At 40.1% G+C, this 57671-nt stretch carries 66 protein-coding genes and 1 other annotated feature (2 of these 67 only partly in view); of the genes, 16 read left to right on the top strand and 50 right to left on the bottom strand.

What is annotated here, in order from left to right; genetic code table 11:
* The 5 genes from MPH60_RS01990 to MPH60_RS01965 all read right to left on the bottom strand — a co-directional run.
* Nucleotides 1–199, bottom strand: partial view of a response regulator gene (locus MPH60_RS01990; protein WP_241589138.1) — the beginning only. Its footprint begins 491 nt before the window's first position; the window shows 199 of its 690 coding nt (coding positions 1–199); its start codon is at nt 197–199; the stop codon falls past the left edge of the window.
* Nucleotides 193–1788, bottom strand: coding sequence for an ATP-binding protein (locus MPH60_RS01985; protein WP_241589139.1), 1596 nt, complete (start codon nt 1786–1788; stop codon nt 193–195). Before MPH60_RS01985 ends, MPH60_RS01990 begins: the two co-directional genes overlap by 7 nt.
* Nucleotides 1789–2040: 252 nt before the next feature.
* Entirely contained in the window at nt 2041–2280 is a 240-nt protein-coding gene (locus tag MPH60_RS01980; protein ID WP_241589429.1) for a hypothetical protein, read from the bottom strand.
* Nucleotides 2216–2635, bottom strand: coding sequence for a collagen-like protein (locus tag MPH60_RS01975; protein ID WP_405389177.1), 420 nt, complete (start codon nt 2633–2635; stop codon nt 2216–2218). Before MPH60_RS01975 ends, MPH60_RS01980 begins: the two co-directional genes overlap by 65 nt.
* 187 nt (nt 2636–2822) lie before the next feature.
* Nucleotides 2823–3731 carry a DNA-3-methyladenine glycosylase family protein gene (locus MPH60_RS01965; RefSeq protein WP_241589140.1) on the bottom strand — a complete coding sequence of 303 codons (909 nt, stop codon included), beginning with the start codon at nt 3729–3731 and terminating at the stop codon, nt 2823–2825.
* A 168-nt stretch (nt 3732–3899) separates the two neighbouring features.
* Here MPH60_RS01965 and MPH60_RS01960 point away from each other — a divergent pair, with 168 nt between their 5' ends.
* On the top strand, nt 3900–4484 hold the full coding sequence (locus tag MPH60_RS01960; protein WP_241589141.1) for a bifunctional transcriptional activator/DNA repair enzyme AdaA: 585 nt from the start codon (nt 3900–3902) through the stop codon (nt 4482–4484).
* Nucleotides 4474–4998 (top strand): methylated-DNA--[protein]-cysteine S-methyltransferase, encoded by a 525-nt coding sequence (locus MPH60_RS01955; protein WP_241589142.1) that lies wholly within the window; start codon nt 4474–4476, stop codon nt 4996–4998. The genes MPH60_RS01960 and MPH60_RS01955 overlap by 11 nt, the downstream gene beginning before the upstream one ends.
* A gap of 61 nt (nt 4999–5059) precedes the next feature.
* On the opposite strand, the gene MPH60_RS01950 is transcribed toward MPH60_RS01955, so the two are convergent.
* From MPH60_RS01950 to MPH60_RS01935, 4 genes are all read right to left on the bottom strand, one after another.
* Nucleotides 5060–5518, bottom strand: a complete 459-nt coding sequence (locus MPH60_RS01950; RefSeq protein ID WP_405390694.1) for a DUF2690 domain-containing protein — start codon at nt 5516–5518, stop codon at nt 5060–5062.
* A gap of 69 nt (nt 5519–5587) precedes the next feature.
* The gene (locus tag MPH60_RS01945; RefSeq protein ID WP_241589143.1) at nt 5588–6049 is read right to left on the bottom strand and encodes a YjfA family protein; all 462 of its coding nucleotides are present in this window, start codon (nt 6047–6049) and stop codon (nt 5588–5590) included.
* Nucleotides 6050–6420: 371 nt separating this feature from the next.
* Nucleotides 6421–6969 (bottom strand): NUDIX hydrolase, encoded by a 549-nt coding sequence (locus MPH60_RS01940; protein ID WP_336275371.1) that lies wholly within the window; start codon nt 6967–6969, stop codon nt 6421–6423.
* 116 nt (nt 6970–7085) lie between these two features.
* A complete protein-coding gene (locus tag MPH60_RS01935; protein ID WP_336275372.1) occupies nt 7086–7352 on the bottom strand; it encodes a transporter suffix domain-containing protein in 267 nt (88 codons plus the stop codon).
* Nucleotides 7353–7585: 233 nt separating this feature from the next.
* Between MPH60_RS01935 and MPH60_RS01930 the strand changes: the two genes are divergently transcribed.
* Nucleotides 7586–8266: a copper homeostasis protein CutC gene (locus tag MPH60_RS01930; RefSeq protein WP_241589144.1), complete on the top strand. Its 681-nt coding sequence runs from the start codon at nt 7586–7588 to the stop codon at nt 8264–8266.
* Here MPH60_RS01930 and MPH60_RS01925 read toward each other — a convergent pair.
* The 3 genes from MPH60_RS01925 to MPH60_RS01915 form a co-directional block, all read right to left on the bottom strand.
* Nucleotides 8235–8522 (bottom strand): hypothetical protein, encoded by a 288-nt coding sequence (locus tag MPH60_RS01925; protein ID WP_241589145.1) that lies wholly within the window; start codon nt 8520–8522, stop codon nt 8235–8237. The genes MPH60_RS01930 and MPH60_RS01925 overlap by 32 nt on opposite strands.
* Nucleotides 8523–8657: 135 nt before the next feature.
* Nucleotides 8658–9395 (bottom strand): MerR family transcriptional regulator, encoded by a 738-nt coding sequence (locus MPH60_RS01920; RefSeq protein WP_241589146.1) that lies wholly within the window; start codon nt 9393–9395, stop codon nt 8658–8660.
* 413 nt (nt 9396–9808) lie between these two features.
* Nucleotides 9809–10657: a pentapeptide repeat-containing protein gene (locus tag MPH60_RS01915; protein ID WP_241589147.1), complete on the bottom strand. Its 849-nt coding sequence runs from the start codon at nt 10655–10657 to the stop codon at nt 9809–9811.
* A gap of 239 nt (nt 10658–10896) precedes the next feature.
* Here MPH60_RS01915 and yyaC point away from each other — a divergent pair, with 239 nt between their 5' ends.
* A complete protein-coding gene (yyaC, locus tag MPH60_RS01910; protein ID WP_241589148.1) occupies nt 10897–11469 on the top strand; it encodes a spore protease YyaC in 573 nt (190 codons plus the stop codon).
* Between the two features lie 162 nt (nt 11470–11631).
* Here yyaC and MPH60_RS01905 read toward each other — a convergent pair whose 3' ends face one another.
* From MPH60_RS01905 to MPH60_RS01880, 6 genes are all read right to left on the bottom strand, one after another.
* Complete coding sequence (locus MPH60_RS01905; RefSeq protein ID WP_241589149.1) at nt 11632–11778, bottom strand: hypothetical protein; 147 nt, start codon at nt 11776–11778, stop codon at nt 11632–11634.
* Between the two features lie 66 nt (nt 11779–11844).
* Entirely contained in the window at nt 11845–13155 is a 1311-nt protein-coding gene (locus MPH60_RS01900) for a CitMHS family transporter (RefSeq protein WP_241589150.1), read from the bottom strand.
* A gap of 173 nt (nt 13156–13328) precedes the next feature.
* Complete coding sequence (locus MPH60_RS01895; RefSeq protein ID WP_241589151.1) at nt 13329–14033, bottom strand: response regulator; 705 nt, start codon at nt 14031–14033, stop codon at nt 13329–13331.
* A gap of 2 nt (nt 14034–14035) precedes the next feature.
* Nucleotides 14036–15625, bottom strand: a complete 1590-nt coding sequence (locus MPH60_RS01890) for an ATP-binding protein (RefSeq protein WP_241589152.1) — start codon at nt 15623–15625, stop codon at nt 14036–14038.
* 181 nt (nt 15626–15806) lie between these two features.
* Nucleotides 15807–16265, bottom strand: coding sequence for a VOC family protein (locus tag MPH60_RS01885; protein WP_241589153.1), 459 nt, complete (start codon nt 16263–16265; stop codon nt 15807–15809).
* A 122-nt stretch (nt 16266–16387) separates the two neighbouring features.
* Nucleotides 16388–16897: a GNAT family N-acetyltransferase gene (locus MPH60_RS01880; protein WP_241589154.1), complete on the bottom strand. Its 510-nt coding sequence runs from the start codon at nt 16895–16897 to the stop codon at nt 16388–16390.
* 292 nt (nt 16898–17189) lie between these two features.
* On the opposite strand from MPH60_RS01880, the gene MPH60_RS01875 reads away from it, so the two are divergent.
* Nucleotides 17190–18578, top strand: a complete 1389-nt coding sequence (locus MPH60_RS01875) for an L-cystine transporter (protein ID WP_241589155.1) — start codon at nt 17190–17192, stop codon at nt 18576–18578.
* Nucleotides 18579–18757: 179 nt separating this feature from the next.
* Here the strand turns inward: MPH60_RS01875 and MPH60_RS01870 are convergent, their stop codons facing one another.
* The 6 genes from MPH60_RS01870 to MPH60_RS01845 form a co-directional block, all read right to left on the bottom strand.
* A complete protein-coding gene (locus MPH60_RS01870) occupies nt 18758–19234 on the bottom strand; it encodes a hypothetical protein (protein WP_241589156.1) in 477 nt (158 codons plus the stop codon).
* 161 nt (nt 19235–19395) lie between these two features.
* Nucleotides 19396–19950: a hypothetical protein gene (locus MPH60_RS01865; RefSeq protein WP_241589157.1), complete on the bottom strand. Its 555-nt coding sequence runs from the start codon at nt 19948–19950 to the stop codon at nt 19396–19398.
* Between the two features lie 153 nt (nt 19951–20103).
* Entirely contained in the window at nt 20104–20760 is a 657-nt protein-coding gene (locus MPH60_RS01860) for a phosphatase PAP2 family protein (protein ID WP_241589158.1), read from the bottom strand.
* A gap of 220 nt (nt 20761–20980) precedes the next feature.
* The gene (locus MPH60_RS01855; protein WP_241589159.1) at nt 20981–22330 is read right to left on the bottom strand and encodes an amino acid permease; all 1350 of its coding nucleotides are present in this window, start codon (nt 22328–22330) and stop codon (nt 20981–20983) included.
* Between the two features lie 59 nt (nt 22331–22389).
* Nucleotides 22390–22627, bottom strand: a binding site (T-box leader).
* Between the two features lie 347 nt (nt 22628–22974).
* Nucleotides 22975–23463 (bottom strand): hypothetical protein, encoded by a 489-nt coding sequence (locus tag MPH60_RS01850; RefSeq protein ID WP_241589160.1) that lies wholly within the window; start codon nt 23461–23463, stop codon nt 22975–22977.
* A gap of 165 nt (nt 23464–23628) precedes the next feature.
* The gene (locus MPH60_RS01845; RefSeq protein WP_241589161.1) at nt 23629–23862 is read right to left on the bottom strand and encodes a hypothetical protein; all 234 of its coding nucleotides are present in this window, start codon (nt 23860–23862) and stop codon (nt 23629–23631) included.
* A gap of 188 nt (nt 23863–24050) precedes the next feature.
* Here MPH60_RS01845 and MPH60_RS01840 point away from each other — a divergent pair, with 188 nt between their 5' ends.
* Entirely contained in the window at nt 24051–25214 is a 1164-nt protein-coding gene (locus MPH60_RS01840; RefSeq protein ID WP_241589162.1) for an MFS transporter, read from the top strand.
* A gap of 61 nt (nt 25215–25275) precedes the next feature.
* Here MPH60_RS01840 and MPH60_RS01835 read toward each other — a convergent pair whose 3' ends face one another.
* The 7 genes from MPH60_RS01835 to MPH60_RS01805 all read right to left on the bottom strand — a co-directional run bounded on the left by MPH60_RS01835 (nt 25276) and on the right by MPH60_RS01805 (nt 30255).
* Entirely contained in the window at nt 25276–25575 is a 300-nt protein-coding gene (locus MPH60_RS01835; RefSeq protein ID WP_241589163.1) for a hypothetical protein, read from the bottom strand.
* Nucleotides 25576–25702: 127 nt separating this feature from the next.
* Nucleotides 25703–26344 (bottom strand): response regulator transcription factor, encoded by a 642-nt coding sequence (locus MPH60_RS01830; protein ID WP_272492786.1) that lies wholly within the window; start codon nt 26342–26344, stop codon nt 25703–25705.
* Nucleotides 26337–27383 (bottom strand): sensor histidine kinase, encoded by a 1047-nt coding sequence (locus MPH60_RS01825; protein ID WP_241589165.1) that lies wholly within the window; start codon nt 27381–27383, stop codon nt 26337–26339. Before MPH60_RS01825 ends, MPH60_RS01830 begins: the two co-directional genes overlap by 8 nt.
* On the bottom strand, nt 27380–28126 hold the full coding sequence (liaF, locus tag MPH60_RS01820; RefSeq protein WP_241589166.1) for a cell wall-active antibiotics response protein LiaF: 747 nt from the start codon (nt 28124–28126) through the stop codon (nt 27380–27382). Before liaF ends, MPH60_RS01825 begins: the two co-directional genes overlap by 4 nt.
* A 155-nt stretch (nt 28127–28281) precedes the next feature.
* On the bottom strand, nt 28282–28917 hold the full coding sequence (locus MPH60_RS01815) for a PspA/IM30 family protein (protein ID WP_241589167.1): 636 nt from the start codon (nt 28915–28917) through the stop codon (nt 28282–28284).
* A gap of 19 nt (nt 28918–28936) precedes the next feature.
* Nucleotides 28937–29284, bottom strand: coding sequence for a lmo0954 family membrane protein (locus tag MPH60_RS01810; RefSeq protein ID WP_063232490.1), 348 nt, complete (start codon nt 29282–29284; stop codon nt 28937–28939).
* 362 nt (nt 29285–29646) lie between these two features.
* Nucleotides 29647–30255: a TetR/AcrR family transcriptional regulator gene (locus MPH60_RS01805; protein ID WP_241589168.1), complete on the bottom strand. Its 609-nt coding sequence runs from the start codon at nt 30253–30255 to the stop codon at nt 29647–29649.
* A gap of 173 nt (nt 30256–30428) precedes the next feature.
* On the opposite strand from MPH60_RS01805, the gene kynU reads away from it, so the two are divergent.
* The 7 genes from kynU (at nt 30429) to MPH60_RS01770 (ending at nt 37799) form a co-directional block, all read left to right on the top strand.
* On the top strand, nt 30429–31706 hold the full coding sequence (gene kynU / locus MPH60_RS01800) for a kynureninase (protein WP_241589169.1): 1278 nt from the start codon (nt 30429–30431) through the stop codon (nt 31704–31706).
* Between the two features lie 87 nt (nt 31707–31793).
* The gene (locus MPH60_RS01795) at nt 31794–33215 is read left to right on the top strand and encodes an amino acid permease (protein WP_241589170.1); all 1422 of its coding nucleotides are present in this window, start codon (nt 31794–31796) and stop codon (nt 33213–33215) included.
* 54 nt (nt 33216–33269) lie between these two features.
* Nucleotides 33270–34124, top strand: a complete 855-nt coding sequence (kynA, locus tag MPH60_RS01790) for a tryptophan 2,3-dioxygenase (RefSeq protein ID WP_241589171.1) — start codon at nt 33270–33272, stop codon at nt 34122–34124.
* A gap of 40 nt (nt 34125–34164) precedes the next feature.
* Entirely contained in the window at nt 34165–34791 is a 627-nt protein-coding gene (kynB, locus tag MPH60_RS01785; protein ID WP_241589172.1) for an arylformamidase, read from the top strand.
* A 162-nt stretch (nt 34792–34953) separates the two neighbouring features.
* On the top strand, nt 34954–35586 hold the full coding sequence (locus MPH60_RS01780) for a LysE family translocator (RefSeq protein ID WP_241589173.1): 633 nt from the start codon (nt 34954–34956) through the stop codon (nt 35584–35586).
* 902 nt (nt 35587–36488) lie between these two features.
* Nucleotides 36489–37151, top strand: a complete 663-nt coding sequence (locus MPH60_RS01775) for a hypothetical protein (protein ID WP_241589174.1) — start codon at nt 36489–36491, stop codon at nt 37149–37151.
* Nucleotides 37152–37484: 333 nt separating this feature from the next.
* Entirely contained in the window at nt 37485–37799 is a 315-nt protein-coding gene (locus tag MPH60_RS01770; protein ID WP_241589175.1) for a hypothetical protein, read from the top strand.
* Nucleotides 37800–37896: 97 nt separating this feature from the next.
* Here the strand turns inward: MPH60_RS01770 and MPH60_RS01765 are convergent, their stop codons facing one another.
* Nucleotides 37897–38748, bottom strand: a complete 852-nt coding sequence (locus tag MPH60_RS01765; RefSeq protein WP_241589176.1) for an MBL fold metallo-hydrolase — start codon at nt 38746–38748, stop codon at nt 37897–37899.
* Nucleotides 38749–38881: 133 nt separating this feature from the next.
* A complete protein-coding gene (locus MPH60_RS01760) occupies nt 38882–40309 on the bottom strand; it encodes a phospholipase D-like domain-containing protein (RefSeq protein WP_241589177.1) in 1428 nt (475 codons plus the stop codon).
* A 224-nt stretch (nt 40310–40533) separates the two neighbouring features.
* Between MPH60_RS01760 and MPH60_RS01755 the strand changes: the two genes are divergently transcribed.
* Nucleotides 40534–40980, top strand: coding sequence for a hypothetical protein (locus MPH60_RS01755; protein WP_241589178.1), 447 nt, complete (start codon nt 40534–40536; stop codon nt 40978–40980).
* Nucleotides 40981–41490: 510 nt separating this feature from the next.
* Here the strand turns inward: MPH60_RS01755 and MPH60_RS01750 are convergent.
* On the bottom strand, nt 41491–42051 hold the full coding sequence (locus MPH60_RS01750) for a peptidoglycan-binding domain-containing protein (protein ID WP_241589179.1): 561 nt from the start codon (nt 42049–42051) through the stop codon (nt 41491–41493).
* Nucleotides 42052–42256: 205 nt separating this feature from the next.
* Nucleotides 42257–42427, bottom strand: a complete 171-nt coding sequence (locus tag MPH60_RS01745; protein ID WP_241589180.1) for a hypothetical protein — start codon at nt 42425–42427, stop codon at nt 42257–42259.
* A 252-nt stretch (nt 42428–42679) separates the two neighbouring features.
* Here MPH60_RS01745 and MPH60_RS01740 point away from each other — a divergent pair, with 252 nt between their 5' ends.
* On the top strand, nt 42680–43453 hold the full coding sequence (locus MPH60_RS01740) for an alpha/beta fold hydrolase (protein ID WP_241589181.1): 774 nt from the start codon (nt 42680–42682) through the stop codon (nt 43451–43453).
* A gap of 26 nt (nt 43454–43479) precedes the next feature.
* Nucleotides 43480–44112 carry a DUF2238 domain-containing protein gene (locus MPH60_RS01735; RefSeq protein ID WP_405389162.1) on the top strand — a complete coding sequence of 211 codons (633 nt, stop codon included), beginning with the start codon at nt 43480–43482 and terminating at the stop codon, nt 44110–44112.
* A gap of 27 nt (nt 44113–44139) precedes the next feature.
* Here the strand turns inward: MPH60_RS01735 and MPH60_RS01730 are convergent, their stop codons facing one another.
* The 15 genes from MPH60_RS01730 to kdgD all read right to left on the bottom strand — a co-directional run.
* The gene (locus tag MPH60_RS01730; RefSeq protein WP_241589183.1) at nt 44140–44592 is read right to left on the bottom strand and encodes a DinB family protein; all 453 of its coding nucleotides are present in this window, start codon (nt 44590–44592) and stop codon (nt 44140–44142) included.
* Between the two features lie 448 nt (nt 44593–45040).
* Entirely contained in the window at nt 45041–45190 is a 150-nt protein-coding gene (locus MPH60_RS01725) for an FbpB family small basic protein (protein WP_095393069.1), read from the bottom strand.
* Nucleotides 45183–45350: a Fur-regulated basic protein FbpA gene (locus MPH60_RS01720; RefSeq protein ID WP_241589184.1), complete on the bottom strand. Its 168-nt coding sequence runs from the start codon at nt 45348–45350 to the stop codon at nt 45183–45185. Before MPH60_RS01720 ends, MPH60_RS01725 begins: the two co-directional genes overlap by 8 nt.
* Entirely contained in the window at nt 45271–45882 is a 612-nt protein-coding gene (locus MPH60_RS01715) for a flavodoxin domain-containing protein (protein ID WP_241589185.1), read from the bottom strand. The genes MPH60_RS01720 and MPH60_RS01715 overlap by 80 nt, the downstream gene beginning before the upstream one ends.
* A gap of 246 nt (nt 45883–46128) precedes the next feature.
* Complete coding sequence (locus tag MPH60_RS01710) at nt 46129–46731, bottom strand: nitroreductase family protein (RefSeq protein WP_241589186.1); 603 nt, start codon at nt 46729–46731, stop codon at nt 46129–46131.
* A 277-nt stretch (nt 46732–47008) separates the two neighbouring features.
* Nucleotides 47009–47659 (bottom strand): DsbA family oxidoreductase, encoded by a 651-nt coding sequence (locus MPH60_RS01705; RefSeq protein ID WP_241589409.1) that lies wholly within the window; start codon nt 47657–47659, stop codon nt 47009–47011.
* A 254-nt stretch (nt 47660–47913) separates the two neighbouring features.
* Nucleotides 47914–50949: an efflux RND transporter permease subunit gene (locus tag MPH60_RS01700; RefSeq protein WP_241589187.1), complete on the bottom strand. Its 3036-nt coding sequence runs from the start codon at nt 50947–50949 to the stop codon at nt 47914–47916.
* 721 nt (nt 50950–51670) lie between these two features.
* Nucleotides 51671–52369 carry a polysaccharide deacetylase family protein gene (locus MPH60_RS01695; RefSeq protein ID WP_241589188.1) on the bottom strand — a complete coding sequence of 233 codons (699 nt, stop codon included), beginning with the start codon at nt 52367–52369 and terminating at the stop codon, nt 51671–51673.
* A 101-nt stretch (nt 52370–52470) separates the two neighbouring features.
* Nucleotides 52471–52920: an ASCH domain-containing protein gene (locus MPH60_RS01690; RefSeq protein WP_241589189.1), complete on the bottom strand. Its 450-nt coding sequence runs from the start codon at nt 52918–52920 to the stop codon at nt 52471–52473.
* Between the two features lie 42 nt (nt 52921–52962).
* On the bottom strand, nt 52963–53433 hold the full coding sequence (locus tag MPH60_RS01685) for a VOC family protein (RefSeq protein ID WP_241589190.1): 471 nt from the start codon (nt 53431–53433) through the stop codon (nt 52963–52965).
* A 57-nt stretch (nt 53434–53490) separates the two neighbouring features.
* Complete coding sequence (locus MPH60_RS01680; protein ID WP_241589191.1) at nt 53491–53811, bottom strand: hypothetical protein; 321 nt, start codon at nt 53809–53811, stop codon at nt 53491–53493.
* A 113-nt stretch (nt 53812–53924) separates the two neighbouring features.
* Nucleotides 53925–54377, bottom strand: a complete 453-nt coding sequence (locus MPH60_RS01675) for a GNAT family N-acetyltransferase (RefSeq protein WP_241589192.1) — start codon at nt 54375–54377, stop codon at nt 53925–53927.
* 163 nt (nt 54378–54540) lie between these two features.
* The gene (gene garD, locus MPH60_RS01670) at nt 54541–56076 is read right to left on the bottom strand and encodes a galactarate dehydratase (protein ID WP_336275373.1); all 1536 of its coding nucleotides are present in this window, start codon (nt 56074–56076) and stop codon (nt 54541–54543) included.
* A 59-nt stretch (nt 56077–56135) separates the two neighbouring features.
* Nucleotides 56136–57599 (bottom strand): alpha-ketoglutaric semialdehyde dehydrogenase GucD, encoded by a 1464-nt coding sequence (gene gucD / locus MPH60_RS01665; RefSeq protein ID WP_241589193.1) that lies wholly within the window; start codon nt 57597–57599, stop codon nt 56136–56138.
* A gap of 18 nt (nt 57600–57617) precedes the next feature.
* Nucleotides 57618–57671, bottom strand: partial view of a 5-dehydro-4-deoxyglucarate dehydratase gene (kdgD, locus tag MPH60_RS01660; RefSeq protein ID WP_241589194.1) — the end only. 879 nt of this gene lie beyond the right edge of the window; the window shows 54 of its 933 coding nt (coding positions 880–933); its start codon lies off the right edge, out of view — the gene reads right to left on this strand; it ends in the stop codon at nt 57618–57620.

Raw genomic sequence — 57671 nt, 5'->3', positions numbered from 1 at the left:
GGTCTGTACCAAGCTGATCTGGCATATAAACATCAAGCAAAAGCAGATCCGGGCTTTTTTGTTCCAAGATCCGAAGCGTTTTTTTGGCATTGACAGCTTTTCCGACCACTTCTATTTCATCAAAGTTTTTCAGGAATTTTTCATGGATATCCGCTACACGAAAATCATCTTCTGCAATGACTGCTCTTATCTTCAGCATTCTTTCCCTCCTCTTTGTTCTTTAGGAAGATACACGGTGAATATGGTGTTGCCATCCTCGCTGTGGACTTCGATGATGCCGCCTAGCTCTTTTACGACATGATCAGCATTCGAAAGTCCATAACCACTCGGACTTCCGCTGTTTTTCGAAGTGAAACCCCGATCGAAAATATGGGCAATCGCATCCTCTGGTATTCCTTTTCCGTTATCACTCACTTCAAATACCATATCATTTCCGATATCTGTGGCGAAAAATTTCACGAGCGGCTCTTCCATGCCTGAAACCGCTTCTAGTGCATTATCGATTATATTGCCTAGAATCAATGTTAGTTGAGACAATTTTATATGATCAGGCAGTTTCTCTAGGTAACTTTGTGCGTCTATTTCAAAAAAGATCTTCTTCTCCGATGCTTTCCCTATCTTGCCCAGTAACAAGGCTTGTACCTTCGTATCCTTTATCTGTTCGAACACGACACGGTTCAGGGAATGCAATTCGGATGTTTCGCTTTGAATCATTTCTATTGCTTCATCGTATTCCCCTAATTGTATCAATCCTGAAAGGACGTATAGTTTATTGGTGAATTCATGGGTTTGTGCCCTTAAATCCTCTGAATGCATCTTCACTTCAGATAATGTGTTGACCATTTCCTCAATTTCCGTTCGATCACGGAAAGAAGCAACAACACCGCTTACCCCTTCACTATCGAAGATTGGCGTACAATTAACAATGATGGATTTGTCTTTCCATGAAATCTCCTTATCCATTTGCGGTTCACCGGACTTCAGCACTTCGAATAAATATTTCGAAGGAAATAGTCCGTCCACGTTCAAATGGCGAACGGACTCTTTAATATCCAGCAATTTTTTCGCCGGCTGATTCATCGAGGTAATCAGCCCATTTTGGTCAATGGCCAGAATACCTTCTTTCACCGATTGAAGCACTGCATTTTTTTCTTTATATAAATTGGCGATTTCAAATGGTTCCAGCCCCAGTGTATCTTTACGGATGCTTCTTGCCAGCATATAACTGCCAATGATCGATATCATGATGGCCACTAAAGATACAACCATCTCTTTGGACAAATCCTTGAAAATTTGGGCGCGGACATCGTCCACTAAAAAACCGACGGAGACGATGCCAATTATTTTTCCATCCTCATTGAATACCGGTGACTTCCCCCGAATGGAAAGACCGAGTGATCCTGCCGCTTCGGAGACATAATATTCGCCTTCCCGAATGGCCCTGCTATTATCCCCGCCTTCCATCCGCTTCCCAATTTCGGAAACCAGCGGATGGGAATAGCGAATTCCCTCTGCATTCCCTACAACGATGAACTCAGCCCCTGTTTCCCTGCGGATCTTTTCGACAATCGGCTGAATTATGCCAGCGGGATCATCCGTTTCAAAAGCCTCTGTAACGGTAGGCATGAAGCTAATCGTCTTTGAAAGTTCCAACGCCAATTGACCTTTATCCTTAGCTATTTGTCTTCCTTCCATATAGGAAAAACTAGTCGTCAATAAAAGAATCAAAAACAGGCTCAACGATAAGACTAACCCGAGAATCTTGGTTTCCAGCGATACTTTCCTCATATTCAACAGCATCCTCTATTTTCATTTTCATTCACTAAATTTTATAGGAGCATAATGATTTTACCATTTCTATTAAATATTGAACATTGTTGGCCGTTTATTTTGCCACATTCAAAAATGATAAGATACAAGCAACAAAAAAGGGAGTGCGAAATGAATTTCTTGAATCCGTTTCAAATGATTTATATGACAACATCACCCTTTCGCTCATTGTACTATCGGTTTATTTCACAGTGTCCCATTTAAGTTGTTTTACACCTTGTATCTCCTTTCCCCAGTCGGAATGTTGACCGCTTTAGGGCGACGATCCACGGTGGGCATTTCTATTAATGATGTTTTTCTTTGGATAGTGCTGCTTCTATTGGAAGAAAGCAAAACAAGCTGAAACATAAAATGCTCAAAGGAAACATCTCCTTTGAGCATTTTTTCAAAAACAGCTAAATGAATTGATTTGTCTTGTATCGATGCCAAAAATCGTCCAGAACCTGCCATTCCACCTGAAGCCGGCAACAGAACGCGGACCGACGAAAATGGGGTAATACCAGAAACGTGCACCATTGTTTAGCCATATAAAAGTATTCCTGAACAGACAAAACGAAATCGCACCTGGATCTACGGCAAATGTTGAAGCCGATTGCTGTTGGGGGATAAACGCTGGCGGGGGTGCTGTTGGTGCTTGCGAACCCGGCGGTGGACCTGGCTGCCCTGGAAATTGAGGCGCACCGGGAAAACCTGGTTGACCTGGAAAGCCCGGTGATCCTGGGATGCCCGGAAAGCCGGATAGACCGGGAAACTGCCGTTCAAGAAAAACTTGATCTTCATAATGATACGTTGGGTACATATACATGGTCATTCACCTCTAATAAGATTGAATGTAATAAGTTATGATATACGGACCCAAGGTGTTTGGGCTGGAAATGCAGTTTATCTCCGAATATTGAGATATATCGACGTAATTTACTGTTTTATCTCCGAATTTAGAAATATATCGACGAATTCTTTAGTTTTATCTCCGATTAAAGAGATATACGAAGTCAATATAGCAATCTCCATAAATAGAAGGTCGCATAGGATTCCCAATCGGCCCACGCTTCCGATAGTTTCAGGATTTCCGCTTTCATTGGTTTTGCTTCCGTTTCCATGACCAGTTTCAAGGAATTGTGCAGCCCAACGTCATCGATGGGAAAGGCTGCTGGAAAACGCAAACAGCGCATCAAGACATAGTTCGCTGTCCACGGACCGATTCCCCGTATTTTGGTCAGCATTTTTTCAGCCTCTTTTACATCCTTTGCATTTAACAGCTTTTCTTTCGTAAGTTTCCCTTCTGCAATCAGTTGAGCAACACCAATTAAATATTCACACTTCTTCACCGTCATCCTCAAATCGGTAAAATCTTCGACCGTCAATTTCGCGATCACCTCAGGTGCCGGAAACAGCCAATATTGCTTTCCTTCGAATTCGACATATTCACCAAATCCCTCCACAAGCCTCCGTTTCAAGGTATAGGCATAGGTCAAGTTAATCTGCTGTCCAAGTATTCCCCAGGCAATCGCTTCAAATAAATCCGGGATGCCCATATTTCTCAATCCGAAGAATTGGCTTACCGGTTTGTGCAATATAGGGTCATTTTGGGCCAGCTCATAAAAGGGAAGCAGGTTTGTCTCAAGGTCGAACCAATGACGAACGTATTGGGAAACAGCATCCCTTACCTGATTATCCATCGGTGCAGCTCGTCCTGGAAACCGAACGGATAGCTCCGTTTCATTCATCGCACTGATTTCCACTAAGAGTGTCTCGTTTTCGACAACAAGTGCTCGATAAATTTTTTGATCAACAATATCGAACAAACATTCATTGGAGGATCTAGATAAGTATTTAAGATTTTCCGAAAAACTGAACTCTTTTGGAGCATGAATTCTTAATTCAATCATGCCTTCATCCATTGATAATGTCCTCCTTTGTCCTATTCTCTTTATTCTAATGAAAAATGAATACGTTATCTTGCAATTTCATAAACTCCCTTATTTTAACATTACGTTATCTTGCTTTTACATTATCAAAATGTTTGTATATCACCCCTTTCTTGTATACTAAATGGAGAGGTGAATGTAGTGAATCCTTTCCCGAATGAATATTGGAAAGCTATTATAAATTGTGATGCAGCATATGATGATCATTTTTTATACGGAGTAATTACGACAGGCATCTTTTGCAGGCCCTCCTGTAAATCCAGGGTGCCGAATAAGGATAATGTGAAGATTTTCAAAAATGCCATGATGGCTTTGGAAGAAGATTTCCGGCCTTGTAAACGATGCAAACCGGAAGGACTGAATTTGCCGACAGAAGAATGGGTCGAACAAATAGCCGAATGGATCGACACCCATTACAGCGAAACCCTCACTTTGAACAAATTGGCGGATATTTCCCACGGCAGCCCCTATCATTTACAACGATCCTTCAAGCGTGTGAAGGGAATATCGCCCACTGAATACATTCAACGGCTTCGCCTTGAAAAAGCAACCAGGCTGCTGGAAAACTCCGAACAGCCGATAACTGAAATAGGCTTGGCTGTCGGGTTCTCCAGTACACCCTATTTCATGACGCTGTTCAAAAGGAAAATGGGGAATACCCCTTCAGGATATCGGAATGCTTATCTCAAAACTCAAGCTTTGGAGCGTGAAGAAAATGAAGAATGATAAAGAACAAACCATTGACTGGGCCATTTTGCATTATGATAAGTGGCATTTATATGTGGCCAGGACGGAAAAAGGGCTTTGTTATGTAGGTTCTCCAGGTCAAACGTTTGAAGAACTAAAGTCTTGGCTACAAAAACGCTTTCCAATGGCAAGCCTTGTTGAAAATGAAAAAGCATTAAATCCCTATCTAAAAGAACTACAAGAATATTTCGAAGGAACCAGGCAGACTTTCTCTCTTCCCGCAGATGTAAAAGGCACGCCCTTTCAACAAGAAATTTGGGCAGCACTGAATCAAATCCCCTATGGAAAAACCTGTTCCTATTCCGATATTGCCCAAATCATCCAAAGACCTGCAGCCGTTCGGGCTGTTGGTACGGCCATTGGTGCCAATCCTATTCTGATCACGGTGCCATGTCACCGGGTTATCGGAAAAAACGGTGCCATTACCGGCTACCGGGGAGGTACGGAGATGAAACAATATCTACTTCAATTGGAAGCAGAAATGAAAGCGTGAGTACAATCTGACCGCAAAAAAAGCATCCGACATGAGGATGCTTTTTTTGCGTTTTTGTTTTTCAGTACCAAATGGTCACCGCTTTATTATATGCATCACTATTTGGGATCGCATGTATCCCTTGAGCCTGTGCTTTGCGCGGGTCATAATCATATACCATTGGTGTATAGCATGAAGTCTGCCCGATATTCACAACTCCATTGCCCCCGGAACTGGAACATGTAAAGGCCTTACCATCAGTACTTCGTACGATTCTGGCATCCGCTTCATGGTTATATACGGCGGGGCGTGTTACGGTCACTTTTGCCCAGGCGGTTTTACACACAGTGCTGAATTTCAATTCTACGTACGAATTGGAATCAATCCATTTTTTATCCTTCGTTACCGCCGAACTTGCACAACTATTATAGTATGGACTTTTTCCATCATAGGTGTGTGTTTCAGCCAGTGCTTGATTTTTTCCAAAACCAAAGTCGACAAGCAACATCGACAGAGCCATCACCATGGATAAACCTACCATTTTGAGCTTTTTATTCAATACATTCATCCTTTCTTTGCAAAAATATAGATGAAGGTCTTTCCTTTTTCATTAATACCAATCAGTTTCACCTGCTGTATATGGCCAAAAAGCGACCGCTTTTGCTTTTCGTGGATCTAAATCATATACCATTGGTGTATAGCATGACGTTTGACCTTTATTTATTTCACCATTTCCTCCAGGAGATGCACAGCTAAATTGTTTATTATCAGTATTTCGGACAACCAATGCCGTTGCCTCCCCATCTGTTTTAGCCGGTCTGCTTAGAGTGATCTTCGCCCAGGCAGTTTTACAGACAGTGCTGAATTTCAACTCCAAATTGGCAGAACCGCCATTGGCATAAATTTTCACGGACTTCTTCGTGACAGCGCTATTCGCACAACTATTGTAGTAAGGACTTTTTCCATCATAGGTGTGTGTTTCTGCTGAAGCTTTGCTTGCAAAAGAATCAAGGGAGCCAAAAAGGACTAAAGAAGCTACAAAAAATGAAATGCATAAAACCATTTTTTTCATTATTTCACTCATCCCCTTAACAAAATTTATACACTGTTCATCTTACAATTTTGTAATATTCTTACAAGTGATAAATTCCCTAGTTCATGAAAAACTACAGCCCCGTCTTTAACTTGCAGGCTGCTATCACTATTACAGTCGGGTATGTCTCGTATTATCAACTGAATCAGCACAGAGACAAAGTCATTATCCCTATGAGCAATTCAAGACAAATAAGGTAACAACTAAGGACTTATGCGTATCGAACTGAGACAAAACGAGCCAATAGGCTGCCGTTGATCGGTAAGGATGCAGGTCGATGTACTTAATGTTTTTTTCAAGAAAAAAGAAAAACCCCAACAGAACTCGAATCGTTTTGTCAGGGCTTTATTTCATTTAGCGAGGTTTACTCTGATCAATCTAATGGTGCTTTCATAATAGGAAAGATCATGGGGAACGAACGCATCCCGTCCCACAAATCGATCAATCTTCATCCTACGGCCTTCGTGATTCATTTCAAATCCCTGAATATTCACTTTGTCCTTCGCTTCGGTCCAAAGCTCTTCGAAGTCATTCAGCAAAACCTTCACTATCCCGGAAACCTCTTCTGGCTGCAGGGTGAAATCATCAAAGCTATGTGCACTTTCATATAGAAAGACGTTTGCCAGTTCTTTGTCGATGAAATCCTCTTTCGTTTGTTGGTATTCAATGATCCCTAATGGAACCAACTCTTCAAAGGAAACGTCAATGCCTATTTCTTCTTTAATCTCCCTGACTCCGTCATATACCGTTTCATTAGCCAGTAAATGACCGGCAGCCGTAATATCCAATAGATTAGGATAATCTTTTTTTACCGCACAACGATGCTGTAGATATAGGTAATCCACGCCCGCTTCTCTACTTGCGAACCAGCAGTGGAAAACCTCATGCCAATGTCCCAATCTATGTACTTCCTCACGCAAGCCACGCCCGTTTGAATGCGATCGGAATCGAAAACTTTTAATAATTCAGTTTCCAATGGAGCTTCACTCCCAGCCCTTTTTTATAAAAAACAGCTTCATCCTTTTTCTTTTCTCCAATTTTTCGGGTTTAAATAACCTTTATATTTAGCAGCCACTTCTTTCCCGACCAAAAGCGCGCCTGCCCAAAACATGACTTCCGCAAAGACGATCGCACCTGTTATGACCCCCGCTTTCACCGCAGTCGAAAATGGCGTAAAAGGTGCTACGACAGGAATGATCCAAGTGAGAAGGGAAATGATAAGGAACCCCATCCCTATTTTGTAAAATCTCGATTTCTTTATTTCCTTACTTTCTTTATCCAATTAAATAACCTCCGTCATGATGATTTTCATTTAATTACCCTGCCGAACATTTCACTTTCAAATATACCATTGAATATATTCTTTTTTTTATACGTTTGAATGTCCATTTCGTTTCATAAATAGTGAAATAAAGATATTCCATTTGAGGAAAACTATCTATTAATGAATTGACTTTACGATTCTTAATGGATTTAATAATCTTATAACACTTGCATGCAGGAAAGGAAAATCCAATGTACATTGAATTCATTGCCACAACGATAGAAGATGCCCTTATAATCGAAGAATCGGGCGCAGACCGAATCGAGCTTGTCAGTTCTTTAGCCGAGGGGGGATTAACTCCAAGCCACGCCCTGATAGAGGCTGCCGTCAATTCAGTGAAGATACCGGTCAACGTGATGGTAAGACCTCATAGCCAGTCGTTTTGTTATACGCAAAGTGATTTGGAAATAATGAAAAAAGATATCCAAATCATTCGATCACTGGGAGCGAACGGGGTTGTATTGGGTGCATTAAATGAAAAGAATGAAATCAATCAACCATACCTCGAAGAATTATTGACGGTATGTGAAGGTTTGGAGATTACATTCCACCGAGCCATCGATGACACAAACGACCCAGTCATTTCAGCCGAAATGCTAGCACAATATCCAGAAATCACAACGATATTGACCTCAGGTGGGCATGGGGATTTCCCCAGCCGCATGAAAACGATTCAACAAATGCAAAGAGTCTGCGGCGACATAGCGATACTGGTTGGAAGCGGCTTAAATAAGGATAATATCCTTTCTATCCATTCCGAATTGCATACCGGTCACTATCATTTCGGTACGGCTGTTCGAAAGAATAACAGTATCATTGAAGGAGTTACATTAGAAAAAGCTAAAGAAATCGTAAACTTGCTAAAGAAATAATGTCAAAAAGGGACCATTTAACTGGTCCCTTTTTATGATGCCGAGCTCTTTTTTTTGTAAAAAGATCGAGTCCCAAAACCACAGTCCTTGCCGCGCTGATAAGCAACCGGTCCTCTTCCTCGGCGAAAACACAACCTGCGGCCCTAAGTTTATTGACGAAGCTTGTATAAATGGCATCCCCATAAAAAACTGCCATTTTACTTCCATCAACATCATTGATTTTCCCGGGGTTAAAGGCGGCATTCCTAAATTCCATAAGTTCCCCCCTATTCTCTATAAAGAATATTATAAATATTTACCATACCTATAGAATACAGCTTCTTAAATTGACCGGCCCCTTAGCTAAAAAATAAGAAGGTTGCCGGAGCAACCTTCCAACTAATCTGTGGATTCAATTTTTGTTAGCGTCAGCAAAATGCCCCATCGCCTCACACATGAATTTCGCTAAACCATCACCGTATTTGTCGATATTTTTGGTGAAACGTTGATCATCCACGTACATTTGACCTAATCCTTTGAAAGCATCCAGCGAGTATGTGCCGAAGTTATTGTTCAAACAATCATACCATTCTTTAATTGCCTCTTGTGCTTCCTCTGACTTAGGCGAGTCATTTCGGATTGACGCAAGTTTTAAATAGATGTCCGACACAATTTTCTGTGCATCTTTGGACATGCCCGCCACTTTAGCCTTCGACTCATCGACAGCTTTATCCCCCCAAAGCTTGCGGGCTTCTTCTTCATAAGGATTCTGGCTGAAGTCAAATCCTTCAAATTTTTCTTTATTCGTCATTTGAATTTCCCCTTTCATATGCTTAATCGATTTTTCAACCGTCTTAATTAATTTATCGAGCTGACTGCGTTTCTCCAGTAACATTTTTTGATGTTGCTTCAACGCATCATGTTTATCGAACGAAGAGCTGCTTATCATTTGTTTTATTTCCTTTAACGGCATGCCAAGTTCCCTGAAAAACAGAATTTGCTGCAACATCTCAAGATTATCATTCGAATAAAGGCGATAACCTGAATCGGTTATTTCCTCTGGCGATAATAACCCGATTTCATCATAATAATGCAGTGTCCGCACACTAATGCCAACCAAATCGGCTAGCTCCTTCACTTTCATTGCCACTGCTTCTTACCTCCTTTCGATATCATTTACTTTAAGGTATTACGCAACGTCAGAGTCAAATGGAAAAGTGAAAGTTTCTGGCCCAATTACAAAAGACGACCCTTCCTAATGAAGAATCGCATGAAAGTATAGAGTTCACCATTTGTAAAAGCTTAGAATTAAAGCCAAATCTATGTATTAAATTTTCCATTACTCGTGAGTTTGGGCTTTACTCGTGAGTTTTACGCTTTTACTCGTGAATTTGCGCCATTTACTCGTGAATTTTACGCTTTTACTCGTGAATTTGCGCCATTTACTCGTGAATTTTACGCTTTTACTCGTGAATTTGCGCCCATTTACTCGTGAATTAAACCATTTTCATTCATGAGACGTATACTCTGTATGAAAGTTAGCTTCCAATCTTGGCTATACCTCTACCTCCAATGAACGGGAATGCTTAATGAGAGCGGTAATTTTGTCTTCGTATCGCCTTTAGCCGAGTTAATCTGTGCTTGTGTGATGAAGAAACTCCCGGTGAGATCGGCACCGCTTAAATCAGCGTCCCTAAAGTCTGCACCGATAAGATCCGTCACTCTCATGTCAGCTTCTCTGAGGTCAGATGCAATAAGCAAAGCTCCTCTTAAGTTCGCTCCCCTAAGATCAGCACCTCTCAACTTTGCGCCAATCAGGTCACTTCCCCTACCTATTTTGTTCTGCTTTTTTTTATTTTTCTTAAATGGAACCTTCGCACGTACGAGTTCACTTGTGCGCAGAAGTAAATCATTAACGATCGCTCTATGAGCTGGTACATTCAGGTCCATGATAGACTTTGGACTTTGCTTAGTGAGGTATTCCGTGTCTTCAAAAGCAGCCTGCAAATCTTGATAAAGAGGTTTCGCATCATCTAAATTCAGTGCTTCATTTAAGTAACAAAGCATTTCATGAAGTTGTTGCATAATAGGAAATACATCGAACATTTCCTTTGCTGAAGCTGGGTTGTCTCTCCAGTCGTTTCCATCATAAGTGAGTTGAGATACCTTTTGACCGGCACCGAAGCATTCATATACCGTGCAGCCTCGAAAGCCTTTTGCTCTGAGATTTTCATGGATGCCGCAACGATAATCCGATTGCAGGTTTGAACATGGTGTACCTCCATCTTTATCAAATGCAAAATCAGCAGATTTTGCATAAGGCAAAGCTACACAGCACAAACCAAAACAATTCTCACAGTCTGCACGTAAATGATTAAGAATACTATCGTTATTCGTTAATTGATTAAACAATACTTACACTTCCTTCTATTAAATAAAACCAATTGTTTCATATTATAGATTTATTTATTTTCTTCCATTTTACCAAAAATTCCAGCAAATCTATATATTAACAAAATACAAGCAAACACGAAACGAGGTAATTAATTTAATCATTAGAGGGAAAACAAGTGATTTCCAAATTATTAATCATGTTATAATTTCTACAAGATGTCACAGAACTCTAGTAAATAAGATAAGGGAGTGTAGGCATGTATCCTTTTAATGGCAGGAAAAAAGGGGAGACAAAAAAAGATATGCAGTATTGCAACTACACATTGCAAACAGAGGCAGAAGGAGAAATAGACGAAATGTCTTTTCAAATCGCAAGAGTTCTTCGGCCAACGTCCAAAGAGATCATCTTTTTATGTATTGGCTCAGATCGCTCCACAGGAGATTCATTCGGACCTTTAGTAGGGACGATGCTAAGAGAAAACCAAGTCCCTTACCATGTCTTCGGAACACTCGCAGAACCAGTTCACGCCCTTAATTTGAAAAGTGTTTTGAAAGAAATAAAAAGGCAATTTAAAAATCCCTTTATTTTTGGCATCGATGCTTGTTTGGGTGGTTATCATCAAATTGGGTCCATTTTTCTGACAAAAGGTCCTTTTAGCCCTGGTGAAGCGATGAATAAATCCTTACCTGAATTGGGTGATTATCACCTAAAAGCCGTCGTAAATTATTTAGATCCCCTTTTCCCCAAACAATCCTTAAATGATACGAGACTGGATACTGTCATGAATTTGGCGAAGATTACCACAAAAATCATTGTTAAAACCGTCTAAAATAATAGTAAAACCCCAATAAAGCTTTAGCTTTTTCGGGGTACACTTAAATGCATATTCTTGAAGGACACTCTGATGTATTGTGTTTTTTAATCGTCATATTATGTAAATTGACCTTTTATTGTTAACTAGCCATAAACACCTCTACGATTCATGCTATCACTATGCTAAACCTGGGTCATTAAAGTAAATGACTTCTGAAAGAAACTTATTGCCTTGAATACTCCAAAAAACTTCTCTTGCTGCTTGTTCTGTTTCAAATTCATACATTACAATATCTCTGTTTTTATAGTGTGTGATGATCCACATTGAAAATCCTCCAATATAAAAATTATCGATTTGCACAATCTACAAGAAAAGATACCATCCCTTTTACTAGATGACTCCCAAGATTATCGCTGCTATTGTCATGACAGTGACAGTCCCTAATGCCCATTTCACGGCAAACCGCTGTAAATCCCCAAAGTCAGTGCCCACTAAACCTATTAGCAAATGTGCTGCAGCCACTAAAGGACTCAATACGTGTATCGGCTGCCCTATTAACGAGGCGCGCCCTATTTCTGCCGCGCTGATTCCATATGCATCAGCGGCCTGAGCGATAATTGGAAGTACGCCAAAATAGAATGCATTATTAGACATAAAGAAAGTAAAAGGGGCACTTGCATACGCTACAATTACCGGTAAAAATGGTCCTAAAGGTTCTGGAATAAGCGATACCAAGGTAATGGCCATTGCATCAATCATTTTCGTTCCAGACATGATGCCTGTAAAAATCCCGGCTGCAATGACAATTGAAACAACAGCCAATGCATTTTTCGAATGAACGGCGATTCGATCCTGTTGATCTTTCAAATCAGGATAATTGACCAATAACGCAATGGCGAAAGCAATCATGAATAAAATGGTCAAAGACATAAAATCAATGATTAAGGATGCCATGAGTACAATCGTTAAAATAAAGTTGAACCAGACCAATTTCGGTCGGCGATAATGATTGGAGACCGTTGTTGCCGCTAACTCAGAATTGGCCCCTGAACTCATTTCTTTAGTGTGATTATGCTGGATCTCCACTACACCCAATCTCTTTCGTTCCCTTTTTCCCAATATAAAAGCCACGACAAGAACCCAAATGAGCCCAAAACCCATGACAGGAATCATTGGCAAAAACAATTCCGATGCGTCAAGATTTAACGAAGCCATTGCCATAGCGGAAGCTCCCCCCCACGGTGTCATATTCATTACACCCATGGATAACATGGCAACAGTGGCTAATATTATTTTGTTCATCCCTAGACGCTTATAAAGGGGTAAAAGGGCTGAGACCGTAATGATGTAAGTTGTTGTACCGTCCCCATCTAATGCGACGGTCATTGAGAGAATAGCGGTTCCCAAAACTATTTTTAAAGGATCTCCTTTTACTATCTTCAATATTTTAGAGATGAGAGGATCAAATAAACCCGAATCTATCATTATTCCAAAATATAAAATCGCAAATAAAATCATTATGGCTGTAGAAGCTATTCCTTCAACACCATCCTGCATCATGGGTCCCAGTTCTGTAAAAAACCCTCCGATCACGCCAAATATGATTGGAACGAGCATAATGGCCACTAATGCCGATAGTCGCTTCGACATAATTAAATACATGAATACAGCAATCATGGAAAATCCTAAAATGGATAACATCTTCAAGCTCCCTTCTGTTAACCGCCATCTTTTTTGATAGCGCTTTCTTTAGAGACTATCATCCATCAAGCCTTTTTCACATATAAAGAAAGTAATAAGAGTTTTATTCATTTTTTTCACGCCTGAAAAAGAAAAAACCCCCATTGATGAAAACGAATTTCATCAACAGGGATTTAAAGGTGTTTTGTTTTATATTTTCTTTCAGGTCTTCCTACACTGCCATACAAAACTTCAACTTCCATTTCATTACAGGAAACTAAATACTCCAAATATCGGCGCATGGTTGAATAACTAATTCCAACGAGTTGACCTAGTTCATCAGCATTTAAACTGCCATTGACGCTTTGAATCTTACTTCTGACCATTTTCAAGGTATGTTTGTCAATTCCCTTGGGAAGAGGATTCATTTGGACATCATTTACTTTATTTGGGTTACTTATGGTCCGAAAAAGAGTATCGACTTTATCTTGATTTACTAAGTTATTATTATGCAGCTGCTGTCTCGTCAGGTCGTATTGGTTGAGCGTCGCTAGAAGCTTATCGATAATGATGGGTTTTATTAGGTAACCAAAAGCCCCTCCCCTAATCGCTTCACTGACTGTTTCGGTATCATTCGCGGCGGTGATCAGAATTACATCAATGCCCCGGTATTCTCTCCTAATTTCCCGAAGAAGGTCAATTCCATTCATATCCGGTAAAAAGATATCCAATAAAATTAAGTCCGGCTGTGCGGCATGTAATATATTTAACGCTTGCTTACCTGTGCTAGCTGTAGCAATGACAGTAAATTGATCTAGTTGATCGGTAAATTGTTTATATATATTCACAGCATTCTCATCATCTTCAACAATGACAACTGTAATCGGTCCTTTGGACATTTTCACACCTCCTGTTCTGCTTTTATATTCTTCGGGAAGGCGATTGTAAATCTTGCTCCGCCCAAATAACTTTGATCAATATAAATTTCACCGCTCAAAAGACCAATGGAGTTTTTTACAATGGCCAAGCCGATCCCATGATTTTCCCCATTTTTAGTCGTATAACCATCTGTAAAAATAATATCTTCCATTGCATGAGGGATACCTGGACCGTTATCCTCGATGTCAAATATAATTTCGTTTCCTAAATCAGTAAACGAAATTTTGACCTTTCCCTCATTTTTGTTTTTTTGCCGTGCTGCCTCCATCGCATTATCGATGACATTACCAATAACGGAAACCAAGTGATGGGAATCCTCAGGCTTTAATGAACTGTTTAAATTGCTTTCCTGTTCTATTTCTAATATAACCTGCAATTCTTTTGAACGGTTTATCTTTCCAAGTAAACAGGCGGCGATTAACGGATCTTTAACCGATGACATTAGAAACGAAATGATATCTTGCCTCTCCCTCACTTCAGAAGAGATGATAGTCAATGCCCTATCATATTGTTTTAAACTTAGTAATCCATAAATGGTATTTAATTTATTTAAAAACTCATGGTTTTGTGCCCGCATATTTTCTGAAAAGGCCTTGATTTCTGAAAATTCATTTGTTAATTGTTCAATTTCGGATACTGTTCTTATTGTTAAAACGATGCCCCTGACGTCATTATGATTTAGGATTGGGAATAAATCCAAAATATATAGCTGCTGGCCTAAAAGTAACTTACGATTGAACTGTCCCTCTTTTGTGCTGATTACTATTTTGATGAGTTTTTCTAAATGCCCATTTACAACCCGCTTTCCCACCATAAGCTGATGATCATGAAACAATTCACGTGCTCTTTTATTCATGGAAGTAACCTGTTTTTCAATATTAATCGTAATGGTAGCATATCGGATGGCATCAAGTGTCGCTTCCCTTTCTTGAAATAGAAAAGAAATTTCCTCCGGCTCTAGTCCTAAAGTAAGCTTTTTTAAGCGTCGCGCTATAAATAGTGCCCATACGATTCCTACACCAATTGGAATAAGTGACAAATGAATAATCTTCATTTTATAATCGGATAGTTGATCTTGCACATTCTCTACCAAAAACCCTACAGATGAAACACCGATAACTTCCCCTTTATCATTCCAGATAGGTGCCTTAGCTTTAATCGCTGGACCTGAAATCCCATTTCCTTGATAAATAATTGATTTGTGTTCATTAAGTACTGCATCATTACTAGTAGCAGTAGGCTTCCCAATATATTCTGGATTAGGATGAGAGTATCGAAGTCCTTTATGGTTCGCAATGGTTACATAATCGGCACCTGTTGTTTGACGAATCATTTCTGATGCGGGTTGAATCACCTCTGAGGGCTGTTTATTGTTAAATCCCTGGATGATCGTTGGATTTTGGGCTGCTAATTTAGCCACCGTCATTGCTTGCTTACCCATATGGTTTTCGACGATGTCTTCCAACAGTGTAGAGAATAGAAGGCTCACAAGCAATGTACTGATAAAAACAACGAATATGATAAGTAATGTCATTTGAGTTAATAAGTTCACTCTAATTTTAAACTCCACATTTATGCCCTTAACCTTTCTGTAATAATTGCTCATACTCGTAGAGTATAAAAATAAAATGATGTTTCGTATCATGAAGAAAATAATAGTAAATTCCTATATAAGAAAACAGTTTATTTATACCATGGTTGAGACCAGGCGGGAACCTTTTTCTTTACAGAGTTCACTTAGTTAATAGTTCTTCCCATTCTTCAAGTGATAGTTTTTCAGTCATGTGCTTATATGCATCAGGGACTTCTACCGAACACATGAGTTCGAGACTATTTCCATCGGGGTCATTGAAATAGACGGAAGCATTACCTTGGTGCGGGCGTACAAAAGGTTCAATCGTTGTCCTTTTTCCAAAAGGGACAACTTCAATTTTTAGGGATTGGAGCCAAGTTAATGCATTTTTCATATTTTCATAAGATACCCGAAAGGCGATATGCCTTAGTGAAGGGTGGTATGGAGTTTGATATTCTTTCCCTTCCCATAATCCGACCCAGCTTTTGTTTTCCTCTATCCAAAAGAAGGCAGTATCTTCATCCCTCCAAGCTAGTTTCAAGCCTATTTTCTTATAAAAATCCATTGAGATGGCCAGGTTCTTTACGGGCAGATGGGCTTCATATAAACCTTCTATCATATTATATTATCCTTTCTCCTTTTAAATAATGAAATCTTTTGCGGCGAAAATATCCCGAGATTATTTCTTCATCTCTAAAATCCTTTACAATTTATGCGGCTATTATATAGAAGAAAATGGATTTAAAGGTTCCTACTATAATGGTAGAACATTAGCTTTTGACCCGAATCCGCACTGATTTCCTCATTAATCGAAATCCGTTCAAAACCGTTTTTCACTAAAACCTTTTGGGAGGCAATATTGTCGCTTTTCGTTTTGGCATCTATTTGAGCCACATTCAATTTCGGCGCCAGCTGCACCAAAAGCTTTAAAGCTTCATTCGCAATCCCTTTTTGCGTAAACGCTTCACCAATTCTATAACCGACGTGAGCCGTACCATTAATCGGGTCTATATCCACAAGATTAATCCTGCCGACGATCATGCCTGAACCATCCTTGATCAAATAAAAAGAGGAGGTAGCATCTTCCTGCTCTTTTAATAATTCCTTATGCCTGATTTCAAACGTTCCAAAGGTATAATAATCACCTCCCCGGCCTGGGACCGTTTGCTCGAAAAACCTTCTATTATTGCATTCAAATGCAAATAACGCTTGTGCATCCTGTTCACTAAGCCTTTCAAGGTATATATCCATATCCTTCATCCTTTCAAGAAACGCTAAGCATATACGGCCTGATATATCATTCAAGAAAAACAAGGGATTATCCTTCCTGATAAATATTTATAATGGAAGATTTGTACCTAGCTTGTTCCGGCCATCCTTAATTGTTCCCTCTTATCCAGCTCCTGAATAAAGATGAATACATGAATTACTTGAAAAGTCAAAAATAAATTATTTTCTTCTGGTAAAAAATGAACGGATGATGTATCATAGTCATCAGATATTTATTATTCACATTTGGTTAATCGGAATTGGGGGAATATATATGATTGGTTATGTGTTTTTAAATCTTGCCATAATGCTCGTTCTTTTAGGCGTTTTATTTTACATGAATAAGAAGCATGTTTCCTTTACAAAAAGGGTCTTTACTGGACTTGGTTTAGGGATTGTATTCGGTCTTCTTTTGCAGTATTTCTATGAACCTCAGTCAGAAGCGATCGTTAAATCGGTCGATTGGTTTAACATTGTAGGTTCCGGCTATGTCAAGTTCCTGCAAATGATCGTCATGCCGCTTGTCTTCATTTCGATCTTATCCGCATTCACAAGATTGAAACTGACTAGCAATATTGGAAAGATCAGTGTCCTGATCATCGGAATCCTGCTTGGAACGACTGCGATTGCAGCAGCTGTCGGGATCACCTCGGCAACTGTATTCAATTTGGAAGCCGTTCAAATTGAGCAAGGGGAAGCGGAGTTAAGCCGCGGGGATCAAATTTCGGAAACATACGGTACGATTCAGGATAAAACGATGCCGCAGCAAATCCTTGAATTGATTCCATCCAACCCGTTCCTTGATTTAACGGGAGCACGTCCTACATCAACGATTTCCGTTGTAATCTTTGCTGCATTCCTTGGGATTGCTTATTTAGGGGTCAAAAGGAAACAGCCTGAACATGCTGAATTTTTTGCTAAAATAGTAGATACATTGCACAGCATCGTCATGCGCGTCGTAACATTGATCCTGCGTTTAACACCTTACGGAATCTTGGCGATCATGACGAAGACGGTAGCTACGAGTGATTTGGATGCCATCCTGAAATTGGGGAAATTCGTAGGTGCTTCTTATGTAGCCCTGATTGTCATGTTCCTCATCCATTTGCTATTGCTGATGCTTGCAGGGTTGAATCCAATCGTATATTTGAGAAAAGCTTTCCCGGTTTTATCATTTGCCTTCACTTCAAGAACAAGTGCAGGAGCTCTGCCATTGAACATCCAAACACAGAAACAACTAGGCGTGTCCGAAGGTATTGCCAACTTCGCCGGATCCTTCGGCTTGTCAATCGGTCAAAACGGCTGTGCCGGAATCTATCCGGCCATGTTAGCGGTCATGATCGCTCCAACGGTTGGAATCAACCCACTGGATCCTTCATTTATAGCCATGTTGATTGCCATCGTGGCCATTAGCTCTTTCGGGGTTGCAGGTGTAGGCGGAGGAGCAACATTCGCTGCCATCCTGGTATTATCTGCAATGAACTTGCCAATCGCCTTGGCTGGACTGTTGATTTCCGTCGAACCATTGATCGATATGGGAAGAACGGCTGTGAATGTCAGCGGAAGCATGACTTCCGGTATTCTGACCAGTAAAATAACGGGAGACCTGGATAAGGAACAGTTCAGCGAAGAATCATCTTTGAAAATCGAAGCTGAAATGTAAAAGAAAAAAGCATCGGACTTCCTGTCATGGGGGTTCGATGCTTTTTTTCTTTGCTTGTAAATTGGAACTATATAATACTTCAATCACTTTTGGTTTTCCTGATGGTATATCCACAATAAGCATCGTTATGATACAACATGGGAATGATGATTGAAACCCATTTTAAGATAAAATTCATTTTAAATAAGTACATGCAAGATATTTTTTTGTTTCTTATATCTTCCCTTTATTTCCCCCACACCATCAATTGTTTGCGTATTAATGTTTACAGAGGGTTCATTCTCTACTATCAGGTGTAATTTATTTATGTTTTGAGTTCCATCATCGACATGGGCAATAACCTGTTGTTGAATAAGAAAATCTTGATTATTCATTCTTACTTTTATAAAGCTCTTATGTAAATGTCTATCTTCTAATGGGATGATATTCATCGGGTCAAAGGATACAGCAGTTATTTCCCCTTCAATATATAGATGAAATCCTGCTTGTTCATTAAACTCTTCAAATGCTTTCATTCTCTTTTCTATAGCAAAATTAATGACTTCCTCTGTTTCAGAACTTATTTTCACATCAGCTATTGAATGTTCCAAATAATCATCGGACAACTGTTTTAATAGGTCATATAATGTATCTTCTCTATCAAAAAAACCTTCCACCCAGCCTGGTGAAAGCTCCTCCAGTAACAAACACATAAACAAACCGGAACTATAACAACTTCTTCTAATACTAGAAGTAGATTCATATTTGTTTATTAGTTGTTGTGCATACTTTTTTAAAACTGAATGGTAATCAAGCGGGCTTTTTTCCGAGTAAGCTTTTAATTCGACATACCACGCAGGTCCCTCAATGGTTTCTCATATGTTAGGTACTCTTCAATCTTGGTTGCTCTTTTTTCCCTTAGTGCAAGGAAAGCATTAAGGTATTGTTTCTTCTTAATTAAGTGATTTTCCAACATCGCATGATAAAGATTTGTTCGTTCCTGATTTCGCAATTCCACATTTTCTTTTGACAACGGATAGGTGATTCCAATCAATTCATCGGGAAACCGTTTTTCATCCTTTATATATTGATAGCCATGAAATAATTCATGAACCAGTATTGAATACAAATCTTCATATTCCACATACGAATCCATATTAACAATTGCTGTGGGATATTCTTCATACATAATGATTGTGTCACCAATAAACTGTACATCCCAGCTTAAAATATGATATGTACATGGTGGATTGTTACTGAATTTAGGATGATTGAATAGATAAACATTGCTCTTATCATATAATGCATACGCAACAAGTTCAAAACCTGGCCAATAATTTTCCAACTTTGCTTTAACCAAGTCTTCAGCAATCCGATCAAGATGATGAGGCATTCTTTTCCTCCTCTCCACTGTTACATTAGGTTAAAAACATAATACCATATATATTTTAACATAAATATCCAAATCTTAATTGAAACAAAAAAAGCCACTGTAACATATCAGCTCATGGGAGCGAATATTCTTACGGTGGCTTTATTCATATGGTCACTTTTTAATTTGCCTCGCAGTGTAATGATTGGCCTGAAAAGCCGATAGCGCTGTGAACGTATACTGGACAGCTGCATATACCCCACATGCGAGAAGTATCCCTGCGAGTACATCCAATACAGCATGCTGTTTCGTAAATAGCGTGGAGAGGATGATCAGTGTTCCGAATGCAGTGACACTGGCATACTCCCATTTGTGCTCTTCTTTCCGCTTATGGGCGACGATCATCATGATGAATGTAGTCAGCACATGAATGCTGGGAAGACAGTTGACAGGTTGATCATGACTATAGACCAATCGCATTAAATGGGCAAAGATATCATTGCCCACCACTTCTGGACGCGGAACTGTCGTTTGCCAAAGGCAATAGACAAGAAAACAGAAAAGTTTCCCCGATATCAAACTGCCTAATCCTACGAAATATTGCTTTCGGTCAACAAAACAGTAGTAAATCAGCAATCCATAAATATACGGATACCAAAGTAAATAAGGAACGACAAATTCTTTAATAAAGGGAATCTCTCCATCTATTATAGTCGTAACATCGACAGCATGACCTGAAGATTGATTGATGATTGAATAGATGGAACTAGTAATCACCAAAAGTATTAAATAATATAACGGGTGAAAGGATAGTATGGAATTGTTTTTCATGGCTCGCTCCGACTTTCAATATATTGGTTTTTTTCCAAAGATTATTATACAACATTTTTCACTAGATTAACTCTTTAATTGCAAAAGTTAATGATTCCCATGAACTAGTAAAATGGATATCTCTTACTTTTCATCAGACCAAGAATACATAACGAAAGCCATGGCATACTACCATGGCTTGAAACTGAAACTTATATATGTGAAGGCAAAAATGATATCTCTAGATTTTGTTATGGCGTTTTTTCCATACAAACGTTAAGGAAATGAAGATGTAAATGCAAAGTGTAATGACCGTAACGATTATGGAAGTCGTGAAAATGATTCCGATCAAGATCGTTATTAAAGCGATGATCGCAGCCCATGTCGTATACGGGAACCATTTTACCGAATAGGCACTTGTTTTTCCGGACTGTTGTTTACGTGATTTCAAATGGGCGAAAGCAATGATCAACCAGATGAATAATACGGTATATCCCAGCGAACCCATTAGGAAATCGAAGGTCTTGCTTCCAGCAAATAAGGAAATCAGTACACCGCCATATAAAGCTGAAGTACACATTAATATTGCGGGAACAGGTACTTTCTTATTGGATAACCGGGAAAAGATTTTCGGAACGCGACCATCCACGGCTTGTGTATACAGAACGCGGGATGAACCATACAACCCGGAGTTCATCGATGAAATGATCGCTAATAGAACAACGGCGTTCATGATATGGTCGGCACCTGGAATCCCAATCATTTGAAAGACCATTACAAACGGACTTTCCTTCACCCCGTTTACCTCGTTCCAAGGAATTAAGCTAACGATGATGAAAAAAGGAATGATATAGAAAGAAATGATCCTGACCAATGTACTGCGAACGGCTTTTGGAACGACTTTTTCGGGATTTTTCGTTTCAGCTAATGTGACCCCGATGATTTCCGTACCGCCATATGAATAGATTACCACCAGCATCGCCGTGATCAAACCTGTCGATCCATTCGGGAAGAAACCGCCATGCTCAGTCAAGTTAGAAAAACCGACGGCTGTATGATCACCAAAAGTAACGAGCAGCAACAATAATCCAGCGATGATGAACACAATGATGACGGTAATTTTAATTAAAGCAAGCCAGTACTCCGTTTCAGCAAAAACCTTTACCGACAGCAAGTTAACCGCAGTAACTAAAATCGAAACAGCTAATGCCAGTATCCAGATTGGATACCCAGGCAGCCAATATTGAAGGAAAATCGCCGCAACCACTGATTCGGCCGCGATATTCAATACCCACATTTTCCAATAGATCCAATCCAGGAAATAGGCAGGATACTTTCCTAAAATCGATTGGACCAAATCCCTGAATGTTCGTGCACCGCTATTGCGGACCGCCATTTCAGCTAAACCTTGCATGATGAATAATAGGATGATGCCCCCTATCAAGTACGCAATGATTACGGAAGGGCCTGCCATATCAATGGCTGAACTGCTTCCTTTAAATAAACCTGCCCCGATGGCACCGCCTAATGCCATCATCGTAATATGCCTTGAAGTCATTGTCCTCTGTAAATTCCGTTTGTCCGTTTCCATATCCTTACCTCCCCAAAATCAAAAAAAGCATATCGTCTCTTCCTTCATAATCAAATGAAGAAAGAGACGATATGCCTTAAGCTTACCGCGGTACCACTCTTATTGGCTCTTTTCTAGAACCCTGCTTTAAAAACCTTGTAACGAAGGTCAATCGTTAAAACAAAAGAATGGAATCATTCCTATCTTTCGCTTTACCACTCCCAGGCAAGTTCAAAGTATCATTGGACTGCGTTGCACCAACCCGCAGCTCTCTATACCGAATAATGAGCTTTTACTACTCCTGTTCATTGCGTTTGAAAAATTATATCTGAATATTTTTAATAATATCCCATACTATACGGACTCAAGGTAAATTTGTCAATAACTTTCTTAGGATAATATTTTCAAAGAAACAAATTAGAGAAAATCGTGAAAGCCCTTGATCCAATTATAGGATAATGGCAGCCAAATAATATACAAAATTAATAGCAATTAAGGAACATCCTGCGGCTGCAGAATCAAGTGTTAGATAGTCTTAAAAGATAAAAATGAAGATCACATGATGGTTGAAGCGTATTTGCAAAGTTTCCTAAAGACAAAGATGCCCTTTATGGATACCCTCAATTTACCAGTAGTTTCGCAAATTCAACAAACCCTCTTATGACTTATTTAACAGGCTCTATATAGAAAAAAATCCCACTTTCCTTGTCTATTGCAGGGCTTACTTCACTAGTTTGTGTTTTAACGATAGGACTTTGATCTTCACTTAATCCAGTGTAAATTGTATAATCCTTTCCTGATTGTGTTGTTGTTCCCCAACTGATCTGGGAGGAATACTTTTTGACTTTATCGTTTTTAACAAGAACATCTTGATCAGGGTCATACCAAGCAAACTTTCCTTCTTGCTCACTTATGCTTGAAACCCCTACTCCCAAGCCTTCTTCTAATTGTTTTTTATAAATAACAAATGTTTCTCCGTTTTCACTAACTTCTCCAATGATGTCTTCTTTTTTCATCTTTTCTTCTATAATGCCATGATTAATTGTTTCTTCTTTGGTTTTATACCATTTCAATTCACCGGTTCCACTATCAGCTATTGCAGAACACCCTGTAAGTGCAATCATGGCTATTGCAAAAGGTAGCACTACTTTCACTTTAAAAATCCCCCTTTTAAGAAAAGATGTAATACTTAAATCATGCATTCGATGCGAATAAAATTACAATATATAAAAAAACCTTTTCCTTATCCATCATCAATAATTCCACTGGTCACCTAATTAAATCAATATATTCATAAAACCCCAGACTCTCCTAAACGTTTAAAATTCCATCCCTAACCATGATGCAGCCACCATCAGAACCCCAACGACCACCACCACAACCGGCCCTACAACAATTAATCCAAATAGCAATGAGCCTACTGCGTCCAAGAAGATTCGAAATGGTCCTGCTTTTTCCTTTTTATTGGCTTGCTCCGTTAATAAGTCTTCAAGATGACCGACTTTTTGCTTCAATTCCTGCAACTCTTGAATTACTTTTGTGTCCTGGTCCATGAATTACCACCCTCTTTAATTAACAATAAGTGTTAATTCTATCATTTACACCCATTTTTAAAAAGTGAGATTTAACCTCTAAACCAAATCTATTTTAAAACTATTTTTTCAAATTCTGTCATCAGTGATACAATAACATGGTCTGAAATCAATCCACTCTATAGAACACGTGAGGTATCATATTTTTTATGAAAGCAATACGATTATTAAAGAGTTTTAACTTTTTATATTTTGGACTGCTTGCCATTTTCATTCCGTTTCTCCCAGTCTATCTGGCTGATCAAGGTTTGCGTCCAGCCCAAATCGGATTCATCATCGGTACAGGAGGTTTTGTCACTCTCATTACCCAGCCTTTATGGGGAATGATCAGCGACAAAACAAGGACGATACGAAAAGTCCTGTTGTTACTCATCTTTTTCTCGAGCGTAATCGGTTATTTCCTCTATGATTCAAGCAGTTATCTTCAGCTCATCCTGTTTGCCATGCTGCTATATTTCTTTCTGATGCCGATCGATCCCCTGACGGAAAGCCTCAATTTTACGATGGCAGAGAAATCCGGGATCAGCTACGGCTCCATCCGAACCTATGGTGCATTGGGTTATGCGGTTATATCGCTGATCACCGGCTATGTTATGTCATATTTCGGAGCGAACAGCCTTGCGTTCCTTTTTGCAGGAATAGGTTTGATCAGTTTCATTGTCAGCTGGCTGATGCCTGATGCACCTGTTTCCGGGAAACCTGTCACCTTAAGCAGTCTTAAGCATTTTTTCAGCAATAAAGAGACGCTTCTCTTTCTGTTATTGGTCTTTATCTGTGCGGTTCCAGCAAGGATGAACGATACCTTCCTCGGAGTGTATATCCGGGAACTTGGAGGAAGTGCCAAGCTTGTAGGCTTGACCTGGTTCTTAGCGGCGGGAAGCGAAATCATTGTGTTCGCCCTAAGCTTTTGGTGGCTGCGCAAAGGTAAGGAAATCATCATCATTTCGTTTGCAGCAGCGTTTTTCTTTATCCGTTATTTCGTCTCTGCGTGGATTACCGATCCACAGCTATTAGCTTATTTGCAAGTCATGCAGATATTGACTTTCCCGATTTTCTACTCGGCGGCCATCCAATATCTGTATCGGATCGTTCCGGTGGAATGGCGTGCCACAGGCCAGACCGTACTGGCGCTGCTATTCTTCGGGGTTTCGGGAATCATTGCTTCTTATATAGGCGGGGCCATATATGGAACTTACGGCGGGAAGACCCTTTACTTGTTCATTTCCTCCATCTCCTTTATAGGAATGGTATTCGCTTTGGTTCTTTATCGGATATACGGAAAGAGGCTCGATACCGCAGAGGAAGCCGTATAATCTAAAAAACTGTATAAAAAAAGAGCATGTTTTGATCAAAACATGCTCTTTTTGCATTCCGTTAGCGAAATAATGGGGCAACCGTTAACATTAGCACAGAGAAGCAAAGCAAGATTGTCGTTGTCCCGTTTGAGAGTTTTACTTGTCTGCCATTTTTATAGAACCCAGAAAATTGAAGGCGATTTTTATAGAGTACATAAAGTAATGGAAGAATTGCCAAAGCAACAATCCATCCGCCTGTAGTATTCTCTACAGTTATACCAAAAATCGCATAAATTGAATTAATGATGAACCCTATTATCATTCCAATAACGAAAATGATGGTGATTATACGAAATAATTCTAAGATAACTCTTAACATCAATTTCACCTACTTTTTTCCCTTTATCCGTAAAAAAAGGCTGCAATCAGCAACCTTGAAAGAACTTAACGGGATGGATAGTTCCCTAAATATAACAAACTTTCCTCTATTGGTAAATAGGCGCTCTTTACTCTTCTTCTTGAACAAGCGAATGCTTAAATGCGTAAATCACTGCTTGCGTGCGGTCCTGTACGGCAAGCTTACTTAATATATTACTGACATGCACTTTGGCTGTTTTCAGGGCTATGTATAGTTCATCGGCAATTTCCTGATTCGTTTTTCCTTGTGTCATCAGCAGCAAAATTTCCATTTCGCGGTTTGTCAATTGATCATGAAGCTGGGTAACCTTTGGGCGACGCAGCTTTTCCATCATTTTTCCCGTCACTTCCGGTTCAAGTACGCTTTGACCCTGGAAAGTGGAACGGACGGCTCTCGCAATCTCACTGGCCTTTGATGTTTTCAGCATATAGCTCGTCGCTCCGGCTTCCAATGCCGGGTACACTTTTTCATCATCCAGGAAGCTTGTCACAATGATGATCTTTGCTTCTGGCCATTTTTCGATAATTCGTTTCGTCGCTTCTATGCCGTCCATTTCCGGCATCACCAAATCCATCAAAATGATATCCGGACGCAATTCCATTGCCAGTTCGACAGCTTTCAAACCATTGTCCGCTTCCCCGATCACTTCGATATCCGATTGTGCGGATAAATAAGCCGATACCCCTATCCTTACCATTTCATGGTCATCGACAAATAATACTTTAATCAACATGATCACCTCCAGCATTTAATAATGGGATTTTCACTTCAAGTTTCGTTCCTTTATTCGGAACGCTCACAATTTGCATCGTCCCGCCTAATTCAACAGCCCGTTCATGCATATTTTGCAGACCATATGATCCCGTTTTCGACTCCTCGACGTTAAAACCGATACCGTCATCCGTTATCCGTAAAATGATCAATCCATCACGAACGATCAATAGCACTTCAAGCGAATTCGCTTTTGCATGTCTCAGCGTATTGGAAATCGATTCTTGTAAAATCCGAAACAGATGGTCCTCAATCCCCTTATCCAGAGTGAAAGGCTCCATCTTCCAATTTATATCCATCGTCACTTTTTGGGCCAATTCCAAAAGAAGCTCCTTCATTCCTTCATGTAAAGATTTTCCCTTTAATGCAACAGGTCTCAAGTGAAGCAATAACGCCCTCATCTCAAGCTGGGATTGATGGATCATTTCTTCCACTACCTTGAATTGTTTCATTTCCGTTTTTTCCATATCGGATTGAGATTCTGTGATGGCCGACATGAACATCGAAGCGGCAAACAATTGCTGGCTCACCGAATCATGCAGCTCCCGCGCCAAACGGTTTCGTTCCTGGGAAACGATTTCCTGGATTTGTTTCTCCTGATCAATGGCCTTTTCATTCGCCATTTTTTGCGATAATTTTGTCTGCTCATTGATTTGCTTATGGATCAGTTGCATCCGTTCCGCCATTTTTGCCATCTCTTGAATTGGATACGTTTCCTGTTGCGAGGGTATGCGGCCCTGTTCAAGGAAATGCAGCCCTTCATCCACCCTTTCAAGCTGTCTCTTCCAAAACATCCCCGAAACGACTCCATAAATCAGCCCTACCGTCATGACCAGGCTTGGGAGGAATATGACGAAGGGTAAACCCATGACCATTTTCTCCCACAATAAGCTCCAGTCGGATAAAGGAAAAATGAAGAAAACCGCCGCCGGCAAAGCAAGGGAAAGAACGAAAGCAACACCAAGCGCAGTCAATATCTGCCGTGTCAGTATGCTCATATCCGCTTCACCTCTAAATCGCCAACTAAGATTGAAGTGATGATATGAACCTTGTGGTCCGTTTCATTGAACCCTTCCGTTTGGTAGGAATAAATTTGATTAAAGACCCTGGATTCAGGCTTATTTTCAAAGATCCGCGCTCTGCCTGCAATGACAGAATGATGGACCCTGATTTCGATGCCATACGGTACAAGGACAGTGATATTGCCAATGATATTCCTGATGGAAATGACAGCATCGCCTTTCGGTAAAATCGTTTTGCTTAAATCGATAACCGTATCACCGACCCCGCCCTGAACATTCACGGAATTCCATTCATATACATGTTCGGCCGTTTGTTGATGACCGAACAATTTATTTTGAAATAGGTAATCGGTTTTCAGTAACCGTTCCTTATTGATCTTTTCTCCGTCCGAATCATCATTGGTTAAAATGGGACTGACCCAATCAGGATTCTTTTTGGACTGATAATATAAAAGCAATAGATAAATGAGGATCGCCATTAGGAAAAATCTAAAGACGAACATATTCAAAACTGTGATGATAAGGGAAATCAACCCTATAAAAAATAGGATTTTCCCGATTGTCCGTTTTGTGAATTTCCTGCCTAAATAGATACACCCTATTGAAAAAGCGATGGAAAAAAGGAGACCTCCACCTGTAAATGAAATCTCTAAAAAAAGCAGGACGACTCCGATGAGAAGTATCCATCCCATATAGTCCGTCTTCATCTTGTTCAACATCGGTTCGCCTCCCCTGTATATGATCATGATATTCTTAAAAGGCACAGAAACCCGTGCCTTTTAAGAATACCATGAAATTGTCACGTTCTGACAGCCTGTTTTTCCCCGCCCTCTATTCCAAAAGGTCAGGGGATTACAGCAGCCTTAACAAACCGTTACGCTTCTTTCTGTTCCAATTCTTTTTCAAGCTGGACAATCCTGGCATCGATCGTATGCCGATTATAATCTGTATGGACCTGGTGCTCGATGCGATCGATATAATGCTCCATTTCTTCAAACATCGCTACCGGTTTGGCTTCGGAACTGCCTCCGTCCAAAACCCGATTGATCCGGTTGTTTGCCCGGGCAATATTTTCCCTGCCCATCAGTTCCAACCGCTTTAGATGCATATCCTTCAGCTTATGTTTCATTTCTTCATATTTCCGCTCCAGTTCAGCCAACTGAACCTCTGCACTTTTATGCGCCTCTTTCAAACTTTGCGCCCGATCTTCATAGTGCAGGCTTTCCTTGACAGCAAACTCCATTAAATCGGTTTCTCCCGACTGCTTGGCAATCTCAGCCTGATGCTTACGTTTTTCAGCTAGATTTTGCGCTTGATTATATTCACGCGTAAACTCTTCTTTCAGAAGATATTGACGTTCAAGAAGCTTACCGACCTTTTCTGTCTCCTGCTCACATTGACGCAAATATTGATTTAACATTCCTATTGGATTTTTTTGCTCCTTCTTATCCAACAAGTCATGAAAATCAGCCGAAATCGTTTGTTTCATTCTTGAAAATAAATTACCCATTTCAATTCCGTCCCTTCTATTAGTTCTTATTCAACTCTTTCCACTCTCTTTCAAAATTTGAGAATGGGTCATTTTCTTTCGATGATGCACTTTCATCATTTTCATTCCATTTTTTATAAACCAGGTAAAGAACATAAGCTGCCACCAGTCCCAATATTGCCGGGATATGGGAAATAGAAACGATCAGCACGATAATGGAGACTGACCCCCACGCAATCTTCGCCCCTGTCGATTCGGACTTCATGAACTGCTTGAACCCAAAGTATAGGATCGCCAAGCAAATTGCCAGGCTGATCAGTGGACCAACGTTCGCCAGCAACAGGAAAAGTGCGATCAGCCCTACAATAAATAAACCAAATTTCTTCATTGTTTTCGTCCTCCTTTCTATGTTTATATCTTATCTACTTTTACAAGTTCGTATAATGAGCCTTAGCTATATTTTCTAGTAAGACTTAAGGCGTAGACGCTGTAAGTCCGATGCTAATGAAGGTGTTTTATTAGTGGATTTGGGCGTTCACTCGTGAATTTTGCTGGTTTACTTGTAAGTTCGGGAGTTTACTCGTGAATTCTGCGCCTTTACTCGGGAATTCTGCTATTTTACTCGTGAGTTTGGGCCGTTTACTCGGGAATTCTGCTATTTTACTCGTGAGTTTGGGCCATTTACTCGTGAGTTTTGAAATAAAAAAAATCCTCCGATAAAACCGGAAGATTGGTGAACTGCCATTATCGTTACAAATACAAGCCTTCGACGTAAACTGAGGTGATGGTTTGCGCAATTTCTTCGACAGTACTTTGGTGTTCGTTTCGGACGATTTCCCACAGATACATTTCATTTGTGAAAAACCACCCTCTTGCCACAAGCTCATGGTTTAATTCAGCTCTTGCCAGCCCATTTTGCTGTGCATAGGCGACGTCCTTTGAAATTCGCTGAATGAACTTCATGCGGATCGCTTTCCATTTATCTGAAATAATGGTTGAGATCCCAATGGCCTGTTCGAAAACTTGCATCATATTGCGTTCAGCTTCTGCCATTTTCAAAAAAGCATTAGCTTGTCTGTTTATGATATGTTTTGCTTCGTCTTTTGATTTTGGAAAGAAAGAGGTCTCGGCAATTTCATAAAATTGCTCCATTACATTTTCCATTAATACAATTAACAGATCCTCTTTTCCTTTAAAATGAACATAGGCCGTTCCGTATCCGATGTTTGCCCTTTTGATCATTTGGGAAATAAGCGCAGCTTGATAACCTTCTTCAAGAAATGTTTCCTTTGCAGCTTCCAATAACTTTTGCCGTGTCATGATCGAGCGTAAATGCCGTTTATCTCCTACTTTGTCCATGCTTATTCCTCCCCTTATCTTCTAGCATAAAGGATTTCCATAAAATAAAAAACATTTGTTGGAAAGATCGATTCAATGTTTATAATTTTCTGAATTAACTTATTGACATCGTGTCATATTCTTTGGTACGATTCTCCTAGAATTATTAAACAAACTAATATAGGAGGATGATTATGGTTTCTGAATATACATTGGATCACGCTAAACAATTGGATGAGAATGATGCGCTTAAAGGATTTCGAGAAGAGTTTTATTTAAAGCCGGATTCCATCTATATGGATGGAAACTCATTGGGACTTCTTTCGAAAAGGGCTGAACGAACTCTTTTGGAATCTTTGGAAGATTGGAAAGAGCATGGGATTGATGGATGGACGCAAGGGAATCACCCATGGTTTTTCATGGCTGAGAAATTGGGCGCGAAGATGGCCCCTTTGGTCGGAGCTTCTCCCGAGGAAGTTATTGTAACCGGCTCCACAACTGTGAATCTGCATCAGCTTGTATCTACTTTTTATAAGCCTGAAGGAATGCGCACAAAAATTTTGGCAGATGAATTAACCTTTCCGACTGATATTTATGCTCTTCAAAGTCAGCTGCGTACCCATGGACACGATCCGGAAACCGATCTCATCCGCGTGAAAAGCCGCGATGGCAGATTTCTTGAAGAAGATGACATTATCGAGGCAATGACCGATGACATCGCTTTGATCATCTTGCCAACGGTCCTGTACCGCAGCGGTCAAATATTGGATATGAAACGTTTAACTGCTGAAGCTCATAAAAGAGGAATTGTAATCGGATTTGACGGATGTCATTCCATCGGTGCCATTCCGCATTCATTCAGCGAGTGGGATGTGGATTTTGCGTATTGGTGCAATTATAAACATTTAAATGGCGGTCCTGGCGGTGTTGGCGGTTTATATGTAAATCGAAAACATTTTGGAACGATGCCTGGATTGGCTGGATGGTTCGGCTCCAAAAAAGATAAACAATTCGATATGGAACATACCTTAACACCAGCTGAATCAGCAGGAGCGTATCAAATTGGCACGCCGCATGTGTTAAGTTGCGCGCCTTTGATTGGGTCTTTGGACATTTTTATAGAAGCGGGAATTGAGAATATTCGCGAAAAATCCCTGAAAATCAATCAATATTTAATGGATTTAGTCGAATTCGAATTGGAAGACATGGGATTCTTCATTGGAACTCCTAGAGAAGACATACGCCGCGGAGGTCATGTAAGCCTCGAGCATAAAGAAGCTGCACGGATATGCAAGGCATTGAAAGAGAACGGTGTCATTCCCGATTTCCGAGCACCTAACATCATTCGTCTCGCTCCGGTTGCACTATATACTTCTTACGCAGAAGTTTGGAAAGTTGTACAAATACTCAAGAAAATCATGTCAGAAAAACAATATGAAAAATTCAAGAATGAGCGTGAAGTGGTCGCATAACAAGGAATTCCGCCAGATGGGGCTTATCCCTCAAATGGTTAGTTAATTACGGCAGGATAATTCTTTTTGATAAAAAGGGGATGAACTATGGAGAACAAAAATACTCAATTGAACTTTAAGGATGAGCCAGAAAAAGGATTAAAACGTGAGCTGAAAACAAATCAGCTTTCCATGATCGCGATGGGCTGTGCCATCGGGACAGGGCTTTTCCTTGGCAGCGGGCTTGCGATTCAAGCGGCAGGGCCAAGTGTATTGCTCAGTTATGCTCTTGGGGCGTTCATTGTCTTACTGTTGATGGGCTGTTTAGCCGAAATGACGGTTGCCCATCCTACTTCCGGATCTTTTGGGGCCATTGCGGAAAAGTACATGACTCCTATGGCAGGCTATCTTGTCCGCTATTCCTATTGGATCGGCAATGTTTTGGCAGTTGGGGTTGAAGTTAGTGCAGTCAGCGTATATATGAATTATTGGTTTCCGAGCGTTCCGGGAATCGTATGGATTTTGCTGTTTGCAGGGGTCCTGATTTATGTAAATGCTACCAGCGTGAATACATTCGCGACATTTGAGTATTGGTTCTCCTTTATTAAAATAAGTGCCATTGTTGGTTTTATCCTTCTTGGAGCCTATGTACTATTCGGTTCATCCGAACAGCCACATATAGGACCGGAAAACTTCGTCAATGAAGGCGGTTTTTTCCCATTTGGTTTGAAGGGGATGTGGATAGCCGTATTTATTTCTTTATTCAGCTTTCTTGGAACTGAATTGATAGCGGTTACATCAGGGGAAGCAAAAGATCCAGATGCAGCTGTCCCAAAAGCATTAAAAGCAACCGTGTTCCGTTTATCCACTTTCTATGTGCTGACAATCGGCATCATGCTGATGATCGTTCCTTGGAAAACGGCTGGGATCGAGGTAAGTCCATTCGTAAAAGTGATGGAAATATTAAACATTCCAGGTGCATCCGGGATCATGAACTTCATTATTTTAACAGCCGCAGTATCTGCCATGAACGCTCAGCTCTATGCTTCAACACGGATGATGTTTTCATTGGCACGTGGGAAAAATGCACCTAGCTTTTTAGGAAAGTTAAACAAAAGGGGTGTTCCTACAAAAGCACTTGCTGTCTCTTCAACGGGAATTTTCATCGCTGCAGGCGTTCATGCGTTACTTCCTGGTTCATCCTATGCCTTCATGATGGGGATTTCCATGTTCGGTGCTATGTTCACATGGCTCATGATCTTCATTTCCCATTTGTTTTTCAGGGTTAAATGGGATAAAACAGGCGGACGCAAGCTACCGGTAAGGATGATTGGTTTTCCCTATTTAACGATACTGGGGGCCGTTCTTCTATTTAGCTTGATGATCACATCATGGTTTACGGATTTCAAAATCATGCTTCAATTCGGGATTCCTTGGTTACTATTTTTAGCTGTTGCTTATTTTATTTCAAAAAGAAGAAATATTAACCATAATGTAATGGAAGAATCTCTGGAAAAGAAGATAGAATAGAATGACGAAATAAATAGTTTTTTGCATCATATGGAAAAGTGAGGAGATTGCGGAATGAAAAATGTGGATAACAATGAACAAACAATAGCGGGTCTAGAGAAAGAAATTCAAACCGACTTTCAAAAATCGATGTCTTACGGAGATTACCTCCACCTTGATAAGATTTTAACCAGTCAGCATAGATGTTCCGATCATCATGATGAAATGCTATTCATCATTATCCATCAAGCGAGTGAACTATGGATGAAGCTCATTTTACATGAGTTGACGGCAGCAACTGAGTCTATCCGCCAAAACAAGCTGGAACCTTCGTTTAAAATGCTGTCTCGCGTTTCAAGGATCCAGCAGCAATTGATCCAGTCATGGAATGTCCTTTCAACCTTAACGCCGGCTGAATACATGGAGTTCAGGGATAAACTGGGACAATCTTCCGGATTCCAATCTTATCAGAATCGTTTGATTGAATTTGCATTAGGAAACAAAAATGTCCATACCCTATCCGTCTATCAGCACCAAACGGAGTTATACGAGCAAATGCAGCAGGCCCTTCATGAGCCAAGTATTTATGACGCGGCTATTAATGCTCTTGTAGCTCGCGGATTACCGATTGATCAAGAAGCCATAAACAGGGATTGGTCACAAAAGTATGAACCAAATGCCAGTGTAGAAGAGGCATGGCTGACAGTTTACCGCGATGTTGAGCAATATTGGGACCTATATGAACTGGGCGAAAAGTTAGTCGACATTGGCCACCAACAGCAATTATGGCGTTTTAATCATATGACCACAGTGGAAAGGATTATTGGTAATAAGCAAGGAACTGGCGGTTCATCAGGTGTTACGTATTTAAAGAGAGCACTGGATCAACACTTTTTCCCAGAACTATGGAGCCTAAGAACGAAGCTATAACATATTCAAGAAAACAGCCAGAAGAAATGGAGGTAAATGCATGGGGACGTGGATTGATGTTTCACAACGTCTGGATGATAACGTTGCAGTCTGGCCTGGAGATACACCTTTCTCTTATAAAGTAAATTGGAGTAAAGAAGAAAGTGGATCTGTCAATGTAGGCCAAATCAATATGAGTATCCATACCGGTACCCATATTGATGCACCTTTTCATTTTGATGACGATGGAAAAAGAGTGATTGATTTGGATCTCGACTTATATATGGGAAATGCCCGAGTTATCCATTTACCAAACAAGACAAGCATCGGAGTCGATGAATTATCCAATATTGACCTCCAAGGCGTTATACGACTGTTAATTCGGACGGATGCATGGCAGGATCGAAGTGTGTTTCCACATACGATTCCTCATATCCAGCCAGAATTAGCGGCATACCTTTCAGAAATCGGCATCCGTCTTATTGGACTTGATGTACCATCAGTAGATCCACTGGATAGTAAAGAACTGTCTGCCCACCATGAACTTGCCGGTCATGGAATTCACATTTTGGAAGGACTTGTATTAGACGATATAGGGCCGGGTAATTATGAGCTGGCAGCCCTTCCACTTCCTTTAGTTGAAGCAGATGGAAGTCCGGTACGTGCAGTATTGAAAAAGTTACCCTAACAAATTTTTCAAAAAAACGAGCCAGATCAAAAAATGATTTGGCTTGTTTTTTATTGCCTCCCTTTCATTGCGGTAATTATTAACTATCAAATTTATCTCCCTAAACCAAGTGCATTTATGTTATAATTTTCAGAATTCATCACTAAGAGTGGAGGTCCGAAAATGGAAAACTTTTATTTGTTCATCATCATGTGCATCCTGCTCATCATCTTACCTGGTCCAGATACAGCAATAGCCACAAGGAACACCGTTACCGTGGGGACGTCGGGAGGTTTTAAAACGATGTTCGGCACGTGCTGTGCCCTGCTTATCCATACATCAGCTGCCGTGTTCGGACTTTCGGCAATCATTGTGAAATCCGCTTTACTATTTTCTATCTTCAAATATGTCGGTGCCGTTTACTTGGTATATCTAGGCTTCAAGACCCTATGGGGATTAAGGAATAAGCAAGTGGCCGCAGCGGCGGAAACGTCAGTCAAAAGTAAGTACGAAAACCAGTCATGCTTTAAGCAAGGGTTCCTTACCAATCTGCTGAACCCTAAAGTGGCCGTCTTCTTTTTAACATTCCTGCCTCAGTTCGTGAATCCAGGAAATGATACGTTTTTACCGTTCCTGATCATGGGCATGACCTATACCGTTTTAACTGCGTTGTGGTTTGTATTTTATATCTATCTGCTGAACCAGATCAGCGCTTTCATGAAAAAGCCTAGAACCCAAGCGATTTTCGAGGGTATAACCGGGACGGTCTTGATTGGTTTCGGGATAAAGCTAGCTCTGGAAAAAGCTCATAATTAATCTGAAATGCAGAAATCGAGGAAAACGAATTAAGCCGAAAGGGATAAACCCCTTTTGGCTATTTATCGTGGAAACAAAAAAAAGAACCTCAAAAGAGATTCATAAGTTTACTTCACTATTTTTCCCTCGTCACCGAACAACAGAATGTACGGTTTACCAATTTTCCATTACTCGCTTGCAGGGATTAAAAACAATGCACAAATACTGACTAAGATATTCTTAGTAAAAGTTTCATTTCCATCCCCCTATTAATGTGTTTTTCTACTTTTTACCAAAAACTACCAAACAATGTTTTGAACATTGAATATACAAAAATTATGAATTCCCCTAAGGGAGTCTTACAGAAGCTTAATCCAATTTTTCCTAATCCACGTTTTCCTTCCTTCTTCAAATCTTACTATGTAATACCTATCATTACCGATACCAACAATTCAACCAGGTTGATGGCTGTTCCATTTGTTCTTTGCCTTTCCAACAAATACGCGTTTATTAATAAGACCAAAATCCATAATAAATTCCCTCCTATATATATATAGGTGGATTTTATTCTATTAAACTAAAACGGTTTAAGGGTTTAGCCTATAAAAATTTATTTTTTAATTTTATTGCTAACCGCTTCCGAAATGGACAAATAAAAAAACTCCCTTAAGGGGCACCGAGGTGGCTCCCGGACCGCCCGCGGAAAGCGAGTGCCTGTAGTGAAAATCAACGTTCATATTCTACACTCCCTCAAAAAAATTGGGCAATCTTAATTAATATTGAGTTTGTCTTAGAACCTCACTTAGGAAGCTTTTTAAATCCTTTGGTCATTCAATTGTTTGTTTAGGGTTGTCCAAACATATTGAGGAATTTATGCATTTATTAATCATGTGGGAATTTCAAAAACAAAAAGGATGAATGCTGTGCCAAAGAATAAAGATAAGAAAACCAGTAAGAATAAGAGGCAAAAATCCAGTAAGCATAACAGTAAGAGTACTCGGTATACAACTGATGTTTGTGTTTTCATTTTAGGTAACGCTGCTGAAGTAAGGGAAGAAGATATAAGAACACAATTTAAATACGCCAGTGACATATGGGGAATTGATTTTCGACCCAATATTTGTGATTTAAGAACTAGAGAAGGAGCACGGAAATATGGTTTGAAAGCTGATGCCACTATAGCAAGGATCTTCGTACCTTTGCAGGTGAGGCAAAGGGAGAAAGTTTTTAGAGCCTTAAGAAAAGGTAATTGTGGCCGTCAAACTGGACTTGCTGTGTTTTACATTAATGCACAAGACCTTAAAGATGGAAAAGCTATTGGCAACGCCAGCTGGGATAATAAAGGAACTCTGGGCAATATCGTCATGACATATGATACATTCCAACAAAAAAATATGGATATCTTAGCACATGAATTCGGACATGCCTTGTTAGTCAATGCACGTCATTTAAATGACAAAAACAACATTATGTATCCCTCAGGAACAATAATCGTACCACCAATCTCACAAAAACAACTAAGGGCTATGACTACCTCCAAACAAAGAGCCAAAGCCTATAAAAGACCTTATATTTATAGAATTTAAAAAGAATCCCTTTAGAAATGATGAATCCTCACTCACGATACATGTACAAGCTATATGAAACTCTCCTAAGGGAGCTTTTTCATTTTATTATAATAAACGGTTCCAGAATGAAGGCTTTTGGATGCATGGTTCGTGTTGGCATTCGTTTATTACTTTTTCGTTATAATACTGCAACGGAACTGCATCCTAATTATGTAACAACACCTTACAATTGGATAGTTTTTATAGTAGTCTATTTGGGCTCTGATATAGTTGTAGGGATATAAGTACTTGCTGAGTCATGTTACAAAACAAAAAACCATAATATGGTATTTTTATACTAGGAGAAAAAACATGAAAGTAGTTAGGAAAACAAAGGATATCGGATTCGTTTCCCTTTCTTTTGCGCTATGTTTAATCGGAATATTGTTCACCATTCCATTTGGCGATAAACCTTGCATTGGAGATAATATTTTAAATAATGAGATTCAGGTAATCATTATACAATGTTCTATTCGGCTATATTTTTCATCACTTCCTTTATCATTGGTCATATTTATCCCGATAATAGAGGAGCAAAAGCAGGAAAAAATTATATCAGGTTTCCAATCCATTCTTATCGTTTCAGTACTATTAACGATTTTTATCGATTTGGTGTGGGAACCATGAATGAGCTTGTGAGCACTGTTGCGTCAAAAGGCCAAATTAAAGGGTATGAGCCCAGTATTACCGATCTCATACCCCAAGCCAACCCTATAGTGTTCAATCATTCCAAGTAACCATTCACGAAAAATCCAATTGTTTCAAGTTCGTCCTCCGTTAGATCCCGCTTTAGTTCTTTAGCCAGTTCCTGCTCCATTAAAGCTCGGTTTCCCCGGTGTTCGACCACCGCTCTGGCACATCCTTTCATTAGCTTAAGCTCCGCCTCCATTTCCAGTCTCGTGCAAGGCTTATCATGATGGGAGAGTATGTATGTTTCGGCATCATAGGCTTCAATTTTCTTAATGAGCAGCAAAGCCTGTTCAGCCGTATAATTCCATTTTTCAGCATAAAGATTGGCATAAAGGCAGTCTCCCAGAAATAATGTTTTTTCCTCTAGTACATAGATGATGCAGGAATCTGTGGCATGGTCGCCACCAACATGTTCAATAATACAGGTTATATTGCCAAGGTCGATCGTCATCGTTTTTTCAAAGATGATATCAGGCAGGGGGAAGGTAATCTCTCTATTCGTCCCATGTTCCAATTTGATGGCATCGGCGCAAAAGGGAATCTCCGTCCCTTCTTCGACCCGTTGATCAAGTGCGTGATCTTCCCATGAAAGCTGCTGCATATCTTTAATGTTGGTGTATGTTTTTTCCTGACAAATCACCGGAATCCTGATATTCTCCAGCCCGAATACATGGTCCCAGTGTGAATGGGTAAGAACGAGAAAATTCCCGCTTATATCATTCCGAAGCAGTTCGTCCTTAAAAAGTTGTGCATGCCGGACAGAGTTACCGGCATCGATGATGAGCGTTTTCTTGTTTCCCGTAATGGCGGCAAGTACCGGGCGATCCGTTTCCTGAACTGGCGGAAGGTAGGCAATATGTTTAGATAGGTGCTGTAATGTTTGCATGTTTCTATTCTCCTTACGATAGTTGTGATTAGCTTGCTCAAGTATAGCAAATTACACATGTATTCATAAGATAATCTCCGCGAAAGGCTAAAAAGACAACAATCACCGTGATTGCTGCCTTTTTGGTCATCATTCAAATGAACCTATTAAAATATACCGTAATTTTCGAGAGGGTCTTTAAAAAGGTGGCTTTAAAAAAAGACTCTTCCTTTTTCTGATCTTCAGGCGGTTCTATATATTTTTTATTATCGGCAACGAGTGTACTCTTTGAGATTTTCGACTCGATGGCCCCTGTCAACTGCGATGCAAATGCTTCACTATCAATGATCACCATCGATTCTGTATTCAAAAAGGCAGATCGAGAATCCAAATTGTAGGAACCCACTGCGCTTAATCGTTGATCATAAACAACCGATTTACCATGCAAAGAATAAGGCTTTGAATATTCATAAAGCCTTGCCCCCGTTTCAACGATACTATCCCTAAGCGCCAAGTATCCGGAAAAAGCGATCACATTCGGGGTTGATGCCGTCGAGTTGGTAAGTATCGTCCAATCAGCCTTTGAATCCATCTTTTTTGGTACATATTCCTTCAAGGCCTCCGCAGGAACAATATAGGGACTTTGGATAAATACAGATTGATTGGCATTCGCAGCAATATCCAATAGAGATCTCCACACAAAAGGGTATTTATTGAAACGTTCGATTGGATTATGGATGAAGGACACTTTTTTAGTAGGTGTTGAAGCCTTGCTCCAATCAACAGCTGGATTAACGAAATCGGCTTCAGTCTGCAAAGCTAGGCTGTATTGATTCGCTAATGAATCTCTTTCACGTTTCCCTTTTTCCGTTTGCCTTTTCGAAAGATCCGAAAAAACATCGCTCGTATACGGATGATTCCATAATTCATTCAAATAGTCCTTCATTTCAACGATTACACTATCTTTTTCCTCTTTAGCATTAAAAATGAGGACATCCCTGTCATAGACAAAATTCCTCGTCGGTTTGCTTGCTAAATACTTATCGGCGATATTTCTCCCTCCGATGATGCCCAACTTTCCATCTACAGTGATGATTTTGTCATGAAGGCGATTATGCCAGGTCCACGGCTTAAATGGCTTAAAGGTTTCGTAATATCTTAATTCAATGTTTTCATGTGAGGCCAATGCATAACGGGCACTGCTTAATTGACCTCTAAGTCCATGAGTTAATCCATCCAGAAGGATTCGGACTTTGACACCCCGGTCGGCCGCTTCGATCAAGGCTCCAAGAAAAAGTTCGGTTGATTTGCCTTTTCCAAAGGAATAGTAGGCGATATCGATTGAATGCTGGGCTTCCTGGATCATTCGCATTCGGGCGAGTCCCGACTCATAACCGTCTTCGAGAAGCAGGACTCGATCCACGGTGGCTTCCTTCTCTCCCATATATTCACTTACCTGTTTAATCGGCCTGTTTTCTTCTTTTTCTGCTTTGGGGAAAAGAACCACAGCCGTCACCACTACATAAAGGACATATAATAGAAGAACAAGCAAAAATCCTTTAATTGCTTTTTTTACAGACATTGAGCACTCCCCCCCTTTAAGCGATATTTTATTACTATTCGTCATATGCAAAGACTCTATTCAACATCTGCAGGCTTGATGAGGCTGACTAGTTATTGAGCGGTGCCATTTACCCATCTGCTTGAATCCGGGTGGAATTGGGAGCATTTATTTTTTCTTTTAAATGTGACAAAGTGGTGAACATGAAAGCAGTTGCATAATATGATATAGAAGGAGGGATTTTCATGCTTAAACAACCTGATAGAATAAGTATCTTCAATTATTGTTTTGCATTAGGGGTATCTGAAGTTTTCTTTTTATCCAGCTTTTATCTTTCCATTCTTGACGTTTCATTATTTGCGTACGCTTTACCATTTTCCGCTTTATTTCTCATGTTCTCCTTGTACCTATTCCTTCGAACGCACAAGGCAGTAAAGACCTTACCCAACCAAGAGGAACGAAGAAGGGAAATTCATGCATTCTATCATCAATCTTTCGGGATTTTCGTGATCATTTTTTTCACTTTACTTTTTGTTGCTTTAGCCTATATTCCCTTGCTGGACAACGGAGGGCATTTCTATCTTCTTTATTGTTTACCTATGGCCTTGCTTTGTATGATTCCTTCAATTGTTTCTCATAAAGGAATGAAATTATTCAAATTGGATACCGGCAGGGATTTAACGAAAATCTAATTGATTTTACCAAAGACTCCGTTAAGCACGATCTCACACATGTTTTTTAGTTGAATGTATAGGCAAAATGAGGATATAATAATGTTAACTAATAAATATAAAAAAAAGACACTGGTTTAACCAGCGTCTCAATGAACAGCAAACTGCATAAAGAGCAGCGGCTTTCTGTGGTAAGTCAGTTGCTACTCGATCATGAAAGTAACCCTTTTCCTACATACATCTGGCCGGATGGTATGGAGGGGGTTACTTTTTTAATGTAACCGCGATTACTGCGACGATTAAAGAGGCGAATGAAATCATTAGCATCAGTCCGTCCATAATAGAAATCACCAGCGACACCCCCTTTCTGAAAAGGAGTGACCGCTGCCCACTATACCAAATTGCTGTCCATTTACTATTATATCTGTATTTACTTGTTATTTATAGCCAAAAGTAGATGTATTTAGTCTACTTACTAACCATAAAAAAAATCCCACTTAAAGTGAGAACATTTTTTGCATGTACATCCCTTTATTGTTCGACTACACGGCCATCTTTATAAATGTGGAACCACCCAATCGTTCCTGTGCCGCCTTGATCGATCCAATCTTTATTAGCTGCTTTATAATTGTAATATGATTTTCCTTTGCCATCTTTCAGCAATCTGCCATCACCGCTGAATACGATGTTGTTACCCAGCTTCTTCTTCCCTAACGCGATCGCGTCTTTCTCCGTGAACTGTCTTCTTTCCACCTTATTTTCATCTAAAGCAGCCCATGTCTTCGGTCCGACGATACCATCCGAACTCAAGTTATGATCCACTTGAAACTCCCTTACCACATTTTGTGTTTGGGTACCGAAAATCCCATCAACGCCTACATGATATTTAACATCCTTAAGGCTTTGCTGTAAGTCTCTTACATAACTCGAACGTGAGCCTTTCTTGAGGGTCGGGCGTGTTTCCGCCTTCGTTTCGATTTTCTGGCTTTGACTGCCCTTTGATGCTGCGTGGGTAATTGAAGTTCCCGTTCCTAGAGGTGCCAACATCAGGGCAACTGTTGGAATCATGACCAGTAATTTTTTCTTCAACACATATAACCTCCATTCGTAAAATCACTCCTGCAGGTTTCTGACACTTCCCTTGGAGCCCATTCATTATAACGTAAGGAGTTATTTTATTGGTGTTTTATTACTTTAATTATAAAAAAATGGTAAATATGATACATGGAGTACATTAAGCCTATAGATGGAGACCCGAATAAAAACAAAATAATCCCCTTAAGGGGATTATTTTGTTTTATTGATAATCTGACTGCTGTTGATTCTGTCCTTGCATCCCTGTTCCCATCCCCATCAAATTAGTGGCAAGCGGCACCATATTTTTCATTTTCCCGCCTTTTCCACTCAACATTTGATAAGTAGCGATACCCACTCCGACCGAAGCGACTACTGGAAAAATTTTATCCATGTTTGGTCTCATTCACATCACCTTATTTTATATATTTTTGTTCATTTCTTGAACTCTTATATCTTGTTCAAAAAAAACCAAAAAAAACAAATTGTTTGTTACCAATACAAATTAGTAATAAAAGTACATACTAATGGGAAAATTCTTTCAGGAGGGATATTAGCACTCTTTAAATTATTTTCCTGTCGCTAAAATCCAAATCGCTATAGTATAGCCATTCAATGATGAAAATGATTATTGAGGTGAATATTCATGCCCATGTTAGATGTGAACGGTATTAGCTTGTATTATTCTGTTAAGGGAAATGGGGTTCCTATTGTTTTTATTCATCCTCCTGTACTGACTAGTGTGAATTTCCAATACCAAATGGAGGAATTATCCAAAGAATTCAAAGTTATAACCTTTGATATTAGGGGACACGGTAGAAGTCAGTATTCAAGACTTCCAGTAACTTATCCCCGGATCATAGAAGATATCAAACATCTGTTGGATCATTTGAAAATTAAAAAAGCAATCATATGCGGATACTCGACCGGTGGCTCCATCGTATTGGAATATTTGCTGAGTTGTGCCGATAGGGCTCTAGGAGGCATTGTGATAGGCGGAATGTCTGAAGTGAAGGATAAATATTTAAAGCAAAAGATTTCTTTAGGAATATCACTTGCCAAGAAAGACGCCGTTCCAATACTTGCGTTTTCCATTTCATGGAGCAATTCAAATACCGAAAATTTGTTCAACAAAATGTTTAATGAAGCCTTAAAAGGAGATGCCAGAAATATCGAGCAGTATTACCATTATAGTTTGCAATATAACTGTACCCATCAGCTAGAGAAAATCAACCTGCCCATTTTACTGATCTATGGTAAAAAAGATAAACCATTGTATCCTTACGCTAATTTATTGCATGAAAAATTGCCATGTGCGGAATTAAAATTCATTGATCATGCAAAGCATCAGATTCCTACAAAAGCGGCTAATGATTTAAATGAAAGCATTAAACATTTTATCCATGCACAAACTGTTTGATTCTATCAACTGATAAATTTAATGGAGTGAAAAAATTGGGAAGAGATAAAAGTATACTGATTCATTTAATATTACTATTGCTAGTCACTGCCGTTTTTATTTGGTCAGTCATTAAGCCTGAAGGATATTTGATATGGACAATGGAAGTACTTCCTGCCGTTGTGTTTCTGATTTATTTACTTGCTACATATAATAAATTCCGTCTCACTACATTATCCTATTTCGTTATTGCCGTTCTTTCAATCACCATGTTCATCGGGGCCCATTATACGTACTCAAAAGTCCCTCTATTTAATTGGCTAAAAGAACATTACGACCTAAACCGGAACCATTATGATCGGTTTGGACATTTCCTAAAAGGTTTATTTGCGATTGTGATTAGAGAAATAGTAATACGTAAAACCCCCCTAACAAAAGGACCATGGTTATTTGCTGTTACATTAAGTTTTGCGCTTGCCATTGGAGCCTTATATGAAATCATCGAATGGCTAGCTGCCATCATTACAAAAGGCGGAAAAGCTTCAAAAGAATTTTTAGGAACACAAGGTGATATTTGGGACGCACAATGGGATATGTCTTTGACCTTAATCGGCTCTATCATTGTATTGTTCACCTTGTCCAAACTTCATGACAAGCTGTTACGGAAAGTGAAAAATTAAATAAAAAATAGTGACCGATATCGATCACTATTTTTTATTTAGAATTTGATTGTTAATATGATGTTCCATATGTTCTAGATAATCTTTTATTAGCCACTCCAATGATTGTAGTTGATTATTTCCTATATCACAAAGAATAGATAATCTATCATTTGGTGTATTCGTTATTATATGTATGATTTGCTTATTTAAAGAACAAAAAAGATTAACGATCTCATCCATTGGCCGCTCTTGATAATTCTGAACCAATACCCATTGTTCTTGATTATATGTTTGTATAACATATGGCTGTTCTTCATACTGAATCTTGATAAACCTATTCATATTGTTCAATGCAGAATCGCATAGATGACCTAAAATCTCTTTTTTTGACCATTTGTGTGGCGTTGGTCGATGATTTAATTCTTTTTCTGTCATCTGGTTGAACTCGTTAGGTATAAAACCTATCCAATGATTGATTCCATCTATTACATTTTTCAACTTGCACTCCCCCTAAGTTTTACCTAAAGGATTTTTATTCGGCAACCAACCGGAAAATACCTTCTTCTTCAACTAACTGCTCGGTTTGTTGAATATGGAATCAACAGCATTCAATCCCAAAAGAAAAAACCGAAATCAAAAATGGATTTCGGTTCAGACTTCAGGAAAACTTGAAGAAAAGTCAGTTTGCCTGAAGTTTTAAAAAAGTATCAGTTGATTGGAACGGAAGGTACGGGACTCCTGCGGGAAAAACGTGTCCAAGGGAGACCCCACAGGCGCAAAGAGCGCCGAGGAGGCTCCCGGACCGCCCGCGGAAAGCGAGTGCCTAGAGTGGAAATCAACGTTCAAATTTTGTAAACCCTCAAAAAAGGTTTCAGTTGTTTTCAGAAATCAGTCGACAAACTGAACCGAAATCAAAAAATGGATTTCGGTTTTGATTTTTAACCAGTCATGATTGTACTTGCTTACTGCCCTTTTTTTCATTGATTGCTTTTTGATCGATTTTTGTATAGATGCGTTCCACTTCAATTTTGTCATGCAACAGAAGTTCGCGGTTTTCTTTTAGAAGTTCAGTATAAGATTTCCTTCTCCTAGACATTTTTCAATTCTCCTCTCAAGTGGTTGAATTCCTTCTGTAAAACTACTATCGGAAGCTCGTATAGTTGTTTATTATATTTTTTAAAAATCCCGAATTTCAGAAGTTCTTGTATAAGTTCCTCTTTTTTTGCTTCTGCCTTTGAACTTAATTGGGTAATCATCAAGGACCCTCCTTAACAAAAATAAAGATTTTTGGTATTTGGGGCTGCCTAGCTTCCGATCCCACATGAAGAATCTCCACTTCTTCCTATTGCTTCCCCATATAAGGGCATGCTCTGCAAAGTCTTCGCATTTCCTTATTTGTTCGTATGTACTGCTTTCATGGTGTATTTTCAATACTCGATCATAGACATCAAATCCAAATTGCTTCATTTTATCGGAAAGAATATCTATCGCGGCGCAGGGTTTCGATTGGGTCAAGTCGCCGGCACCAAAGAATGCGACTTTCACTCCAGCAAAGTCCACTTGGTCAATTTCCTCATAAAACTCGTGTGCTTCATACGGTAAATCTTCAAGATTCCATGTATATAAACCAATAAAGGCCAAATCAAAATCCTTTAAAGCATCAACTTCAACAGTATCCAATCTTTCCATATATACTTCACAGCCGACAGCCTTCATTCTATTCTTTATGTTTATAGCCATTTTCTCGGTATTACCGGATAAACTGACATAACCAATGAATACCTTCATCCATATCACCTTCCTAATTGAGAATTACTTTCATTACACACTTCACTATAAATGAAAATGATTCTCATTGTCAATTATTTACCTCCGCTATTTTATGCAGCATGAATATCAGGAATGCATATTTTCGCTTCACCTTTCCTGTACCTGTAATGCTGCTGGTACGTTTCTTCAAAAAAAGAGCACGTTTTACTCATTAAGAGTAAACGCGCTCTTGGTTAATCTAGTATTCCGGCCTAAATCTTTGAATTAATAAAATTTCACAATATCCTCGAAAGGTAGGAACGTTTTTTCTCCTGGCTGTTCATTCGGCTCACCAAATGGCATTTGAGCTATCAACGACCATTCCCCTGGAAGATCCCAAGTCTTCATCACTTCTTCATCAATGATTGGATTATAATGTTGTAAAGATGCCCCTATACCTTCCGCTGATAAAGTCATCCATATTGCATACTGAAGCATAGCATTTCCTTGATGGGACCAATATGGAAACTGTTCTTTATAGGAGGGTGCCTTGTCTTGCATTTGTTCTATTGTTTCTTGATTTTCAAAGAATAGAATGGTACCCACTCCATCGCGAAATCCTTGTAATCGTTCTACTGTTGCCGCAAAGCTCTCTTCCGGAACACGGGAACGAAGTGTCTCTTTTACAATATCCCAGAACTTTTCATGCTCGTCATCCATCACTACCACCACTCGTCCACTTTGCATATTAAATGAAGTTGGTGCATGTAAAGCCGTTTTCAATACTTCATTCATTCTTTCTTTCGTAATATTTTCGTTCTTTTTCAACTTACGGATGGAACGGCGATTGATAATTGCTTCTTTTAAATTTGTTGTAGTTGCTGACATTTTGACTCCTCCAAATTATGATGTTTTTAATTTTTGGCTGTTTTCGCTTACTTTGTTGCTATTTTCCAAGTAAAGCGGTGTGGTTGATTTCCCCTCCAGATGCTCGCTTTCCGCGGGGCGGCCGGTGAGCCTCCTCGGCGTAAACGCCTGTGGGGTCTCACCTGTCCCGCTGCTCCCGCAGGAGTCTCGCACTTCCGCTCCAATCAACCTTAAATCGTTTCGTTATAAAAACAACAATCTTTACGAAAAGAGCCTTTTTTTAATCCTCAGAAGGTTTTTAGCAATACCCCTTGCCATCACATTGCAAGCCATCAAATTCATTCCGTTTATTTTTTGCTTCTTCCTTCTCAATGACTTGCGCAAGCCTTTCTTTGCTGGCTAGCCCTTGAATGACTTCATCACCAATAATAAACGTCGGGACAGCCCTGATATCTGCTTCTTCATAAGCATGTTTGAGTGCTTGTTGGTGCACTTCCCGATACGTTCTTGACACTAATGCTTCTCTAAAAGCATCTATGGGAAGTTCAACTTCACCCGCTAATTTTGTCAATACTTCAATATCTTCAATATTTTGTTCCTCTTGAAAAAACGCTGTAAATACTCTGTTGTGAAACTCGTTCCCTTTTCCGTGCTCCTTGGCAAAATGGCACCCTTCGAACGCCAAATGTGTATATGGATGCGGGGAGACACGGGGCAAACGCATATCAACCCCTAGCTTTTTCGCAGCAGGAAGAATGTAAGAATCCCATGAATTCAACTTATCGGGTTCCTTCCATGGATCAATTTTGGCATGTGGACTCGGACGCAATTCAAATGGCATCCATTCCACTTCTACATCCTTTTCCTTCACGATTTCGTCCAAAGGACCTTTACCTAAAAAACAAAATGGACATATAAAATCAGAATACGCTTTAATTTTCACTGTCATCATATATTCCCTCACTTTTCTTCATTGGCTAAACTTGTAATCGAATCAGTTACAACACAGAGCAAAAAAATTAATATAAGAGCATTACATTCAGTAACTGCACAGTCCATTGCCTCCTGCGATTGTATTGAGTCTGCTGTAATCATTTTAGTTACAGGTTGAAGGGAAGTCAACCATTATTTTAAAAAAACTATAGAAAAAAAGTTTGTAGAGAAAGCGTTGCTTCCTCTACAAACTTTTTTATTAAAGCTTCCTTACATCTCGATTTGTTCGTTAACCGGTTCTCTCTTTTTCCTTCTCTGTTTTTTCGATTTTTTGTAGTACAGCAATTCGTATATACATGGAATGACGATAAGTGTGAGCAGTGTAGACACAGCTAGCCCGCCAATGACAACGATCGCTAAACTTTGTGAAACCAAGCTTCCTGTTTCCGCTTTTTTATATAAAAGCGGCAGCATGGCACAAATCGTTGCTACAGCCGTCATGATGATCGGACGGAATCTTGTAGCTGTCGCTTCGACGATCGCTTCACGGATGATCATTTTTTCTTCGTTTTGTTTGACTCGATCCAGAAGTACAATCGCGTTTGTCACCACGATTCCAATCAACATGAGAGCACCCAGCAGTGCTGTAATATCCACTGGAATTCGACTGATAACCAATCCTAATACCGCTCCAATAGCAGCGAATGGCAAGGAAAATAGAATGGCGATCGGTGCTTTGATCGATTTAAATGTGATAACCATGATTAAAAAGACAATGCCGATCGATATTAACATCGTAAGGAACAAGTCGGAAAAATCATCTGTCTGCTGAGCACTCGCTCCCCCGACTAAAATCTCTACATCATTCGGAATATCAAGGCCTTTGTTCTCGTTATCACCAAATATCTCAAGATTTATTTTGCTTGCAATGTCGGAAAGCTTAGTCGGATCTACCGTTGCCGTTAATTGAAGATACGTTTCTCCATCTTTATGGAACTGCGTTGTTGCACTCTCTTCGCTCTTTAAAGAAGCAACCCTAGACACCGGAGCTAGACCGCCGTCTGTCATAATCGGAATACTTTTTAAATCCTCTGGTTTTTTAGGATCCAAGATGGGTTCGAGGACGACAGGGGTCTGCTTATCCTGCAAAGTTATATTGCCGATAGGTGTTTTATTGAGCATGATACCTAATTGTTGACCGATTTGTTCTGTATTGCCTTTAGCTGGATCTACCTTGAATGAATAAATCGTTTTCTTTTCGTCTTGGTTTGTTTTAACATCTTCAATTCCTTTAATATCCTGAATACTTTCTTTGACCTTATTGGCCGTCAGTTCCAAATCTTCAACATTACTGCCAATGACATCTATCGTAATGTTCGTCTTCGATGCCCCCATCATAAACGAGGAAGCGGTGGCCGTAAGCTTCGCATCAGGGTAGTTTTCTTGTTCCTTTTCCATTTTATCCAAGATTGAATCTACATTTGCTTTATCCTTCACGAGGATGCCGAAAGTTGCTTCTGTCGGTGATGTGACTGCTCCATATTGGGCTGTCTCGGCAGAGTTTCCTAATTGCATGAATACATTATCCACTTCATCCATATCCTGCATCGTTTCCTCGAGTTCAATCGCTTTTTCCTTTACTTTCTCATAGGGCTGATCATTTGGATAAGTTAATGTCACGGAGACATAGTCTGCTGAAGAATTATCAATCGCCCCTTTTGGCATGGCAAAATATGTACCAATGGAACCCACAAACAACAGCAAAGCAACAATCAAGACTACCCATTTATGATTTAATGACCAAGTGACCAGCTTGGTAAAACGCTTGGCCGGTCGATGTTTTGGCAGCTCCGTCCTTTTCAGCAATCCTGCGCTCATTAACGGAACAACCGTTAATGCCACAATTAAAGAAGCCAGCAAAGAATAAGTGACCGTCAAAGCGAATGGAAGAAGAAACTCTTGTAGCCCTCCATTCAATAAAGCAACCGGCAAGAATACAGCTACTGTAGTAAGGGTTGAAGCTGTTATCGCCACTCCCACCTCTTTCGTTGCATCCATCACCAATTCGACTGAAATCTTCTCCTGCTGCATTTTCCGGAAAATATTTTCAATAACAACTATACTATCGTCCACCAAGCGCCCGATTGCTACAGCGACACCGCCCAGCGTCAAAATATTCAGCGTCACTCCCGACAATGACAGCAAAAATAACGTAAAGCCAAGAGATAACGGTATGGAAACGATTGTAATGAATGTGGATCGTACATTCCGTAAGAAGACCATGATTACAATCGTAGCGAATAGCGCACCCAGCAAAACTTCTTTTACCATCGTCTGAACGGAAGTCTCCACCATATCAGCTGTGGATAAATAAATGGTCGATTTCTGGTCACTATACTTTTCATTAATTTCTTTTGCTACTTTTTCAACCTCTTTACTGATTGTGACAGCATTTGATTGACTGTCCTTGATGATGCTTAAGTCAATGCTTTCCTTTCCATTAAAACGACTGATGAGGTTGCCATCCTTCGCTTCTTCAACTTTTGCTATCTCTCCAAGTGTGACATTTGGAGTTACCTTTAGCGCTTTTAATTTTTCAATACTTGTTAAATCCCCGATAACCTTGATGTTACTTGCCTTCCCATCAATCACTTTTTCGCCTACGGCCAGAGCTGCATTCTGACCGTTAAGGACGCTCATGACATCTTGAATGGAGACTTTCTTTTTCGTCAATTCTTCATTATCCACTTTGACTGAAAGTACGGATTGCGAAATTCCAAATGTCTGTACATCCGAAACCCCTTTAATATCTTTATACAAAGGCTCTAATTCTTTCTTGGTAAAGTCTATATTTTCAGCTGTTAATCCATTCTTAAAAGTAACTGCTACAAATGAAATCGGAATCATGGATGTATTTAACTGTGTAACAGTAGGCTTTGCCATGCTTTGCGGCAATGCTACACTGCCTAAAGCCTCTTGAACATCAAGTTTCGCTTGTTTCATATCCGATCCTGCTTCAAAGAATAGATCTACTTTTGAAAACCCATCTCCAGTGGTGGAGTATATTGAATTCTTTCCTTTAACTCCTATAACTGCTCTTTCAATTGGATCTGTAACTTGTGCTTCCATCGTTTTCGAATCGGTGCCCTGCCCCATTGTGATAATCGTAACTTGAGGATTATCGGCAGATGGTAAAAATTCCATCGGCAGTTTAAAATAACTGACAACTCCGATCAACAAAATAAATATGGTTACCAATGAAACGGCAGCCTTGTTCTTAAACGCCCACTTAGTAAAAAACTCCACGTACATATCACCCCTGATAATAATTTATAAGAAAATAATCCCATTTCAAATATTACCATATATTACTAACGAAGGAGTGTTAATTTTTTATTGATTTTTATATTTTTTTATGTCTCTCGATGAAGAGAACTTTTTCCACATAAAAAAGGCTGCACAGCAGCCCCCAGTTTTTAGACAAAAGGAGTTCTTTCTAAATTTTAAAACAAAGTTGGAACGTAAGGTACAAGGCTCCTGCGGGAAAAGCGTGTCCAGGGGAGACCCCGCAGGCGCAAAGGCGCCGAGAAGGATCCCGGACCGCCCGCGGAAAGTGAGTGCCTGGTGAGGAAAGCAACGTGCAAATTGTACAAACCTATTTATATCCTTTGAAAAAAAGCATAACGATAGCAAAAACCATTACCCCGATAAGTAATAACGGGCCGATGCCCGAGCTATACACGAAGTATACCGTGATGTGGCGAAAAATGAGCACGACAAGAAACAGGAATAACAGGAAACACAACAAGATGATCAGAGCGGTATTTTTATTCCGATACAAGTAACCAGCCCCATTTTAATAGCTATATTTACACTATGGAAAAACTCATGCGATGCATGCCCTTACAACAACATCCGTTAAGAAACAATATGCAGCCCATGTTTTGTACTATTCTGTATCTCAAATAAAAAAAGGGGTGCCGCAGCAACCCTTTTCTTCGTAAATCGTTCGGACGGTATTATGAAACTACCTTTCTTGAAGTTCATTGACCGTTACAAACCTATACCCTTCGTTCGTTAACTCTTGCAAGATCCCTTCAATCGCTTGAAGTTCTTTACCCGTATCATCATACATCGGATGCATCAGAATGATCGAACCTGGTTTTACATTTTCCTTCACATACTTCACTTTGTCTGTAGCGGAATTGTAATAGCTGTCTGGTTCCAGATTCCAGGTAATGGTCTCTCTATCATTTTCATTTAAATAATAAGGCAAACCTATGATTTTTTTCCCATTTGGCGGCCGGATGTCAATTTCACCCTTATATCCGGATTTTTGAATTAATTTATCCGTTTTCTCGATTTCCGCCTTGATATAAGAGGGCGATTTAAACACCATCCGCCTGTGGGAATACGTGTGATTCCCAATCTGATGTCCTGCTTCAGCTATTTTTCCAGCTTCCTCTGGGTACTTTTCAATTTCATTACCAATCAGGAAGAATGTAGCTTTTACATCGTATTTATCCAATAATGGAAGGATTTGATTTACATTCTTTGTTGGGCCATCATCAAAAGTCAAAGCGATCACTTTCTCATTCGTCTCGACATGATCCGTTAATCCACCGAATACCTGATATGTTCTTGAATTCATTAATTTATACGTACCAAACAATAGCAGGAAAACAACCAGGATTCCCAATCCAATGAATATCAGTTTCTTTTTCATGCAAATACCTATCTTTCTATAAGTTTTTTAATCCAATGACCTATTATAGCAAATCACTGAACGAAAACACTTATTGCTCTCTCCGAACGAGCCGTCCACAATCACTTTACATGTATCAATTCAAAACGCTCGCACACCAGCAGCATATCTTCTTTAAAGGTTTGGCCGATTTTGTCCAGTTCTTCTTTAAAAAAATTTTCATGAGCATCCCACCAATATGTATAGGTTCGATCGCCTTCCCCTTCTGCAATCGCAAACTCTTCACTCACTTCATTCATGGGCAATACTTCGACTTTTACCGTTTTTATGATGGCTAAGGGTTCTTCCTCACTGCTTAAAATAATGCTGTAATCACCCTCGGATGGTAATGGTTCATTTTCCTCTTCATAAAAAACATACCCAGAGCACGTAGCCGTTTTTCTTCCATCCATCACTAATTGAGCCAAATGATCGGGATCGTCCCCGAATTGCCATGCACTGACTGCCTGGGGTCTTTCTTCGTCTTTCCCCTTCCAAAATGCATTCCAATATAATTCCGCTTTGACGTTCATTCTATGATTCTCCCATTCTTACTCAAAATTTCCGCCCATTTGTCATTCGTTTTTTTCACTTCTGTATTCATGTTCCCATTCACTTAAATACATACGATTCTTGATTTTTTTGGGATTCTCCAGTTTACTAATAAACTCCAAACTGTTCCCATCTGGATCATTAAAGTGAATTTTAGCATGGGCATATTCCCCGTGAGGCATCACAAAAGGTTCAATTGGTAGAAAGCCAAAAGCCTCTCTTGGCATATAGCCTCTTTCTTCCAGCCATGCGACTGAACACTTTAAATCTTCCAATGATACTTGAAAAGCGATATGCCGTAAGGAGGGATGATATTCAACTTTCACTTTTTCCGTTTCCCAAAGCCCCAACCAACTTTTATCCTTTTCAATCCATAGAAAAGCTAGATTGTCTTCAACCTTATGATCCAACTGCAAACCAAGCCCCTCATAGAATTCGACGGAACGTTTCAAATCACGAACCGGTAAATGTGCTTCATATAAACCTCTTATCATTGAACCGCTCCTTTATAGTCTGACCCCATTAGCTTAGACCTACATACAACCCTTTATCTAATTTGTTCTACGGGGCAATTCTATTTCACCAGTTAACAGCAAAGTGATGACGATAACCCAAAATATAAAGAATGATGAGGAGAAAACCAAAGATATGATGGAAATCACTTTTTTCTCCGTTTTCTTCAAAATTCCCATGACAGATAGGACGATACCGGTAATCGTAAGGGAAAATGTTATATAATCACCCGTCAGACTCCCGATATTTGCGATTCTAATAGGTGTAATAAAAACAGTAAAAAAGCAAATGATTCCAATGATGAATGAAGTAAAACTGATTACACCGTACCTCTTCCGAATACATGCTTCGTTTTCCATCAAGCACACCCTTTCATCAAATCCTGCACATCTATTAATATCTCACAAATAATTTTAACATAAAATACCATAAAAATTGCTGTGCACAGAAAAAGGGGGCAAAAGACGGTAAATTAAAGCTTCATCTTCATGCCTTCATGAGTGGCTTTGAATCCTAACCGTTCATAAAATCGCAGCGCTTCTTCCCGCTTTTTATCGGTCGTGAGCTGAATGATATGGCAGCCCCGCTTCTTTGCACGGTCAATTGCAAATTGAATCAACTTGCTTCCAATGCCTTTCCCCCGTTCTGCAGATGCCGTCCGAACCCCTTCGATCGTAGCTCTCCAGCCGCCTTGATGGGTCATATAAGGAGTGAACGTGATTTGCTGCACCCCAACGATTTCCTCACCTAGACATGCTACGATCAATTCATTATTTCCATCTGCATCAATGGATTCAAATGCTTTTAGGTAGCTTTCAGGAAGGGGATTTTCATAGCGCTCCCTTTCCCTCCCCAAAACATCATCCGCAAGCATCTGTACTATGTCACTTAAATCTTTTACTGTCGCATTCCTGAATGTGACCATGCTATCCCTCCTGATATGTACTTTTAGTATCACCCTTTTTTCGTCATGATGAAAACCAATCGTTCATTAAGAACTTCTGCTAATATTCTGGCGGTCCTCTTTTCTGAAAGAAAAAAAGGACGAACTTCCTCTATTAAAAGGAAGTCCGTCCTGTAAATCATTATTAGGTAATTGGCGCAGGATTGAACAGTGCCAAATCATTATGCAGGCCCCAATGCTCTGCCCAGGTTTTCTTTTTACCGCTGGCCACTTCCAGAATAAGGTGAAATATTTCCCACCCAACTTCCTCTATGGTTGCTTCACCAGTAGCGATCGTTCCAGCATTTATATCGATCAGATCTTTCCATTGCTCTGTCAGTGTATTTCGTGTAGATACTTTTATGACGGAAGCCATTGCGAGATTATAAGGTGTGCCTCTTCCAGTTGAAAAAACTTGAAGGTGCATACCGGAAGCGAGCTGCAGTGTTCCACAAACAAAGTCACTGGCTGGTGTAGCTGCAAAAACCAGCCCTTTTTCCGTTGCTTTTTCACCTGGAGCCAATACGCCTGAAATGGGGCTGCTTCCGGATTTGGCAATGGAGCCTAATGATTTTTCCACTACATTGGCCAATCCGCCTTTTTTGTTTCCAGGCGACGGATTGGCACTCCGATCGGCATCACCTAAAGCAAGGTAATTATCATACCAATCCATTTCCCTTATTAAAGCTCTCCCCACCTCTTCATTCACTGCACGAGGCGTCAATAGGTGAATCGCATCCCGTACTTCTGTGACTTCAGAGAATAGAACGGTTGCCCCTGCCCTAACTAACAGATCTGTAGCATATCCTACTGCAGGGTTAGCTGTCACACCAGAAAATGCATCACTTCCTCCGCACTGCGTACCGATGACTAATTCGGAAACCGGAAATGTCTCCCGCTGCCTGCGGTTCAACTTGATTAAACGTTCCTCGGCCATTTCCATAATGGATTGGACCATTCCCGCAAATCCCTGCTGATCCTGAAGTGAAATGATATCTGAATCATCCCCGCTTGGATTTATTCTCATTGGAGACAGCTTTTCACATCCTAATCCAACTACCAAGGCTTCCCCGCCGAAATTCGGGTGTTTCGCAAGGTTCTGTATCGTCCGAATGGGAATAACCGCTTCCGGTGCATTGATAGCGACTCCGCACCCATAGTTGTGATTTATGGCGAAAACATCATCAACATTGGGATACTTCGGGAGCAGCTCCTTTTTTATCCGGTTCACGACAAAATCCAGAACGCCCACTACACATTGAACGCTAGTTGTAATGCCTAATATGTTCTTGGTTCCAACACTGCCATCTTCATTGCGGAATCCTTGAAATGTATACCCTTCAAGCGGTGGTAAAGTTTTCGGTATATCATTTGCTACAGGTAATGCCTTTAAATCTGGAGAAGCCGGCAGTATCACCAACGACTCGTCAATCCAACTCCCCTTACTGATTGTTTCAGCCGCATAACCGATAATTTCCCCATAACGTATGATGGCTTCATTTTCGATTATATCCATTAAAGCCACTTTGTGACCTTGTGGTACTCTTTCTTTCAATTCAAGCCCACAAGGGAAAACGGTTCCTTGATCCAAGCCCCCTGTATTAACTACGATGGCGACATTGTCCATCTTATTTACCTTAATATAAAGCGGTACCTCTGTCAGTTGCGTTTTCGTATCCACTTTACCACTCCTTCATCCTAATAAAGCTAACAGACACCACTAAAGACACGGGCCGGTTATTATTTTACAAACACCGTTTTAATGGATGTAAAAAACTCTTTTGCGGCTTCTCCTTGTTCCCTGGAGTGGGAGCTGGAGTTTTTCATGCCGCCAAATGGCGCCTGCAATTCAACTCCTGCGCTCTCGGCGTTAACCCTGATCAAACCCGCTTCCATATCGTTAACAAATGAAAGCAAATGTTTGATATTCGCTGTAAAAATTGAAGCACTTAGGCCGTATTCCACACTGTTCGCAAGTTGCAGAGCCTCTTCAACGGAATCAGCTTTCAATAAAGCAATCACCGGACCAAAAATTTCTTCCTGTACAATCGTCATATCAGACGTGCAGTTATCAAAAATCGTAGGCTCTACATAAAATCCATTTGCCTGAGGGCCTTCTTCAGCACGCTTCCCGCCAATTAGAAGTGCAGCGCCTTCTTCGACGCCTTTTTCAATATAGGAAAGAACCGTATTCAATTGATTTTCGCTAGCACATGGTCCCATCCATGTCCCACTGTCCAATCCATCCCCGATGGAAATGCCTTTCGTTTCTTTCACCAGCAGCTGCTTGAACTCTTCATAAACTTCAGCTGCAACGATGACACGGCTTGTCGCGGTACATTTTTGCCCCGTCGAGCGGAACGCACCTGTAATGACGGCTTCTACAGCCAGATTAAGATCCGCATCCGCTGCAACGATTACCGGATTTTTCCCGCCCATTTCAAGCTGGTATTTCGCTCCGCGTGCTAACGCCGCTTGTCCAATCCTTTTTCCGACGCCATTTGAGCCGGTAAAGGTTATGCCGTTTACATCTTCGTGATCGGCAATGCCCTGCCCGATGACACTGCCCGGTCCTGTGACCATATTGATTACACCCGCCGGTAAACCGGCTTCTTCAAAACACTCCATGATCTTCGCACAGGTGATGGCCGTCTCGGTGGCTGGCTTCACCACAATCGTATTCCCATAAACGAGAGCAGGGGCCATCTTCCAGATTGGGATGGCGATTGGGAAATTCCAAGGTGTTATGACGCCCACAACACCAAGCGGGACTCGCGTCGTGAACATAAGCGCTGAACTATCGGTGGATGGAATGACATCCCCCACTTTACGCATCCCTTCTCCTGCATAGTATTTCAGGATCGCAATGCCGCGTGCCGTTTCCCCTTTTGTTTCAGCAAAGGTCTTTCCCATTTCCCGTGTTGCACATTCTGCGATTTCATCGATCCGCTTTTCAAGAATTTGCGCTGCTTTATATAGATACTCCCCGCGCTCTGAACCAGCGAGTTTGCGCCATTTGTCTTTCGCCTTTTTTGCCGCTTCCACAGCCAGGTTCAAATCTTCCTTCGTAGATTTTTGTACATATCCGACAATTGCCTGTTTATCTGCCGGGTTTAAGCTCTTTTCAACTTCATTTGAAATAGAAGCAACCCATTCACCGTTAATATAGTTAAGATACGTTTTTGTTTGAACTGTAGTTATCATATATAATCTCCACCCTTATTAGATTGATTGAATTGGTGTTTCTTTTGGAAAACGATTTAAAGCATTCTCTAA

The organism is Peribacillus sp. Aquil_B1 (genome assembly GCF_022603275.1).
In the GTDB taxonomy this organism is placed as follows: domain Bacteria; phylum Bacillota; class Bacilli; order Bacillales; family DSM-1321; genus Peribacillus.
This window is presented reverse-complemented; position numbering and strand designations above follow the sequence as displayed.

Coding starts and splice junctions, on each gene's coding strand:
- MPH60_RS01985 (WP_241589139.1), bottom strand. CDS start 1,788: ATGAGGAAAGTATCGCTGGAAACCAAGATTCTCGGGTTAGTCTTATCG.
- MPH60_RS01980 (WP_241589429.1), bottom strand. CDS start 2,280: ATGGCAGGTTCTGGACGATTTTTGGCATCGATACAAGACAAATCAATT.
- MPH60_RS01975 (WP_405389177.1), bottom strand. CDS start 2,635: ATGTATATGTACCCAACGTATCATTATGAAGATCAAGTTTTTCTTGAA.
- MPH60_RS01965 (WP_241589140.1), bottom strand. CDS start 3,731: ATGGATGAAGGCATGATTGAATTAAGAATTCATGCTCCAAAAGAGTTC.
- MPH60_RS01955 (WP_241589142.1), top strand. CDS start 4,474: ATGAAGAATGATAAAGAACAAACCATTGACTGGGCCATTTTGCATTAT.
- MPH60_RS01950 (WP_405390694.1), bottom strand. CDS start 5,518: ATGGTAGGTTTATCCATGGTGATGGCTCTGTCGATGTTGCTTGTCGAC.
- MPH60_RS01945 (WP_241589143.1), bottom strand. CDS start 6,049: ATGAAAAAAATGGTTTTATGCATTTCATTTTTTGTAGCTTCTTTAGTC.
- MPH60_RS01930 (WP_241589144.1), top strand. CDS start 7,586: ATGTACATTGAATTCATTGCCACAACGATAGAAGATGCCCTTATAATC.
- MPH60_RS01925 (WP_241589145.1), bottom strand. CDS start 8,522: ATGGAATTTAGGAATGCCGCCTTTAACCCCGGGAAAATCAATGATGTT.
- yyaC (WP_241589148.1), top strand. CDS start 10,897: ATGTATCCTTTTAATGGCAGGAAAAAAGGGGAGACAAAAAAAGATATG.
- MPH60_RS01905 (WP_241589149.1), bottom strand. CDS start 11,778: ATGTGGATCATCACACACTATAAAAACAGAGATATTGTAATGTATGAA.
- MPH60_RS01900 (WP_241589150.1), bottom strand. CDS start 13,155: ATGTTATCCATTTTAGGATTTTCCATGATTGCTGTATTCATGTATTTA.
- MPH60_RS01895 (WP_241589151.1), bottom strand. CDS start 14,033: ATGTCCAAAGGACCGATTACAGTTGTCATTGTTGAAGATGATGAGAAT.
- MPH60_RS01885 (WP_241589153.1), bottom strand. CDS start 16,265: ATGATAGAAGGTTTATATGAAGCCCATCTGCCCGTAAAGAACCTGGCC.
- MPH60_RS01880 (WP_241589154.1), bottom strand. CDS start 16,897: ATGGATATATACCTTGAAAGGCTTAGTGAACAGGATGCACAAGCGTTA.
- MPH60_RS01875 (WP_241589155.1), top strand. CDS start 17,190: ATGATTGGTTATGTGTTTTTAAATCTTGCCATAATGCTCGTTCTTTTA.
- MPH60_RS01865 (WP_241589157.1), bottom strand. CDS start 19,950: ATGCCTCATCATCTTGATCGGATTGCTGAAGACTTGGTTAAAGCAAAG.
- MPH60_RS01860 (WP_241589158.1), bottom strand. CDS start 20,760: ATGAAAAACAATTCCATACTATCCTTTCACCCGTTATATTATTTAATA.
- MPH60_RS01855 (WP_241589159.1), bottom strand. CDS start 22,330: ATGGAAACGGACAAACGGAATTTACAGAGGACAATGACTTCAAGGCAT.
- MPH60_RS01845 (WP_241589161.1), bottom strand. CDS start 23,862: ATGGACCAGGACACAAAAGTAATTCAAGAGTTGCAGGAATTGAAGCAA.
- MPH60_RS01840 (WP_241589162.1), top strand. CDS start 24,051: ATGAAAGCAATACGATTATTAAAGAGTTTTAACTTTTTATATTTTGGA.
- MPH60_RS01835 (WP_241589163.1), bottom strand. CDS start 25,575: ATGTTAAGAGTTATCTTAGAATTATTTCGTATAATCACCATCATTTTC.
- MPH60_RS01825 (WP_241589165.1), bottom strand. CDS start 27,383: ATGAGCATACTGACACGGCAGATATTGACTGCGCTTGGTGTTGCTTTC.
- liaF (WP_241589166.1), bottom strand. CDS start 28,126: ATGTTGAACAAGATGAAGACGGACTATATGGGATGGATACTTCTCATC.
- MPH60_RS01815 (WP_241589167.1), bottom strand. CDS start 28,917: ATGGGTAATTTATTTTCAAGAATGAAACAAACGATTTCGGCTGATTTT.
- MPH60_RS01810 (WP_063232490.1), bottom strand. CDS start 29,284: ATGAAGAAATTTGGTTTATTTATTGTAGGGCTGATCGCACTTTTCCTG.
- MPH60_RS01805 (WP_241589168.1), bottom strand. CDS start 30,255: ATGGACAAAGTAGGAGATAAACGGCATTTACGCTCGATCATGACACGG.
- kynU (WP_241589169.1), top strand. CDS start 30,429: ATGGTTTCTGAATATACATTGGATCACGCTAAACAATTGGATGAGAAT.
- MPH60_RS01795 (WP_241589170.1), top strand. CDS start 31,794: ATGGAGAACAAAAATACTCAATTGAACTTTAAGGATGAGCCAGAAAAA.
- kynA (WP_241589171.1), top strand. CDS start 33,270: ATGAAAAATGTGGATAACAATGAACAAACAATAGCGGGTCTAGAGAAA.
- kynB (WP_241589172.1), top strand. CDS start 34,165: ATGGGGACGTGGATTGATGTTTCACAACGTCTGGATGATAACGTTGCA.
- MPH60_RS01780 (WP_241589173.1), top strand. CDS start 34,954: ATGGAAAACTTTTATTTGTTCATCATCATGTGCATCCTGCTCATCATC.
- MPH60_RS01770 (WP_241589175.1), top strand. CDS start 37,485: ATGAAAGTAGTTAGGAAAACAAAGGATATCGGATTCGTTTCCCTTTCT.
- MPH60_RS01765 (WP_241589176.1), bottom strand. CDS start 38,748: ATGCAAACATTACAGCACCTATCTAAACATATTGCCTACCTTCCGCCA.
- MPH60_RS01760 (WP_241589177.1), bottom strand. CDS start 40,309: ATGTCTGTAAAAAAAGCAATTAAAGGATTTTTGCTTGTTCTTCTATTA.
- MPH60_RS01755 (WP_241589178.1), top strand. CDS start 40,534: ATGCTTAAACAACCTGATAGAATAAGTATCTTCAATTATTGTTTTGCA.
- MPH60_RS01745 (WP_241589180.1), bottom strand. CDS start 42,427: ATGGATAAAATTTTTCCAGTAGTCGCTTCGGTCGGAGTGGGTATCGCT.
- MPH60_RS01740 (WP_241589181.1), top strand. CDS start 42,680: ATGCCCATGTTAGATGTGAACGGTATTAGCTTGTATTATTCTGTTAAG.
- MPH60_RS01725 (WP_095393069.1), bottom strand. CDS start 45,190: ATGTCTAGGAGAAGGAAATCTTATACTGAACTTCTAAAAGAAAACCGC.
- MPH60_RS01720 (WP_241589184.1), bottom strand. CDS start 45,350: ATGATTACCCAATTAAGTTCAAAGGCAGAAGCAAAAAAAGAGGAACTT.
- MPH60_RS01715 (WP_241589185.1), bottom strand. CDS start 45,882: ATGAAGGTATTCATTGGTTATGTCAGTTTATCCGGTAATACCGAGAAA.
- MPH60_RS01710 (WP_241589186.1), bottom strand. CDS start 46,731: ATGTCAGCAACTACAACAAATTTAAAAGAAGCAATTATCAATCGCCGT.
- MPH60_RS01705 (WP_241589409.1), bottom strand. CDS start 47,659: ATGACAGTGAAAATTAAAGCGTATTCTGATTTTATATGTCCATTTTGT.
- MPH60_RS01695 (WP_241589188.1), bottom strand. CDS start 52,369: ATGAAAAAGAAACTGATATTCATTGGATTGGGAATCCTGGTTGTTTTC.
- MPH60_RS01690 (WP_241589189.1), bottom strand. CDS start 52,920: ATGAACGTCAAAGCGGAATTATATTGGAATGCATTTTGGAAGGGGAAA.
- MPH60_RS01685 (WP_241589190.1), bottom strand. CDS start 53,433: ATGATAAGAGGTTTATATGAAGCACATTTACCGGTTCGTGATTTGAAA.
- MPH60_RS01680 (WP_241589191.1), bottom strand. CDS start 53,811: ATGGAAAACGAAGCATGTATTCGGAAGAGGTACGGTGTAATCAGTTTT.
- MPH60_RS01675 (WP_241589192.1), bottom strand. CDS start 54,377: ATGGTCACATTCAGGAATGCGACAGTAAAAGATTTAAGTGACATAGTA.
- gucD (WP_241589193.1), bottom strand. CDS start 57,599: ATGATAACTACAGTTCAAACAAAAACGTATCTTAACTATATTAACGGT.